The organism is Halomonas sp. 25-S5 (assembly GCF_029889845.1).
Classification (GTDB): Bacteria; Pseudomonadota; Gammaproteobacteria; order Pseudomonadales; family Halomonadaceae; genus Halomonas.
On sequence record NZ_JARANV010000022.1, the window covers coordinates 1 to 56215 of the forward strand.

Genomic DNA, 56215 nt, shown 5'->3' on the forward strand with positions numbered 1-56215 from the left:
GCTTCGCAGTGGCGGTTACCCGACACCACGCAACACTCGCTACCGGCTGGTGGCTAGCCTTGGCCGGATGGGACTTGCACCCACTGGGTTTCACTTCATCCTTTCCACCTCCATCGGTTTCCCGGATGACCAGGCTTGCCTGGCGCACTCATTTTTATTGACCGCTGGTGGGTCATTTCTATTGGCCATTGACAGTTTATAACATCATCATTGAAGCCGAAGATGAAGATGCCGCCATTCAAGCGGCCAAAGAAACTTCGATCCATGACGACCGCTGGCGGGATTGTGGCCCGATTGGCCACAGCGTTCTGTATCAGTGCGAGGGAGACGCATAGCGCTCAGAACAGTGCTTCCAGTTCTTTACGTTGGACTATGTGTTTTTCCGCATTCTGTTCTATCAGCTTTTTCAGGTTGATCAGTTTCCAGCGCACAGCGGGGAGATTGGCGGCCTGCTGGCGGTCAATGGCGGTAAAATCCGGATTGCCGTCATGCAGGGTCAGCAGGAAGCGCTTGCTTTCATCATCGAGACGGGACTGGATATCTGCAATGAGCCGAGTACGGGTTTCCTGAAGTTCGTCAAGGCTGACGGGAATCTTCGTCATGCCTTCGAATTCCTGTGCATAGGGCTGGTCAATATCGATGAAATTCGGGTTCAGAAGTTCATGCGCGGGGCGCGATGAACAGGCGATATAGACCAGGAAGGTGCTGAACAGATCGTCGGTCAGGCCTTCATGTTCGTAGAGCAGTTTCACATCATAAAGATCACGGGGATGCTGGCGGTCAACAGCCGCATGCAGCTTGCCGCCAAATAGGTCTTCAAACGAGACGACCTGGATTTCCGCGTAGCCGAATTCATCCTCGACAGCTTCCGACACCGAGCGGGTTTCAAGGTCGTGGACAACACCACGTGTGACCGGTGAGGTTTCGATCTTGATCTCAGCCCCGTTAAGCCGTGCCAGCACGCGGGTGGCCCCGCCGCCACCGCCTTTGATGCGTTGTGTCTGCGCGCCCCTGATGCCGCGCTCGATGGCAGTGGCAATGCGGTCCATCGCTTCATTGATCTCGGCAAGACTTTCGGTACGGTCTTTGACCGGTAGATACGTCAGGTCGATATCGACCGACAGGCGTGGCAGATCGCGGTAGAACAGGTTGATGGCCGTGCCGCCTTTCAGGGCAAAGATGTCTTCTTCGGCGACATAGGGGAGGATGCGCACGAGCAGGGCGACCTGTGCTTGGTAAGCTTCACGCGCCATCGGCTGCCTCCGTTATCGCAAATTCTTTCGGCACCATGATGCGGTAACGAGGGTGTATCCTGCCGCCTTTGACCAGAGCACGGTCGCCGCTTCCGAGGTTAAATTCCTGCGGGTCGAGGCGTTTGCGCCATGGGTGGTTGTGGCGGTCGGCAAAGACGAAGAACAGCCGCGTAACCTTGATCTTCCTGCAACTGTGCAGCAACGCCGACAGGGTACGCGGGCGCAGGGTCGTCAGGCTTTCAAACACCATGTCGAGATTGTGGAAGCTCTCATGGTCGGGCAGTTCATCCATGACTTCCAGGATCGCTCGTTCGGGCGATGACATCCTTTGTTGCCAGTCCCAGGGCAAGGTGCCGTCGGCGTCGTCCTTGGTGAGGCCGAGCGCCGGATCGGAGAAGAGCGGCGTGGTACGCGTTTCCAGAGGTGCGTTCAACGGTAGCCTGGCCAGCCAGCTCGGTATGTCTTCGCCATAGACCCAAACCGGAGCGTTCCCGCCCAGCGGTAAATAATGGCTATAGCCTTGCAGCGCGAGCGCTGTCATGCCGCCGATATGGACATCGTAGCCCATGATGTGCTGTATCGAGAGCAGGCAGATCTTCCAGTCGATTGTGTCGGGTTTTCCTGCGCCTGGCGCCGGGCGCAGGAAAACGCCGCGAGTCACCCGCTCCAGCCAGCCGCCATTAACATATTTGCGCGTGAGGAAGCGGCTGACCTCATGGCGTTCCAGCCAGTCAGAATCGATCATGAAGCCGGGAGGGACGGCTTCGAGGGTGTTCTTTAGTTTATCGTCTTTATGTGCACTCATGGTACACATATTATCACATATCCAAAGGGATATGTGACGAAGTTATTTGACAATTGGTAATTTTGTGCACCTGCAGGGCACAAAAACGCTGAAAGCTAAAGAATCCATCAGCAAAGCAAGGTGGGCGTGTGTGCCTGCGACACCCCGCTTCAGGTGAAGGGTGGCGGGCTGCTCCGGTGAAGTTGCGTTAGATGATCTCGTGATCATGGACTTTTCCTATCCCTTTGGCGCGGGCCGGAGCGGCCCGTCTTGCCGCGCGAGTCTTGCCGCGCGAGTCTTTGCGCGTGCGGCTGTGCTCCGCTGTGCGGTCCGCATCCTGCGTATTACCCGATCTTTCCATCGCCTCATAGCGCGCGATATCCGCCCGGAGCTGTAGCTGTTCTTCTCGTTCACGCTGGCGGCGCTCATCGATTTCGAGCTGGAGTGCGCGCCGTTCGTCGCGCTGTTCGAGGATCAAGGCATCGCGTTCTGCCTGATCCCGCAAATGGGCCTGCCAGGCTTCGCGCTCGTTCTGTCGCCTGATTTCGGCATATTGACCTGTGATCCGATGCCAGATGCTTTTGATTCCCTTCGGCAGCCGAGCCGCGCGCGCCTGTGTTTCCGCCATAAGGCGGGCGGCCTGCGCGGCCTCAAGCCTTTTGCGCTCCTCACGTTGCCACCCGACCAGCTCCGCCCGCCGGAATTCCAGGCTCGCGGTATGCTTGCGGGTATCGGCCTCGATTTCCTTGACGAACTTTCCGAGCGCACCTGCCATGCGCTGGCCGATACGGTTCTTGACCTGACCGACGGACGGCAATCCATTCGGTTCGTCGAGTCTTGCCCTGACGTCCTTGGCCTTCACGCCGCTCCATTTGGCGATTGCGTATATTTCGCCTCGGAAATCGACCGCCACGTATCCGCGCCGGTCGCCACGGGCGAGCCAGAAGCCGCGTTCATGCAGGGCGTTCTGGAAAGCCGTTTGCGAGTCCGAGGTTTCCCACCAACTCACCGGTCATGCCCGCCTCCGCATGGCCCGGCACTTCGCAGCGAAAGGTATAAGTACCAGCTTCATCGACTGTGAATTCCACGGTATCCGTTTCGCCCGGGGTGATCGTCTCCGTCATCACATCCAGCTCGGGAATATGCAGGTTGTGTCCCATGATGCCCGTATTCTCGAAGACAAGGACGACCTCAGCACCCACTGGTACCTCGAGTTCCGTGGGCTCGAACTGGAAGCCCTGCTGGGCGGTGATCGTGATCTCGACGGCCTCCGACTGGCTGGCCATGACAGCAGAACCTGCCACCATCGTGACCACGGCAAGCAGCATACTGGCCATACGGCCTTTCGCGGTATCGATCAGCAGACGTGGCATCTCGGCTTTCCTCCTGGTTGTGGAACTCGTCGCACGTGTCGCGCCCCCATCAATATCGGGTAGCCGGCTGGCCACCTTTGGATGCCACCCATTGAAGCCGATGGCGCCTGAGAGCGGGCTCGCAAGGATGATGATGCCCGGCGGTTCGTCGCAACCGCCGGGACAGGTCATCGCTCGACTAGCTGCTGCCCAGTTCCCACTCTACGATGCGATCTTGTTCGAACATCATGTGGATGAAGGGCTGCTTCTTGCCATTGGGGAGCTCGAAGGACGTGTTCACCGGCTCGAAGACCGGTCCCTCGGGCGTCGGCTTGATCGGCATCACGATCAGGTGGGTGTGATGCTCCTGGTCGGGAATGTGGCGCGCGCTGCGTTCCAGGGGGATCTCCTCATCCAGGGCCAACGAGTAATCGCGCTTGCGCACGATTTCGGTGGTCATCAGATGAGCCACCTTGGTGTCGACCTTTTCGTCGTTGACATAGAGGTCAACGACGCCCCACCAGGCCCCGCGGGTATACTCCTTGGGCATTAGCGGCGAACCGGTGCCCGTGGTGCCGTGCAGGTAGCCATCGATGAAGACGCCACCCTGGGTCTCGTAGCCGGGAAAGGGCGGCTGTACGACGTGATCGAATTCCAGCCGGTACGCGTTGCCGGCCGGATCGTGGAACTCGCTTTCCAGTTGCACCTCGTCGGGCGTGTCGCCCGGCTTGCCGGGCTGGTCCTCGGCGACACGATCGAGAAGGGTGGTCCTGAAATGGCCGCTCTGCTCCGGGGGCAGCGGCCTGGCCTTGTCACTGAAGGGAGTCGGTTGCGAGAACACCGTGTACTCGGTTCCCGCCTCGTTGGTCTCGCGCGCCGCTTCAGGCGCCGCCACCAGGATCGGCAACGCCTTCAGAAGCTCACGGATCGGCGGCTTGCCCACCTCGGCCAGGATCGGCTCCAGGGTACGCTTGGGATCGCCCGGGGTGCCGAACACCTCTTCGCTCAGTGCTCTGGGTCCAGGCAGAATCCAGTAGACGGTCTTGCCGGTTTCCTGCTCGATCACCGCCTTGTTGATCAAGGGGCCACTCTTGTCCACACCGGCGGCCGAGGCCCCCATAGTGGAAAGCAGTGCCGTGAGACACACCATTGACTTTATACCTGTGCTATGCATTCTCGCCTCTCCCGGTCGCCTCAGCGACCTTTGATCGGGTGAGTGAATCGCTTGCTCGCCGGCATCTAACAGGGCCCACCTCTACCGCATGCCTGGCGAACCATTCTTCGTGTAGTCGCGGCAAAAACACCGTCCTTACAGGCGCGTTATCCTCCTGGCAACCATAACGGGCATGGCGTCGTACTGACGCAGCTCGCGGCTTTCCGACGCCTGCTTTGCAGGAATTTCTTCCCCTTGCCTGCTAGCTTGCGAGGAGCACACGAGCATCCTCTGACGCCAAGGAATCCATTCGATGGGCCATCGGCATGAACACGATCACGCCTCGCCGGCTCCCTGGCGAATCAGCCCGCCCTTCCTGCTAGCGGCGGGATTTTTGGTCTTGATCGTTGCTGGAACGCTACTGCTCAAGCTGCCGATTGCGGTGAGGGCGTCGCTTTCATGGGGGGATGCTCTCTTCGCGGCGACCTCCGCGGTTACCGTCACCGGCCTGGTTGTCACTCCCACTGGGGCCACCTTCAGTATCTGGGGCGAAGGGATCATTCTCGTATTGATGCAGGTCGGTGGCCTCGGGCTAATGACATTCGCCGTGCTGGCCTTTCTCTCCCTCGGCGGGCGCATAAGTGAGCGCCCCTCCCTGGTAGCGAGTCGCTCCGGCAACGAAACCGATCCGCATGACGTCCTGCGAACCGCCAAGGCGGTCGTCAAACTGGCATTTACTCTGGAAGGCATTGCCCTGGTTCCCCTCGCGCTGGTCTGGGTGCCGGAACATGGCTGGGTACAGGGGCTCTGGTGGGCGCTGTTCCACAGCGTCTCCGCCTTCAACAATGCCGGTTTCAGCCTTTCATCCGACAGCCTCATGGCCTACGCCGGAAACCCCATCATCAATACGGTGATCCCTGCGCTCTATATCAGCGGAGGCGTGGGCTTTATCGTGATCTCTGGGTTACTCGGCTATCGACCCGGCCAGCGACTCGATATCAACGTCAAGGTCGTGCTCGCCGGCACCCTTGTACTGAGCCTTGTGGGCACCGTCATGATCTACCTGATGGAATCAGGAAACCCCGCCACGCTGGCCAGGCTGCCCGATCTGGCCGATCGGCTCTGGGCCTCATGGCTGCAGGCCACGACACCGCGCACGGCAGGTTTCAACAGCCTCGACATCGCTGCCCTGACCCAGGAAACCTGCCTCGTGCTGATACTGCTGATGTTCGTCGGGGCGGGGGCTAATGGCACCGGCAGCGGCATCAAGGTGACGACGCTGTTCGTTCTCCTTGCCGCCACCTGGACCTACATCCGGCGTCGGCGGGTGCCCACGCTGTTTTCCCAAGTCATCGATACCACCACCCTGCTCAAGGCGCTGTCGGTCACGGTGATGGCCGTCATCGGCATCTTCATCGGCACCCTGGCCCTGTCCATCAGCGAAGACGCCGACCTACTGACGGTAGCATTCGAAGCCACCTCCGCCTTGGGCACCGTCGGCCTGTCGCGAGGCCTGACGCCGGAGCTTTCCGGCTGGGGTCAGGCGATCATTATGGCGATGATGTTCGTGGGGCGCGTGTGCCCACTGATGGTGGCCCACCTGGTCGGCTCTGCCTTTGGTACCTCGCAGAAGGATGAGCTGCAGATTGGCTAGCCCCCCCCCGATTGCATCCCCCGGACCTGGTGTACTTCGCGGGGCAAAACGTGATTGAGATCCATGCGGCACTCTCGACGGAGGCGGACCTCGAGAAACCGGACCAGCTCATTGTCGACTTCGATCCCTCCGATGACGGTTTCGACAAGGTGCGCAAGATCGCGATGCCGCCCCAGGCGGTCCGTCAGGCCAAGATCACGCCATCGCGGCCCCGCCGCTTCGCCTCGTAGCTCGCCGCGTCGGCGCGGCCGATCACCTCCTGGATGTCAGTGTCCCCGGCCAGGAGGGTGGTGACGCCCACGCTCATGGTCACCCGGAATTCGTGTCCTTCGTGGATCACCGAGAGGCCGGCCACCGCCCCACGCAAGGACTCGGCGATGCGTCGGGCCTGGTCGACATCACAGCTCGGCAGCAGCACGGCGAACTCGTCCCCGCCCTGACGCGCCACATGGTCGCTGACACGCACCACCCCGTTCACCGCCTCGGCGATGCGCCGCAGCATCGTGTCGCCCAGGGCATGCCCGCCCACGTCGTTGACCGGCTTGAACCGGTCGAGGTCGAACAGCAGCAGCGCCGAGGGCGTCTCGGCCTTGCGCCAGGCGGCCAGCGCCTCCTCGAGCCGGCGCTCGAAGCCACGGCGGTTGAGCAGGCCGGTGAGGGGGTCGTGCTCGGCCTCCCACTGGCGCAGCGACTCCTGCTCGCGGTGCAGGGTGATGTCCTTGACGATGCCCACGAAGCCGATCAGCTGGCCGTCGATGAGCACGCGGCTGGCATGCACCTCCAGCCAGAGCAGCGTCCCGTCGGCCCGGTAGTAGCGGAACTGGCGCAGGAAATCCTCGCCGCTGTGTTGGCTGGACTGCCAGAGCGCCAGGATGGCGTCGCGGTCATCGGCATGCAGCCCGGCCAGCCACTGGGCGTGATGGCGCGGGCTGGCCGTCCGGCCCGCCAGCTCGACCAGGGCCCGGTTGGCATAGGTGATCCTCCCCCGGCTGTCGGTCACGAACATGCCCACGGGCGACTCGTCGAGGATGGCCTCGAGGAAGGCCTGGCGGTCCCGCCACCGGGCCATGGCCTGGCCACGCTCTCGCTCCAGCCGGTTCAGGGCGTCCCCGACGCGCTGGATCTCCTGCATCCGGGAGGTCAGGGCGACATGGGTACGCTCTCCCCGGCCAAGCTCCCCGATCTGGCCCTCGAGGTGATAGAGGGGACGCAGCGCCAGCCAGAGCAGCCAGCCCATCAACGGCAGCAGCACCACGGCGATCAGCAGGCCAACGTTGGCCAGCCGCTGGAACAGGCCCCTGACGGGCGACATCACCTGCTCGCGCGGCAGGTAGACGCCCACGATCCAGTCAGCCGTCCAGATCTGGCGAAAGGCCTGGTAGGTCGCCTGGCCGTCGAGGGCGGGCCCGCGGGTCTCGCCTTCCCACCCCAGTTGGGCCAGGGTCAGCGACGGGTTGGCATCCTCGGCAGGCAGGGAGGCGAGGAGGCGCGATCGGTCGGGATGATAGAGAATCCGGCCCGACGCGGTGGCAATGGCGGCATAGCCGCCATCGCCGAGCCGGATCCTGCGCAACAGCTCGAACAGCCCGCCCTGGCGGATGTTCACCAGCCCGCCCAGGGCGCCCTGGAAATCGCCCGCCTCGTCGAACAGCGGGACCAGGAACAGCAGCATGGGCATCCCGCTGACGCGCCCGATGAAGGGCTCGCTCACGTAGGGCCGCTTGAACCCCTTGACGAACTGGAAGTAGTCACGGAGGCCTGCATCCAGGCCTTCTCGTCCCGGCATCTGCGGCCAATCGGCCCGGATGGTACCGGCAGCATCGAACAGCAGGAGGCCCTCGAACCACTCCAGCAGCGCACTGTTGGCCGCCAGCAGGGTGTGCGGGTCACTCCCCTCACCGGCCTTCGGCGGCATCCGCTCGGCGAGCTGCCCGAGGGCGGCGAGCCGGCTGTCGACCTGATGGGTCAGCTCGTCGGCGATCAGGCGAGCCTCGTAGTTCAGGTGGATCAGGTTCGACTCCTCGGACAGCGAGCGGCTCGATGTCCAGCCGGCCCACATCACCAGGGCCACCACGATGATCCAGGTCGCGGCGAGCCCTAGCAGCAGACGGCCCTTCAGGGAGAGGGCCCAGGCGCCGGCCCGGGCGAGGGAACGTCGCGGCAAGCAGACCTCCATGTCCTGTGTCGAAGACCCGACTCTAACATGGCCATCCCGCCATCCCGCCATCCCGCCATCCCGCCATCCCGTCAACGCCGCCACCAACGCCGCCACGCGTGTCGCAGGCGAGCGGCCACGCCGAGGAAGCTGCCGATGTCGGCCCGGGGCATGGCCAGCTGGAAGCCCTGGAACGAGGAGTCTCGATCCGAGCATCACCATGAGGACCCAGCGGCCGCAGGGCCCGCTGTAAGGTAGGCCGGCGACACGACACCAAGCAGCAGGACCTGACGACAGGTCTCTTCCACTCCCCACTAGACCAAGAGGTGTCACCATGAAGATGAAACTGCTTATCGCTGGCCTGCTTACCAGTCTGATGATGGCCGGCTCCGCCCTGGCCATGGATTCCGCCGCCATCGAGAAGCATATGGCCAAGATCAATGACAACTATAGCAAGAACGTTGAGAAGGAAGGCAAGGTAAAGGCGCTCGAGGAGAAGGTCGAGGAGCTCGAGGAAATGATCCAGATGATGTTGGACGACGAAGATGCCTAGCGCTCACTAGGCACACCATGTTTGACAGCAAAGGCCCCCGGCGCAACATGCACCGGGGGCCTCGTCATGTCGTGGCGCAGGAAAGGCTTACCGACGATCCAGCTGCTGCACCTTGAGCTCGTAGTTGTTGACGCCGGACATTGCGGAGCCGAACTTCTGGCCCTGCACGCGGATGCGATAGCGGCCCGGCGCGAGCTCGGTCGTCAGGTCAACGTCACCATCGAACCCCTGCCCGGCATCCTTGGCGACCACGCGGCCCGACTCGTCGAGCACCTCGAGCTCGATACGGTAGGTGTCCTCGTAGCCGGTCGGGTAGGTCGAGGTGGTGATGGCCACGGTGCCACGCTCGGCCACCTCGAAGGTCAATACCTCGCCACGGGCACGGATCTTGACGTCGGTAACGATGGTCTCGAAGCGGCGCTGGGAGGCGCTCTGTTGCTGGGATGCAGGCGCTTGTGCTGCCTGGACTGCGGGGTGCGATCCCGCGCCTCCCTCATCGTCAGGCTGTGACGTGCCGGTTGACGACGCCTGGTTCGATGCGCCAATGGTCGCCACACTATCCCGGTTGCGCACGAAGACGCTGCGGCTGCCTTCCCGTCCGTTGCCGGTGAAGACCAGCCCCTGGCCCTCGCTGACAGCATCCTCAAGAGGTCGCCCCTGGTCGTCAAGGCCAGCGACGGTGATATAGAAGCTGTTTCCCCTCCTGCTGCGGGTGCCGAACTTTCGGCCCTCCACGCGCAGCGTGTAGTCGCCGGGCTGAAGGCGTTGACGCATGGCCAGGCCACCGTTCTGGCCCAGCGCCTCGCCACGGGCGATCTCACGCCCCTGATCGTCCAGCAGCACGGCGGCCACGCGGTAGTCCTGTGACTCGCCACCCGGGATGCTGCTCTCGAAGAGGTATTGACCGGCCTCGTTGACCGTGAAGTCATGCTCATGGGGCGTGCCGTAGAGGAAGCTGCGGCTGCGGGCGTCGTTGTCGGCCTGCAAAAAGCCCGTCAGGTCGAGCTGCTTGCCCTCCTCACGGAACCGTTCCTGCATGGCACTCTCCGCCGCCCATAGCGATGCCGAGCTGAGTGACATGCCCAGCGCCAGCAGGCCGATGGTCATCTTCTGGTGTTTCATGAAACCTCACTTGGCTGCGTTAGCATTCAATGAAAAAAGCCGACCCCGGAGGATCGGCTTTCGGTATCGAAACCCAGGGGCAGGGTCAGGCCCTGCGACCACGGGGTTTAGAAGAGGTAGACGGCACCCACGGAAACACCATCGTCCAGGTCGTTTTCGCGATCGTACCAGGCACCCTCGATGAAGGTGTACATGGCAGCGGAGACGTTGTAGGTGGCACCGACAACGACTTCGTTGTAGCTCTCGTCTTCACGGTCGGTCGGCCAGTCACCGCTGGTGAAGGCGTCATCGGCGGTATCGAGGAAGTTGCCACCACCCACGTCGACGTACTGGTAGGCACCGTAGATGTCACCCATGCCGTAGCCGTAGCGGGCACCCAGGCCATAGAAGTTGGTGTCGGCAACAAAGTCGTTGTCGGACTGGAAGCGCTCCAGCTTCAGGGCCACACGCAGGGTATCGATGGTGTACTGACCGGTGATACCGTACTGCTCACCGGCCTCGAAGTCGCCAGAGATCGGGATATCATCAGCATCGACACCGGTGTAGCTGCCCTGGTTGTTGTCCAGGTTATCGTAGAGCGCGGCGATGGAGAAGGCGCCGGCAGTATACTTCACGCCACCGTAGAAGGAGGCGTTGCTGTCGGAATCTTGCTTGACATTCACGCTGCCGCCATTAGTGATGTCAATATTCGCATCACCATCGGACTCAGCATCACCCTCGTACTGGGTACCCACGGCGAACTGGAAGCCATTGAAGGACGGCGACATGTACTGCAGCTTGTTGCCTTCGCGCGAATCTTCGATACCCACGATGCGGCTGTTGGAGTCGCTGACGTCGAAGTATTCGTTGTTGGTGACCGGATCCTGAATCCAGTCGTCGATCAGCGCATCCCAGGAGCCCAGGCGTACGTCACCGAAGTTGCCCTTCAGGCCAAAATAGGCCTGATCGCCGCGGTTAATACCACGGGTGCTTCCCTTGGCCTCGTCGGCGGTGAACTCCCACTCGCCCTTGAAGTAGCCGGTCAAGCCTTGGGAGATGGCGTGCTCACCAGCCACGCCGATGGTAGAGCCGTTGTCGAAGATCTCGTCTTCGGAATCGACGGTACCTGTGTTTTCATTCGCGGTCTCGACAGTCTTGTAGGCAATCTGCAGGTTGCCGTAGAGGTCGAGCTTGGTGCCGTCCTGGTTGTAGACGGTGGCGGCCTGGGCGCCGGAGGCAGCCAGAGCACCGGCGATAGCAGTCGCTAACAGTGTCTTTTTCATTGCGATAGTTCCTTATTGACTAGCTTGCTGTTTCGATCGTGGCTGCCCGTTCTTGATGAGCGGGTCAGCGGCTTGGCCGGTCTTGGTGCCGGTTCTCGTGCCTGCGAGCTCCCTCCCGGGAGGTGGCAGGACGCGAGCCAGACCTCGGCAAAGCCTTGTTATAGTCCAATGCTCGCAAGAGGAACTCTATACCGGGATATACGGGAACGCAACAAGAAAAAAACACTGTTTTCCTTCGCTGCGAACCTCCTCCCCGGCGCGTCCCTCTGCCCTTGCGATGCGGGCGCCATCCCGGCGTGCCCGGTGCCCGTTCGGCCTGCCATGACGCTCCGGCAAGCGAATCAGGCACCTGATGCGATGAGCGGATTTATCATGCCTCGCGAATATGACGAAGACAAGTCAGCGCCTCAACGCGGGTTGTGCTTGGCGAGCAGCGCGGAGAGCTTCTCGTCCAGGCTGGCGGGCTCCCGGCCCGGCCCAGCGCTCCCGGCCGCGGCGGGTTCCGGGCGCGAGGAAGGCGCGGCCGCCTTGGCGGCTTCGTGCCGGGTCGCTTCGGCTGGGGGCTTGCCGCGCTGTCGGGCCGGGCGGCCCTTCTGGCGGCGGTCGGCCTGCAGCCGCTCGAGCTTCTTGTGGGCATGCTCGGCGGCGGCGGCATCCACCCGCCCGGCCGGCTCGCCGGCCAGGTCGAGGCGCTCGGCGCCCTCGCGTACGGACTTGAGGTAGCGCGGCAGGTTGACGTAACAAGCCAGCGCCCGGCGCACCAGCTTCTCGGGCCAGGACTCACGCGCGGTCAACTCCTCGTGGATGCCGACCTTGAGCGGCCGAGTATGGCCCTTGAAGAAGGTCGAGGCGTAGCGCTGGTACCACTGGTCGAGCAGCGCCTGGGGGGATGGTGCCTCCTCGGCGGATGCCTCGCCCTGGAGCTTGGCTTCAACGGCAGGCTCGGGATCGGCCTGTGCCGGTTGCAGCGCCGACGGGACGGGCTTCTCGGGGGTAGCAGGCGGTTCGCCAGCGGCCTCGCCGGCGTCAGGCTGCCTGGGGCGATGACCGATCAGCGCGGAGAGCCCCTGGGCGCGGCGCGCCTGGCGATGGAAGAGCGACGCCGGGGCCTCGGCGGGCTCGCGCTCGAGCAGGCGCCGGTTGTGCGCCTCGAGTTCGCGGTTCTGCTCGTCGAGCTCGCGGTTCTCCTCGGCGAGCTCCAGGCGGGTGGCCTCCAGCTCGGCGAGTCGCGCCTCCAGTTCGCCGCATCGCTGCGCCAGGGCCTGCCGGCCGGCCTGCTCCTCGCGGGCCTCGGCGGCCAGCTCGGCATTGCTCGCCTCCAGCTCGACGCGACGGTGTTCCAGCTCGGCCAGCCGAGTGTGCAGGGCATCCTGCTGGACGCGGGATTCCCGCAAGTCGCCCAGCAAGGCCGCGGCGCGGCTCTCCAGCTGTTCCAGCAGGCGGGTTGAGCGTTCCTCGATCACGTCCTGGTCCTCCAGTGCGCCTTCCCGGTGATTCCTCGGGCCGTGGCCGATAGCGGCCGGCCACGGCACCTGCTGCTCAGTCTGTGCCAGGCGTGGCGTGGTGACAAATGTCGCCGGCCGGCGACGGCGTCAACGCCGCTGCCCTTGATATCGGCGGTACTGCACGAACTGGTAGGCCGGCTGGCCCTCGGCGGGCTCGCCGGGTACCCGCTGCACCGCCTGCCACTCGGTCATGTCGAGCGCGGGGAAACGGGCATCGCCCTGCACCTCGATATCCACCTCGGTGAGGTAGAGCCGGCTGGCGAAGGGCAGCATTTGTTCATAGACCTGGGCGCCGCCCATCACCATGATCTCCTCGACGCCATCGATGATGGCCTGCTGGTCGGCGAGCGCCAGCGCGGAGGGGAGGTCATGGCAGACCCGCACGCCCTCTGGGTGGAAGTCGGGGTCGCGGGTCAAAACGATGTTGAGCCGTCCGGGCAGTGGCCGGCCGATAGAATCAAAGGTCTTGTGTCCCATGATAATCGGCTTGGCCTGGGTCATGCGCTTGAAGAACTTCAGGTCCTCCGGCAGGTACCAGGGCAGCTGGTTGTCCACCCCGATCACCCGGTTGCGGGACAGCGCGGCGATCATCGCCACGGGGACCAGGGTCTCGTCGGTCATGCCAGGGGTCTCGCTCATACGGCCACCTCGGCCTTGATAGGGGGATGCGGGTCGTAGCCCTCGATGGCGATATGCTCGAAGCGGAAGGCGAAGAGCTCGTCGACGCCTGGGTCGAGCACCAGGCGCGGCGCGGCGCGCGGCGTGCGCGAGAGCTGCTCCTCGGCCTGCTCGAGGTGATTGAGGTAGAGATGGGCATCGCCCAGGGTGTGTACGAAGTCGCCGGGTTCGAGACCCGAGACCCGGGCGATCATCTGGGTGAGCAGCGCGTAGCTGGCGATATTGAAGGGCACGCCCAGGAAGATGTCGGCGCTGCGCTGGTAGAGCTGGCAGGAGAGCCGCCCCTCGGCCACGTAGAACTGGAACAGGCAGTGGCACGGCGGCAGGGCCATCTCGTCGACCAGCGCCGGGTTCCAGGCCGAGACCATCAGCCGCCGCGAGCGCGGGTTGGTGCGGATCTGCTCGAGGAGCCTGGCGATCTGGTCGACATGCCCACCGCGGGGATCGGGCCAGCTGCGCCACTGGTAGCCGTAGACCGGGCCGAGATCGCCGTGCTCGTCGGCCCACGCGTCCCAGATGCGCACCCCGTTTTCCTTCAGGTAGGCGATGTTGGTGTCGCCGGCCAGGAACCACAGCAGCTCATGAATGATCGAGCGCAGGTGCAGCTTCTTGGTGGTGACCAGCGGGAAGCCGCGGGCGAGGTCGAAGCGCATCTGGTGGCCGAACAGCGAGCGGGTGCCGACGCCGGTGCGGTCGTCGCGCTCCACGCCGCGGTCGAGCACCTGGCGCATCAGGTCGAGATAGGGCTGTTCGAGAGCAGGTAGGGTCGAGTCGGTCACGGGGGCATCGAGGCTGGGAAATGGGCGTTGGATTCTACAGGAACTCACTGATGATGTTGATCCGGGAGGTCCAGCGGTTCAGGCAGCGAGGCATCCAGCGACATGCGCTGTTGCGCATAATCCCGGAGATGGTTATAGGTCGCCATCAGCATCATCGAGAAGCGACTGGCTGAATCCAGCGCTTCCGAGAAGGCAACCGGGTCTTGCATGTATTCGTGAATCAGCTGATTGCGGAGCTTGCGCGCCACCAGCCACGCTTCTGTACTTTCCAGGACGCCCAGCCGCTCGGCACGGTCGAGGTTTTCGATCTGGCTTCCGGTCCGCTCCGCCAGGCTTTGCAGCCAGCGAGGAATCAACTTGTCGGCGATGGTGTCCTGCATGCGGCCAATGCGCGACACGAACGCCTCAAGCCTGACGGCCTCCTCCGGGTGCTGGTCGAGGCCAGCGACCCAGTCACTGTCCAGAATGTTACCACTGCCGAACAATGTCTCCCAGCTGTAGCGGAGATGACGTCCCTCGCGCTCGACGATATCCAGAGACCAGAGAAACCGATCGATAGGCAGCAGCTGCTTCTTGTCGTGGGTCATAACCGTTGCCCTGTCTGCATGGCGTGGCGATGAACGGGATTCAAGGCGGTAGAGGGGTCGATCACCAGAATGTCTATCGGCCGATCCCCGATACGCAGTTGCAGTCGAGCCGTCAGGGTCAACATCTTGTCCACCTTGCTCTCGATCTCGCAAGGGCTTTCCACCAGGAGATCGATGTCCCCTCCCCTGGCGTCATCATCCAGCCGGGAGCCGAAGACTCTGACGTTCACTTCATCGCCAAATACCTCGGCAGCAGTCTGCTTGATGATCGCGATCTGCTCGGCAGAAAGCCGCATGCTCAACCTCCATTTCCATCACCACATGTCGGGCCACCCTTACACCATGGGTCTAACACGTTGTATCCACCGGTTGGCCACGCGACCAGGCGATCAGCGCGATGCCGGCGGCGATCATCGGCAGGGTCAGCAGCATGCCCATGGTCAGCCAGCCCAGGGCGATGAAGCCGAGCTGGGGGTCGGGCAGACGCACGAATTCCACCAGGAAGCGGAACACCCCATAGAGCAGCAGGAAGAGGCCGGAGACCAGGCCGCGGCGGCGTGGGATCGACGAGACCCACCACAGCAACGCAAACAGCACGGCGCCCTCCAGCAGCGCCTCGTAGAGCGACGAGGGATGACGCGGTGCCGGGTCCATGCCGGGGAAGGGCATGCCCCAGGGCAGCGTGGTGACGCGGCCGGGCAGTTCGTGGTTGATGAAGTTGCCGATACGCCCTGCCCCCAGGCCGATGGGCACCAGGGGCGCCACGAAGTCGGTCAGGGTGAAGAAGGCCAGCCGCTTCTTGCGGGCGAACCAGAGGGCGGCGAGCAGCACCCCGACCAGGCCGCCGTGGAAGCTCATCCCGCCGTCCCAGACGCGGAAGATCCACAACGGGTCGGCGAGCCACTGGGGCAGGCCATAGAAGAGCGCATAGCCGAGCCGGCCGCCGACCACCACGCCGATGGCGGCATAGAACAGCAGGTCGCCCACATCGTCACTGCTCAGTCCGATGCGCTCGGCCCGCCGGCGCCCCAGGAACCAGGCGGCGATGAAGCCGACGACGTACATCAGGCCATACCAGTGGACCTGGAAGGGGCCGAGGGAGATGGCCACGGGGTCGATGTCGGGATAGCTCAGCATGGAGGTCCTCTGGAAGCTGGAAGCTGGAAGCTGGAAGCTGGAAGCTGGAAGCTGGAAGCTGGAAGCTGGAAGCTGGAAGCTGGAAGCTGGAAGCTGCCATGATGCCACCCGGGCTTCCTATGGCAACGGTTTTTACGTCCAGCTTGGAGCTTATGGCTTACCGCTATATCAAGAACTTGAGCCCCACTGCCATCAGCAGGGCGGCGAAGGAGAGGCGCAGCGTCTGGGCCGAGAGGCGATGGGCCAGCAGGACGCCGAGGCGCGCGAAGGGCACGCTGGCCAGCACGATACCCAGGAATGCGGGCAGCATCACGAAGCCGATGGCTCCCGCAGGCAATAGCGGATTGCCCCACCCCACGGCCACGAAGGTGGTCGCACCGAACAGCGCGATGGGCAGGCCGCAGGCCGAAGAGGTGCCTATAGCCTGGGTCATGCTGGCCCCGCAGCGCGACAGCCAGGGCACGCTGAGGGTGCCGCCGCCGATGCCGAAGAGCGCCGAGACGCCACCGATCACCGCGCCCGCCAGGCCCATCACGGCACGCCCGGGCGCCACGCTGCCGGGCCGGGGGCCGCGCCCCAGCGCCATCTTCAGGGCGACCAGGATCACGAAGAGGCCGAACAGGGTCCCCAGCCGCCCGCCGGAGAGGCTGCCGGCGACGAAGACCCCGGCGACCGCGCCGAGCATCAACCCTGGCAGCAGGGCCAGGAAGGCGTCGCGGCGAATGCTGCCGCGGCGGTAGTGCCCCCAGGCCGAGGAGGCCCCGGTGACCACGATGGTGGCCAGCGAGGTGCCCACCGCCAGGTGCATGGCCACCTCCGGGGCCACGCCCTGCCACCCGAAGGCAAGGTTCAGGGCCGGCACGATGATCAGGCCGCCGCCCACGCCATACAGGCCGGCCATGGTGCCGGCCAACGTGCCCAGGGCCAGGTAGCCCGCCAGGCTTGCCAGCAGGCTCATGCCGGCCCGGGCACCGAGACGCCGTTCAGCCAGCGCCACACCAGGTCGACCAGCGCCTGGGGGCGATAGGGCTTGGCCAGGAAGTCATCCATGCCGGCCTGGCGAAAGCGGCGGCGATCCTCGTCGCTGGCGTTGGCGGTCAGCGCCACCAGGATGCTGCGCTGGCGGGCTGGCCCTTCAGCCTCACGGTCGCGCCAGTGCCGGCTGGTTTCCACGCCGTCCATGCCGGGCATGAAGATGTCCATCAGCACCAGGTCGAAGGGGGCTCCCTCCAGCCGGGACAGGGCCTCCTCGCCGCTGGTGGCCGTCTCGACGTCGAGCCCCTGACGCTCCAGCACCTGGCGTGCCAGGGTCAGGTTCACCGGGCCATCATCGACGATCAGTACCCGCCCCTTGCCGTAGGGGAGCGCCTGGGAAGACGCCGCGGACGTGCCGGTGGCCTCGCCGAGGTTCTCCAGCAGCACCACGGCGTCGGCCAGGCGCTCGCGCAGCGCCAGGAGCGCGGCATGGTCACGGTCGCCGCCGCACTGGCGCAGGGCATCGCTCTCGAGCACCTCGGACAGGGAGCTCATCAGCGGGGCCAGCGACTGCTGCAGGTGGGCGAGGTAGCCGGACTTGAGGCGCGACTCCTCGCGGGCCCGCACCCGGCTGGCCTCGAGCCGCTCGAGCTGACCGCGGCGGGCCTGGAGCTCGCCGGCCAGGTGCCGCTCGGCGGCGCGGCTCTCATCGAGCTCGCGCTGCCAGCCCTCGACCAGCGCCTCGTAGGCACCCGAAATGGCCTCGAGGCGCCTCGGGAGCGGTAGCTCGTCGGCGGAGATGGGGCGCTGGTGGCGGGCCAGCCAGGCCTCGATGCCGACCAGTGCGTCGTTGACCTCGCGCTGAATGCCGCGCAGGCGCTGTCGCAGCAGCGTCAGGAAGACCGCCACGTTGAGGCTGCTGCCCAGCAGCAGCGCCAGCAGCAGCCAGAAGGTGGCACCCCAGGAGGCATGGGAGGGCATCATCGACCACAGCATGACCCCGACCACCAGGCAGAGCACCACCAAGGTGGCCTGGGCGAGCAGCACCGGCCAGAGGATCGGCCAGATCAGGCACGACCAGAGGCGTTCCAGACGAATGTCGTCCTGCATTGTCATCCCTGTGCAAGCACGATGGTGGACAGAGTGTACGCGGCCCGGCCGAGACTGTCATGACGGCGCCTTCCCTCAGGCCGGCCGGCCGGCTAAGCTGGCGCCATGTGCCTGATCGCCTTCGACCATCGCCCCGGCAGCGACTGCCCGCTGCGCCTGGTGGCCAACCGTGACGAATTCCATGCCCGCCCGGCCGCCCCGCTGGGCGCCTGGGACGATGCCCCCGAGATCCTCGGTGGCCGCGACCTGGAGGCCGGCGGCACCTGGCTGGCGGTACACCGCCGCGGCCGCTTCGCCGCCGTCACCAATGTGCGCGACCCGCGCCTCAAGGTGCCGCCGGGGGCCCCCAGCCGCGGCGCCCTGGTGCGCGAGGCCCTGGAGCGCGACGACCTGCCGGCCTGGCTGGACCGGCTGGCCGGCGGGGCCGCTCGCCACTATGCGGGCTTCAACCTGCTGGTCGGTGACGGCGAGACGCTCTGGCACCTCCACCGGGGCCTCGACGGCATCCGGCTGAGGCGCGTCCCGCCGGGCCTGCACGGCCTTTCCAACGCCAGCCTGGACACCCCCTGGCCCAAGCTGATCGCCGCCCGCCAGGGGTTGGCCGCCAGCCTGCGCCATGGCCGCTGGCCCGAGGATGCGCTGGCCGTGCTCGGCGACCCCCACCCCGCCGATGACGACCAGTTGCCGGAAACCGGCGTGGGGCTTGAGATGGAGCGTCGGCTGTCGTCTCCCTTCATCGTCGGACGAGACTACGGCACCCGCGCCTCCACCTGGATGGCCTGGCACGCTGACGGGCGAATCGAGATCGGGGAACGGCGCTTCGGGCCGAATGGCGTGGCGCTGGGAGAGAACGTCGAGCGGCTGTCAACGAACCCGCCGTAGGAACCCTACCCCATCGCGCTGCCACAGGGTGTTGCGCCGCCAGACAGGTTGTCGTAGGAGCTTTGCTTGCAAGGCGATTGGTATGCGTCGCTGAAGCCGCCGCTTCGCGACGGATCGCGCTGCAAGCAGCGCTCCCACGAAGGGCGGAACCCCTTAGCGCTGCCACAGGGTGTTGCGCCGCCAGACAGGTTGTCGTAGGAGCTTTGCTTGCAAGGCGATTGGTATGCGCCGTTGAAGCCGCCGCTTCGCGACGGATCGCGCTGCAAGCAGCGCTCCCACGAAGGGCGGAACCCCTTAGCGCTGAAAGCAACGCTCCTACAAGGCGTTCCCAGGCAAGGGGAAATCAGTCACTGGGCGGCAGCAGGTGGGCGAGATCCCAGCCGCCGAGGCGTTCCGCGAGGTGGCGGCGCACATCACCGGGCGATTCGAGCCTGAGGGTTTCCGCGACCAGTTCGCGGGCGCTGTGGAGAGGCACCCGGCGGATCGCCGCCCTCACCCGCGGCAGGCTGGGGGCGTTCATCGACAAGGCATCGAAGCCCATGCCCATCAGCAGCAGCGCCCCGGCGGGGTCGCCGGCCATCTCGCCACACACCGAAGTGGGCATGTCCAAGCGCCTGGCATCCTCGGCGAGCCGGACCATGGCCGAGAGCACGGCGGGGTGACAGGCGTCGTAGAGGTCGGCAACCCGCGGGTTGTTGCGATCCACCGCCAGCAGGTACTGGGTCAGGTCGTTGCTGCCCACCGAGAAGAAGTCGACCCGCCTGGCCAGGGCATCGAGCTGGTAGAGCGTCGCCGGCACCTCCAGCATCACCCCCACCCGCGGCCGGATCACCGGCACGCCTTCCTCGCCGAGCTCGAGGATGGCGCGGTCGAGCAGGCGCAGCGCATCATCGACCTCGTCGACGTTGGTGACCATCGGCAGCAGCACCTGGAGGTTTTCCAGCCCCTGGGAGGCACGCAGCATGGCGCGCAGCTGGACCATCAGCACCTCGGGGTGGTCGAGGGTGACCCGGATACCGCGCCAGCCCAGGAAGGGGTTGGCCTCCTCGATGGGGAAGTAGGGCAAGTCCTTGTCGCCGCCGATGTCCAGGGTACGCATCACCACCGGCAGTGGTGCGAAGCTCTCGAGCTGGTCACGATAGAGCCGGGTCTGTTCCTGCTCGCCGGGGAAGCGCTCGGTGATCATGAAGGGCACTTCGGTGCGATAGAGCCCCACACCGCCGATCCGCGACTTGAGCGAGGCCACGGCGTCCACCGCCAGGCCGGTGTTGACCATCAGCGGCATGTCGTGGCCATCCGGGGTGCGGCTGGGCAGGTCCTGCTCGTGCTCCAGCACCGCCATCAGTGCCCGCTCCTCGTCGATCAGGCCCTGGTAATGGCTCTCGAGCTCCGGCGCCGGTCGCACGAAGAGGCGCCCGCGGTGGCCATCCAGCACCACCCGGTTGCCGCCGAGACGCGGCAGCGGCAGGTCGACCATCCCCGAGACCGTGGGGATCCCCATGGCCCGGGCGACAATGGCCACGTGAGAGGTGCTGGAGCCGCGCACCGAGACCAGCCCGGCCAGCTTGTCGCGGGGCACCTCGCCGAGCATCGCCACGCTGATCTCGTCACCTACCAGGATGGTGCTGTCGGGATAGACCGCCGGGGTCTGGGGGGTCTCCTCCTGCAGGTGGGCCAGCACTCGCCGCCCCAGGTCGCGGACGTCGGCGGCGCGCTCGCGTAGGTAGTTGTCGTCGACCCGCTCCAGGTACTGGACATGGCGACGCACCACGTCGGCCAGGGCGCCGGGCGCCCACTGGCCTTCGCGGATGCGCTTCTCGACCTCGTGGGAGAGCGCCGCCTCGCCGAGCATCTGCTGGTAGACATCGAACAGCGCCAGCTCCTGAGCGGAAATGCGGCTGGCCAGGCGCTCGCCGGCGGCGCGGATCTCGTCGCGCACCCGGCCGATGGCCTCCTTGAGCCGGGCGATCTCGTATTCCACGTCGGTGGGAATCAGGTCCGGCACGCTGTTGAGGTCCGCCGGGGCGGCGATCACCACCGCCTCGCCGATGGCCATGCCGGGCGAGGCCGCCACACCGGTGAAACGCGCCTGCCCGCCTGGGATGCTCGGCCGGTTGAGCCCGCCCGTCGCCAGGGCGTGGGCCAGCACCCCCGCCAGCTGGGCGGCCATGGTGACCAGGAAGGCCTCGTCCTCCTCGTCGAAGCGACGCTTCTCCGACTGCTGCACCACCAGCACCCCCAGCATGCGGCGTTGGTGGATGATCGGCACGCCGAGGAAACTCGAGTAGCGCTCCTCGCCGGTGGCCTCGAAGTAGAGGAACTGGGGATGGGCCTGGGCGTCCTCGAGGTTGAGCGGCTCCTCGCGCTTGGCGACCAGGCCCACCAGGCCCTCGCCCACCTGCAGGCTGACACGCCCGACGGCCTGGGTGCGCAGGCCGATGGTCTCCATCAGCACCAATCGGTCGATGGTCCCGTCGAAGAGATAGAAGGAGCACACATCGGTGCGCATCGCCTTGCGGATGCGCCGCACCATGGTCGCCAGGGCCGCGTCCAGGTTGCGGGCCCCGTTGACCTCCTGAATGATGCGTCGCAACACCTCGAGCATCGGCGTCTTCTTTTCCATTGTGGTTATCTCTCGCCTCGCTGAGGAATGACGCGGCCGTCAGGCCCTCGGCTCATCCATGTCCGAGGGCCAGCCGCTGTGCCCGGGGGGACAGCTCGCGCAGGGCGCGACGGTAGACCTCCCGCTTGAAGGGCACGACCTGCCCCAAGGGGTACCAGTAACTGACCCACCGCCAGCCGTCGAATTCCGGCTTGCCGGACATGTCCATGCAGATCCGGCTCTCCTGGCAGTGAATCCTCAGCAGGAACCACTTCTGCTTCTGGCCGATGCACAGCGGCCTCGAGTGGGTACGAACCATGCGTCGCGGCAGGCGGTAGCGCAGCCAGCCCCGGGTGCAGGCAAGGATCTCGACGTCACCATCGGTCAGGCCGATCTCCTCGTGAAGCTCACGAAAAAGTGCCTGTTGCGGAGTCTCGCTAGCCTTGATGCCTCCCTGGGGAAACTGCCACGCATTCTGTCCTACCCGACGCGCCCAAAGCAGCTGCCCCTGCTCGTTGGCGATGATGATGCCAACATTGGGGCGAAAGCCGTCAGCGTCGATCACGGACGTCACCTTATGAATCCAATATTGCCACCATTCTTCCACAAGGCCACGAAGGGCATCAATACGACCAAATTGAAAGCCGCGAATACGTCGCTTTCGGCGCCGGCCCGTCGCTCGAAGCGCGACGGCGCTTCTGCCATAATCGTCGACCTTGTCACGATCTTGAAACGCTTTCGAGAACACCAGAGGGGAATGCAGTGAGCCTGGCCATCTTCGACCTGGACAATACCCTGCTGTCGACCGACAGCGACCATGCCTGGGGCGAGTTCCTGCTGGAACAGGGCGCCGTGGATCCGGTGGCCTACCGCGAGGCCAACGACCGCTTCCTGGCCGACTACGAGGCCGGCACCCTGGATATCCACGCCTTCCTGAAGGTGGCGCTGCGCCCGCTCGCCGAGCACAGCCCCGAGCAGCTGGCCGCCTGGCACCAGCAGTTCATGGCCAGCAAGATCGAGCCGCACGTCCTGTCCAAGGGCGAGGAGCTGGTGGCCCGCCACCGCGCCCGCGGCGACACCCTGCTGATCGTCACCGCCACCAACCGCTTCATCACCGGCCCCATCGCCGAGCGCCTGGGCATCGACGAGTTGATCGCCGTGGAGCCCGAGGTGTCCGACGGCCGCTACACCGGTCGCGCCACCGGCATCCCCAGCTACCGTGAGGGCAAGGTCGAGCGCCTGGACGCCTGGCTGGTCGACAAGGACCTGACCCTGGACGACAGCTGGTTCTACAGCGACTCCCACAACGACCTGGCGCTGCTGGAGCGGGTCGAGCATCCGGTGGCGGTGGACCCCGACCCCAGCCTGCGCGAGGTCGCCGAAGCCCGCGGCTGGAAAATCATCAGTTTGAGGGACTGAGCGGCCAGGTTGTAGGAGCACAGCTTGCTGCGCGATGGCGGCAACCGCCATCGCGAAATGAATTTCGCTCCTACAGGATGCTGAGCCACCGGACAGGTTGTCGTGGGAGCTTTGCTTGCAAAGCGATTGGACCGCGCGGTTGAAGCCGCCGCCTTGCGGCGGATCGCGCTGCAAGCAGCGCTCCCACAGGGTGGGGACCAGGCCTGCCCGGTGCGCTGTCGCTTACCGGGCCTACGACTGAGGCCTCCCAACGAAAGCAAACCCCGAGGTCATGGCCTCGGGGTTTGCTTGTAGCTCGGCGCTTGTAGCTCGGCGCTTGTAGCTCGGCGCTTGTAGCTTGGCGCTTCGCCCGAAGGGCGATCAGCCCAGCAGGTGCTCGACGGCGGCGCGCTCTTCGCGCAGCTCGTCTTCGGTGGCCTTCATGCGGCCACGGCTGAACTCGTCGACCTCGAGGCCCTGGACGATCTCGTAGCCACCGTTCTTGCAGACGACCGGGTAGGAATACATGATGCCGGGCTCGACGCCGTAGCTGCCGTCGGCGGGGATGCCCATGCTCACCACCTCATCGGTGCCCAGCGCCCAGTCGCGCATGTGGTCGATGGCCGCGGAGGCCGCGGAGGCCGCGGAGGAGGCACCACGCGCCTTGATGATGGCGGCACCGCGCTGCTGCACGGTGGGGATGAAGTCGTTCTCGTACCAGTCACGCTCGACCAGGTCGAAGGCCGGTTTGCCCGCCACCTTGCAGTGGGCCAGGTCGGGATACTGGGTCGCGCTGTGGTTGCCCCAGACGATCATCTGCTCGACGTCGGTGACGTGCTTGCCGGTCTTCTGGGCCAGCTGGGTCTTGGCGCGGTTATGGTCCAGACGCATCATCGCGGTGAACTGGCCCGCGCCCAGGTCCGGTGCGTTGCAGGAGGCGATCAGGGCGTTGGTGTTGGCCGGGTTGCCCACCACCAGCACGCGCACGTCGCGGCTGGCGTTGTCGTTGAGCGCCTTGCCCTGCACGGAGAAGATCGCCGCATTGGCTTCCAGCAGGTCCTTGCGCTCCATGCCCGGACCGCGCGGACGGGCGCCGACCAGCAGGGCGAAGTCGGCGTCCTTGAAGGCGACGTTGGCATCGTCGGTGGCAACGATCTCCTGGAGCAGCGGAAAGGCGCAGTCGTTGAGCTCCATCACCACGCCGTTGAGGGCGTCCATGGCCGGCGGAATCTCCAGCAGCTGCAGGATGACCGGCTGGTCCTTGCCCAGCATGTCGCCGGAGGCGATACGGAAGGCGAGCGAATAGCTGATCTGGCCGGCAGCACCGGTGATGGCAATACGGACGGGATCTTTCATGGTGGCTCCTTGGGTTGTCAACGCGCGGGTTGTCGCCGTGAGGATGAGCCGGGCCAGCATGCCGCCAGCCCTGGCCGGAATTCGAACCGCCAAGATGGTATGCCTGCACTGCACAAAACTCAATTCGACCTGAGGCTAGGTCAGGCACCCCCGGCGACACCCCGGCACCCGCTGGGCTATGCTGGCCGCCTGCCGACCCGGCTCAACCAGCCCCACTCTCGAACCTCGCACCACACCAGGGAAGGTCCGAATGTCTCGTCGTCTGCCGCCGTTCTCCGTTCTGCTCGCCATCGGGCTGGCCTGCCTGCTGCTGGTCTGGCTGGCACTCGGTGACATCGAAGGGTTCCGCGATACTCCGCCCGAGGGCGACGAGGCCGAGGGGCCGGCGCTGACCCGGGTCGAGGTGGTCGAGCGCCAGGCGCAGGCCCACGCGCCCCGGCTGGTGCTGCAGGGCCAGCTCGAGGCCCACCGCGAGGTGACGCTGCGCGCCCGCCAGGCGGGCCGGGTAGAGGCGTTGCCCGTCGCCTTGGGCGAGCGGGTCAGCCGGGGCGAGACACTGCTGGCCCTGGCCCGCGAGGAACTCCCCGCCCGGCTCGAGCAGGCCGAAGCCGAACTGGCCCTGGCGCGGGGCGAGCTGGCCGGTGCTGAGGAGTTGCGCCGTCGCGAGCTGATCTCCAACCCCGACTACCTGCGCCTGCAGGCCGGCGTCAGCCAGGCCCTGGCCGAGGTCGCCATCCTGCGCCGCCAGCTCGATGACACCCGCCCCGAGGCGCCCTTCGACGGGGTGCTCGACCGCCTCGATGTGGAGGTCGGCGACCTGGTCCAGGTCGGCGAGGCCTGGGGCCGGCTGGTCGACGACTCGCGGCTCACCGCCATCGCCGCGGCGCCCCAGCGGGATGCCCTGTCGCTTTCCCCCGGGCTGCCCGCCGAAATCCGGCTGCTCGACGGCAGCCGTCTCGCCGGCGAGCTGAGCTACGTCGCCAGCCGCGCCGACGACAGCACCCGCAGCTTCCCCGTCGAAGCGACGCTGGCCAATCCCGAGGGGCGCCGCCTGGCCGGTGCCAGCGCCACCCTGATCATCCGCCTGCCCGAGCGCCGGGTGCATCGGCTCTCCCCTGCCCTGCTCGAGCTCGACGGCGAGGGCCGGTTGGCGGTCAAGCACCTGGATGACGACGACCGGGTGCGTCTCACCCCGGTCGAACTGGTCGACGCCGATGCCGAGTCCGCCCGGGTGGCCGGGCTGCCCGAACGGATCCGGCTGATCACCCTGGGCGGTGGCTTCGTCGACGACGGCGAACGGGTGGAGGCCGTCCCCGTCGAGTCGGCCACCACGCAGGCCGGCACGGACACTCCCCGGGAAGCCCGCTGACATGCGTACCCTGATCGAGGCGGCGCTGGATCGCTCGCGCACCACCCTGCTGCTGCTGGTCGCGCTGCTGCTGGCGGGGCTCGCCGCTTGGCAGGCGATCCCCAAGGAGGCCAACCCCGACGTCACCATCCCCATCATCTATGTCTCGCTGTCGCTGGAGGGCGTCAGCCCCGAGGATGGCGAGCGGCTGCTGGTGCGCCCCATGGAGCAGGAACTGCGCAGCATCGAGGGGCTGCGCAAGATGACCGCCCAGTCGAGCGAGGGCCATGCCGCGGTCACCCTGGAGTTCGATGCCGGCTTCGACCCCGACCAGGCGTTGACCGACGTGCGCGAGAAGGTCGACATCGCCCGCGCCGAGCTGCCCGCCGAGGCCGACGAGCCACGGGTCACGGAGGTCAACGTGGCACTCTTCCCGGTGCTCTCGATCGGCCTGGCCGGGCCGCTGGAGGAGCGCCGGCGGCTGGCCGTGGCGCGCCGCCTGCAGCAGGAGATCGAGGGTATCCCGGAAGTGCTCGAGGTGGACATCGGCGGCGACCGCGAGGACCTGCTGGAGATCGTCGTCGACCCCCTGGTGCTCGACAGCTACGGGGTCGACTTCGCCACCCTGTTCAACCTGGTCAGCCGCAACAACCGCCTGGTGGCGGCGGGCAGCCTGGACACCGGGGCCGGACGCCAGGCGCTCAAGGTACCGGGGGTGATCGAGCGCCTCGAGGACGTCATGGCGATGCCGGTGAAGATCGACGGCGACCGGGTGGTGACCTTCGGCGACGTGGCCTGGATCCACCCCACCTTCAAGGACCCCGGGGGCTTCGCCCGCATCGACGACCAGCCGGCCCTGGTGCTGGAGATCTCCAAGCGCGCCGGTGCCAACATCATCGCCACCGTGGCCCAGGTGCAGGGGCTGCTCGACGAGGCGGCCGGCCTGATCCCCGACGAGCTGGAGATCACCACCATCCTCGACCAGTCCGAGACCGTGCGCGACATCCTCTCGGAGCTGCTCAACAACGTGGTCACCGCGGTGGTGCTGGTGCTGGTGCTGATCCTGGCCGCCATGGGCCTGCGCTCGGCGCTGATGGTGGGGCTGACCATCCCCGGGGCCTTCCTCACCGGCATCCTGCTGATCTGGGCGCTGGGCTACACCCTCAACATCGTGGTGATGTTCGCGCTGATCCTGGTCGCCGGCATGCTGGTGGACGGCGCCATCGTGGTCAGCGAGCTGGCCGACCGCCACCTGCGCCAGGGACAGCCGCCCCGGGCGGCCTGGATCCAGGCCGCCACGCGCATGAGCTGGCCGGTGATCGCCTCCACCGCCACCACCCTGGCGGTCTTCATGCCGCTGCTGTTCTGGCCCGGCGTGGTTGGCCAGTTCATGAAGTACCTGCCGATCACGGTGATCCTCTGCCTGCTCGCCTCGCTGGCCATGGCGCTGGTCTTCCTGCCCACCCTGGGCGGCGTGTTCGGCGTGCGCAGCGCCGCCGCCACCCGCGACACCCAGCTGGTCACCGCCGGCGGGCGGCTCTACCGGGGCGTGCTGGCCCGCCTGCTGGCCTGGCCGGGCCTCACGCTGCTGGTCGCCCTGCTGCTGATGGCGCTGATCTACACCGCCTACGCCCGCTTCAACCACGGCGTCGAATTCTTCCCCAGCGTCGAGCCCGATACCGCCCAGGTGCTGGTGCGCGCGCGGGGCGACTTCTCCGCCACGGAGACCGATGCCGTGGTGCGCCGGGTCGAGGCGCGACTCGCCGGCATGAGCGAGGTCCAGGCGCTCTATGCGCGCTCCTTCGCCGTGCCCGACCAGCAACTCGGCGGCGATGTGGTGGGGGTGCTGCAGTTCCAGCTGATCGACTGGCAGCGGCGGCGCCCGGCCAGCGCGATCCTGGCCGAGATGGCCGAGCGCACCCGCGACCTGCCGGGCATCCAGCTGGAATTCCGCGAACAGGAGTCGGGGCCGGCCGGCGGCAAGCCCATCGTGCTGGAGGTCAGCGCCGAGGACCCGAGCCTGGCCGACCGGGCCGTCACCGCGCTGCGCCGGACCATGGGCGAACTGGGCGGCTTTCGCGACATCGAGGACAACCGCAGCCTTCCGGGCGTGGAGTGGCGGGTGAAGGTGGACCGCGAGGCCGCCGCCCGCTTCGGTACCGACGTGGCCAGCGTAGGCAGTGCCGTACAGCTGCTCACCACCGGGCTGCAGGTGGCGAGCTATCGCCCCGCCGGCGTCAACGACGAGGTGGATATCCGGGTGCGCCTGCCGCGGGGAGCCCGCTCGCTGGACCAGCTGGGCCGCCTGACGCTGAACACCCGCCGCGGGCAGGTGCCGATCTCGCACTTCGTCTCGCTGGAGCCCGCCCCCAAGGTGGGCATCCTGCACCGCATCGACGGGCGCCGGGCCATCACCCTGGAGGCCGATGTGACCGCCGACCATCGACCCGACGAGCGCCTGGCGGCCCTGATGGCGGCCATGGCGTCGCCGCCCGAGGGGGTCAGGATCAACGTGGCCGGCGAGCAGGAGGACCAGCAGGAGGCGATGCGCTTCCTGGCCACGGCCTTCCTGGTGGCGATCGGCCTGATGACGCTGATCCTGGTCACCCAGTTCAACAGCCTCTACCAGGCGGCGCTGGTGCTCTCCGCCATCGTCTTCTCCACCGCCGGCGTGCTGCTCGGCCTGCTGGCCAATGCCCAGCCCTTCGGTATCGTCATGGTGGGCATGGGCATCATCGCCCTGGCGGGCATCGTGGTGAACAACAATATCGTGCTGATCGACACCTACAACCAGCTGCGCGGCGAGGGCCTGTCGCCCCGGGAGGCCGCCCTGGAGGCCGGTGGCCTGCGCCTGCGCCCGGTGCTGCTCACCGCCGTGACCACGGTGCTGGGCCTCATGCCCATGGTACTGGGCGTCAACGTCGACCTGATCACCCCAAGTCTGGGCATCGGCGCGCCCTCGACCCAGTGGTGGACCCAGCTCTCCAGCGCCATCGCCGGCGGCCTGACCTTCGCCACCGGCCTGACCCTGCTGCTCACGCCCTGCATGCTGGTGCTGGAACCCCGGCTGCGCCGGAAGCAATAAGCGGGAAGCGGGAAGCGGGAAGCGGGAAGCGGGAAGCGGGAAGCGGGAAGCGGGAAGCGGGAAGCGGGAAGCGGGAAGCGGGAAGCGGGAAAACAGCGTAAGTCAAGCACCTGAGTGGTAAAGCTTTTTCTTCCAGCTTCCAGGAGCGAAGCGACGCTCTTCAAGCTTCAAGCTCCCGGCGAAGCCGGGTCACAGCTCGGCCCGGGCGGCATCCGGCGCATGGGCCGCATGCAGGCGGGCGATCAGCTGGTCCTCGAGGCTGAAGCGCTCGCTGAGCCCTCGGCTCAGGCGGTCGAGCCAGGCGGGGAGACGACGCATATGGTGCTGGGCGCGGGCGGGACTGTCGTAGTCGCGATCGAAGGAGAGCACCAGCTCGGTGGACATTTCCAGGCGCTCGAGCAGGCGATCGGCGAGTTCCAGGGCTTGGTGGTCGCGGAAGGCCTTGGCCTCCTCCCGCAGCTGCGGATAGACCTCGAAGTGACCGGCGCTGATGTAGTCCATCAGCAGCTCGCCGAAGGTATTGACGCGCTGCGCGCTCACCGCCTCGAGCTCGGTATCACAGGCCTGCTTCAGCGCGGCGAAATGGACCAGCAGCTCACGGCGCTCGTGGAGCCAGCGATCGATCAGCTCGTGCACGCCGCCCCAGCGCTCCAGGGCATTCTTGCAGTCTTCCAGCATGGGTGCCTCCCTTGCACGATGCGGCCAGCCACTCGGGGCACTCGATAGGGCTATCGCAGATAGCGGTATCGCTCGGGGCTGATCCGTCGACAAGTCTGCAAGGGGGCGCTGTGAACCCCTCCCTGGGCGCTACCGACGCCATCCCTGGCGCAGGACCCCCTCTACGACCTGTCCCCGGCGCCCCTCGTCAGATCCAACTGCGATAGCTTTGGGGCACTCGACCCGCGAGTTGACAGACTCGCGCCTGCCGGGCCCGCTGTCAATCCCGTTGCCGCCTCGGCCGGCTCCTTCTTGCTGGGGCTAGCCCTGCCAGCGATAACCGCGGTGCGGGCGATTGGCCGCCAGCAGCAGGCCCAGCGGGGCCAGCGCGAGCACCAGGAAGCCGGCCAGAGTCCAGCCGGGCAGCGAGATGCCGAGCAGCAGGAAATCGATCTCGGCGCATTCTCCCGAGCCGGAGAGCACCTGCGCCAGCACCTGCTGCAGGGGCAGGATCTCCAGCATGTAGTCGAGCCCCGGGCCGCAGCTCGGCACCTCGTCGGCCGGCAGCGACTGCAGCCACAGGTGGCGCCCCGCCACGGCGATGCCGCCGCCCACGGCGGCCAGCGACAGCAGGCCGTAGATCACCGCTCCCGCACGCCCCACGGGGTCGTGGATCGCGGCGACGAGAAACACCGCGGCGGCGGCCAGCACGGCCACCCGCTGGAAGATGCACAGCGGACAGGGTTCCAGCCCGACGAGGTGCTCGAGGCCCAAGGCCACGGCCATCATCAGCACGCAGAAGGCGAGGCCCGCGAGGCTCCATTCGCGGACCGAGAGGCGCCGAAGGTCGTCGATCATGACGTCTCTCCCGTCTGCAGCGGTGTGACGGCCCGCACCTCACGAGCACGCTCGAAGTAACGGGCCAGGAAGGCGTCGAAGCCCTCGGTCTCCGCCGCCTCGAGGTCATGCTGCTGGGCCAGGGAGGTCGCCACCAGCTCGTCGAACAGCGCCTCTCGGGACGGGTCCATGGGGGTGTCACGAAAGCCCTGCGCCTGTTCCCGGGCGAGGGCCAGCATGGCCTCGACGAAGGACTCACCGTTCGACTCGAGGCGCGCCAGCAGGCGAGCGGAGGGCGTCAGGGCGGGGTCCTCGAGGCGCAGCGACAGGGCCGCCAGCGCCTCGCCATGGGGCTCGCCCTCTTCCAGGCGGTCGAGCAGCTCCGCCACCGACGCCATCTCGGCGAGGATCTCGCCGCCCCAGTCGGCGATGGAGCGCTGCCGGCCATCCTGCAGCAGGCGAAGCTCGGGGTCCCGGCCACGCTCGACCACCAGGCGGCGATTGTCGTCCAGCCGGTCGCACTCCTCGTCGGGAATCCAGGGGCTCTCGCTGAGCAGGCACCACATCAGGAAGGTGTCGATGAAGCGAATCTGGTGCTCGTCTACCCCCAGCGGCAGGAAGGGGTTGAGGTCCAGGCAGCGCACCTCGATGTACTCCACGCCGCGAGCCTCCAGCGCCTGGCTGGGGGTCTCGTCGTGGCGCGCCACCCGCTTGGGGCGGATGTCGCTGTAGTACTCGTTCTCGATCTGCAGGATGTTGGCGTTGAGCTGGCGCCACTCGTCGCCCTCCTTCACGCCCAGCTTCTGGTAATCCTGCCAGGGCGTGGCGATGGCATGGCGCAGGGTATTGACGTAGTTGGAGAGCGAGTTGAAGCAGATCTTCAGCTGCTCCTGGACCTTGTTCTGGTAGCCCAGGTCCGACATTCGCAGGCTGGTGGCGTGGCGCGACACCAGGGTCTCCTCGCCATGCCGCTGGAGCTTCTCGGGCAGCTCGCCGCTCGGCAGGAAGCTGCGGTCCAGCGCCGATGAGGCGCCGAACAGGTAGAGCAGCAGCCAGCTGTGGCGGCGGAAGTTACGGATCAGCCCGAAGTAGCGTGCCGAGCGGTAGTCGCGGAGCGGGGTGTCCACATCGCCCTCGAGCTCACGCAGCAGCTCCCAGAGGTCATCGGGCAACGAGACGTTGTAGTGAACACCGGCGATGGACTGCATGATGCGCCCGTAGCGCAGGTCCAGCCCCTTGCGATAGACACGCTTCATGGTGCCCACGTTGGAGCGGCCGTAGTCGGCGATGGGCACGCTGTCGTTGCCGTCGAGCCGCGCGGGCATGCTGGCCGGCCAGATCAGCTCGTCGCCCAGGTGGCGATAGCTGAAGCGGTGCAGATCGGCGAGGAAGTCCATGGCATCACCCGGCCGGCAGGTAACCGGGGTGATGTACTCCAGCAGCGCCTCGGAGTAGTCGGTGGTGATATGCGGGTGGGTCAGCTTGGAGCCCAGCGCGGCGGGATGCAGGGTAGCAGCGATGCGTCCTTCGCTATCGACCCGCAACCCCTCCTTTTCGATGCCGCGGCGCAGGCGCCCGACCCGCCCCTCGTCGGCCAGGGACTTGAGTCGATCGACGCGGCTGGTGAGCGATTCAGACAAGATGGTCACCCCATGTGTGGAAAGGCGGGCGCCATGGCGCCCGGCAAAACGTCAGATTATGGTGCCGCCAGGCGGCGCTTCAAGCTCAGCGTCCCTTCTTGGCCTGGAGCAGGGCCGCCCCCAGGGCGCCCATCTGGCTGGCCGGCTCGGGCGCCTTGCTGTCGCGGCCGGCCTTGCCGGCTCCACGACCACTGGCATTGCCGCGGCGCGGCGGGTCGCCGCTCTTTTCGCCGTTCTTTTCGCCGCTCTTTTTGCCACCCTGGTCGCTACGCTGGTCATCCGGCTGGTCATCGAGGCGCATGGTGAGGCCGATGCGCGAGCGCGCGAGGTCCACGCTCATCACCTTGACCCGCACGATACCGCCGGCCTTGACCACCGTGCGCGGATCCTCGATGAACGTCTCGGAGAGCGCCGAGATGTGCACCAGGCCATCCTGGTGGACGCCGATATCGACGAAGGCCCCGAAGTGAGTGACGTTGGTCACGCTGCCCTCGAGGATCATGCCGGGCTCGAGGTCCTTGAGGGTCTCGACCCCCTCGCGGAACTCGGCCGCCTTGAACTCGGGGCGCGGATCACGGCCCGGCTTGTCGAGTTCGGCGAGGATATCGGTGACCGTGGGCACGCCGAAGCGCTCGTCGGCAAACTCGGCGGGCTTCAGCGACCTGAGGGTGACGCTGTCGCCGATCAGCCCGGCCAACGGACGCCCGCTGCGCTGGGCGATGCGCTCCACCAGTGGGTAGGCCTCGGGGTGTACGGCACTGGCGTCCAGCGGGTTGTCCCCGCTCATGATGCGCAGGAAGCCGGCGCACTGTTCGAAGGTCTTGGGCCCGAGGCGGCTGACGTCGAGCAGCGCCCGGCGGCTGGTGAAGGGCCCTTGCGCGTTGCGACGGGCGACGATGTTGTCGGCCAGGGCCGCATTGAGGCCGGCGACCCGCGAGAGCAGCGCGCTCGAGGCCGTGTTGAGGTCCACCCCCACGGCGTTCACGCAGTCCTCGATCACCGCCTCCAGGCTCCGGGAGAGCTGCAGCTGTGAGACGTCATGCTGGTACTGGCCCACGCCGATGGACTTGGGCTCGATCTTGACCAGCTCGGCCAGCGGGTCCTGCAGCCGCCGGGCGATGGAGACCGCACCGCGGATGGTAACGTCCAGCTCCGGCAGCTCCCGGGAGGCGTAGGCCGAAGCGGAGTAGACCGAGGCACCCGCCTCGCTGACCATCACCTTGGAGAGCGCGCGCTTGCCAGCCATCCGTTTCACCAGCTCGCCGGCCAGCCTGTCGGTCTCGCGGCTGGCGGTGCCGTTGCCCACGGCGATCAGCGCCACGTCGTGCTTCTCCACCAGCCTGGCCAGCTCGGCGAGCGACGCGTCCCAGGCGTTGCGGGGCGCATGGGGGTAGATGGTCGCGTGCTCCAAGAACTGCCCCGTGGCATCCACCACCGCCACCTTGCAGCCGGTGCGCAGGCCAGGATCGATGGCCAGGGTCGCCTTCTGGCCCGCCGGGGCGGCGAGCAGCAGGTCCTTGAGGTTGGCGGCGAACACCTCGATGGCCTCGAGCTCCGCGCGCTCGCGCAGCCGCCCCATCAACTCGGTTTCCAGGTGGGTATAGAGCTTGACCCGCCAGGTCCAGCGCACCACCTCGGCCAGCCAGCGGTCGGCGGGTCGGCCCTGGTCGCCGCTCCCGTTGAAAATATCAAAGTGCCGGGCGATGGCCACTTGGGCCGGGTGGAGCGGGGCCTCCTCCTCGCCGGGCAGGCGCAGGGCCAGCGCCAGCACGCCCTCATTGCGACCGCGGAACATCGCCAGCGCGCGGTGCGAGGGCACCTTGGAAAGCCGCTCGTCGTGCTCGAAGTAGTCGGAGAACTTGGCGCCCTCCTGCTGCTTGCCGGCGATCATCCGGGAGGAGAGCTCACCCTCGCGCCACAGCCGCTCGCGCAGCTGGCCGACCAGCTCGGGGTCCTCGGCGAAACGCTCCATGAGGATCTGCTTGGCCCCGTCCAGCGCCGCTTTGGTGTCCTCGATGGCGGGGATGTCGCCCTCGGCGGCACGAAGGTACTTGGCTGCCTCATCCTCGGGGACCAGGGCCGGGTCGGCCAGCAGGGCTCTAGACAGCGGCTCGAGCCCCGCCTCCCGGGCGATCTGCGCCTTGGTGCGCCGCTTCTTCTTGTAGGGCAGGTAGAGATCTTCCAGGCGCTGCTTGGTATCGGCGGCCTGCACCTGCTTTTCGAGTTCAGGGGTGAGCTTGCCCTGCTCGTCGATGGCGGAAAGCACCGCCTCGCGGCGCTCCTCCAGCTCGCGCAGATAGGCGAGACGCTCGTGGAGCTGGCGCAGCTGGATGTCATCGAGCCCGCCGGTGACTTCCTTGCGGTAGCGAGCGATGAAGGGCACGGTGGCCCCGCCGTCGAGCAGTTCCACCGTCGCCTTGACCTGCGGCGGGCGAACGGCGAGTTCCTCGGCGAGGCGGCGGATGATCTTGTCGTGTGCGTCCATGAAATCCTTGGCAATCAAACGTCCAGACGATCGCGACAAGGTACCACAAGCCCGGCTTCGCCGGGAGCCGTAAGCTGGAAGCTGGAAGCTGGAAGCTGGAAGCTGGAAGCTGGAAGCTGGAAGCTGGAAGCTGGAAGCTGGAAGCTGGAAGCTGGAAGCTGGAAGCTGGAAGCTGGAAGCTGGAAGGCAGCATGATCCCGCTAACGCTGGGGTCAAGGTTTTTTCTTCAAGCTTCCAGCTTAAGCCCGCGAAGCGGGCGTTCTTCAAGCTCCCGGCGAAGCCGGGCTGAAGGTCAGCGCCACCCCGTTGTTACACCAGCGCAGGCCGGTGGGATCGGGGCCGTCGTCGAAGATGTGGCCCTGGTGGCCGCCGCAGCGCGCACAGTGATATTCGGTGCGCGGAATGAGCAGCACGAAGTCGCGCTCGGTCAGCAGGTGCCCCTCGACGTGCTCGAAGAAGCTCGGCCAGCCGGTTCCCGAGTCGTACTTCATGGCACTGGTGAAGAGCAGCAGGTCACAGCCGGCACAGCGGTACTCGCCCTCGCGGGTCTCCTTGTCCAGCGGACTGGAGAAAGCCGGCTCGGTGCCCGCCTTGCGTAGAACATCGAACTGCTTGTCGCTCAGGCGCTCCCGCCACTCGGCCTCGGAGAGCTCCAGCACCTCGAGCCCCTCGGCACGCGTCAGCTCGGGCTTGGGCCGGGCCGCGGCCAGCCCCGGCAGCAGGCCGGCGAGGCTGCCGGCTCCCAGCACGCCAAGAAAATGCCGTCGTTTCATGGTCGTTCTCCGTTGATGGGCCGACGAAGGCGCCAGCCTTTCCCGTGAGGTCTTTCCCGTGAGGTGATGCCAAGACGCAACCGGGGGAAGGAGCTGCGTCCTTCCCCCGATCAGACCGTCGCTGCCAGCGACGGTTCGCCTTGGCTCTCTCCTCCGCTGCTTGCCTCAGGTCAGGCTGGGGCCCGCCTCGACGATCGCCTCGTCGACGCCCTCGAACTTCTTGAAGTTGTCGACGAACTTGGCGGTCAGCTCGTTGCGCTTGTGGTCGTAGGCGGCCTTGTCCTCCCAGGTCTCGCGCGGGTCGAGCAGGCGGGAGTCGACGCCCGGCACGGCGGAGGGCACGGCCAGGTTCAGGCCCTCGACCCGGTGCGTCTCGACATCGCGCAGCATGCCGGCCTGGATGGCGCTGATGATGGCGCGGGTGGTGGGGATCGAGAAGCGCGCGCCGCCCTCCCCGTAGGCACCACCGGTCCAGCCGGTGTTGACCAGGTAGACCTGGGCATCCTTCTCGGCCACGCGCTTGACCAGCAGGTCGGCATATTCGCGCGCCGGACGCGGGAAGAAGGGGGCGCCGAAGCAGGTGGAGAAGGTCGCCTCGAGGCCGGCGGAGGAGCCCACCTCGGTGGAGCCCACCTTGGCGGTGTAGCCGGAGAGGAAGTGGTAGGCGGCGGCTTCCTTGGAGAGTACGGAGACCGGGGGCAGCACGCCGGACATGTCGCAGGTGAGGAAGACGATGGCATTGGGCTCGCCGGCGCGGTTCTCGGGCACGCGCTTGTCGACGTGCTCCAGCGGGTAGGCGGCACGGGAGTTCTGGGTCAGGCTGTCGTCGGCGTAGTCCGGCTCGCGGCGGTCGTCAAGGACCACGTTCTCCAGCACGGTGCCGAACTTGATGGCCTGCCAGATGATCGGCTCGTTCTTCTCGGAAAGATCGATGCACTTGGCATAGCAGCCGCCCTCGATGTTGAAGACGGTGCCCGGCCCCCAGCCGTGCTCGTCGTCACCGATCAGATAGCGCGCCGGATCGGCGGAAAGCGTGGTCTTGCCGGTACCCGAGAGGCCGAAGAACAGCGTGGTCTCGCCGTCCTCGCCGACGTTGGCGGAGCAGTGCATGGGCAGCACGTCGGCGGCCGGCAACAGGAAGTTCTGCACCGAGAACATCGCCTTCTTCATCTCGCCGGCGTAGCGCATGCCGGCGATCAGCACCTTCTTCTGGGCGAAGTTGAGGATCACGCAGCCGTCGGAATGGGTGCCGTCGCGGGCCGGGTCGCACGCGAAGAAGGGGGCGTTGAGGATGGTCCACTCGTCCTTGACGGACGGGTTGTAGGCCTCCGGACGCACGAACATGGTGCGGCCGAAGAGGCCGTGCCAGGCGGTCTCGGTGGTGACGCGCACCGGCAGGGAGTGGACCGGGTCACTGCCCACGTGGAGCTCGGACACATAGTGCTCGCCGCCGGCCAGGTACGCATCGACGCGGTCCCAGAGGGCATCGAACTTCTCGGCATCGAACGGGCGGTTGACGCTGCCCCAGTCGATCTGGCCGCTGGTGCTCGCCTCGTCGACGATGAAGCGGTCCTTGGGCGAACGGCCGGTGCGCACGCCGGTGTTCACCACCAGGGCGCCATTGGCGGCCAGGCGCCCTTCCCCGTTGGCCACTGCCCGCTCGATCAGCTCGGCACTGCAGAGGTTGACGTGGGAAATGGCGGCTTGCTGGGGGGCGGCTTGAGTCGTGGTCATGTCGTGTCCTGGGCCTTGCGGCCGCTTCTCTCTCGTGTGCCGGGCGTCGGTGACGCAACGTGGGTCATGCCTTGATCGCCCTGTGCGGGTCATTGCCGTCTTGTGGCAGGGCGATCGGACCGGAAAACGGCGCTATTATGGCAAAAACCCGACCGACGGGAAACGCCGTTATTGGGCGAAGATAATGTAGTTTTTCTACTACATCGGCGCCGTTCACTACCGCTCACTCGAAAACACATGCTGCTATGCAGCACTTGGACCGCGACGACCTCAGTGCAGGGTCGGCGGCATTCCCTCGGGGTCGTCGAGCATCGCCTCGACGTCGGCCACCGTGAAATGGTAACGGGTATGGCAGAAGTGGCACTGGGTATCGATGCCGCCCTGCTCGGCCAGCACCTCGCGCAGCTCCTGAGTGCCCAGTGTCATCAGCGCGGAGGCGATGCGCTCACGCGAGCAGGTGCAGCCGAAGCGAAGCGCCTTGGGGTCGAAGACCCGCACCGTCTCCTCGTGATAGAGCCGACGCAGCACCTCGAGCGGCTCGAGGCCGAGCAGCTCCTCGTCCCTCACGGTGTCGGCCAGGTGCAGGGTGCGCTCCCAGGCGTCGGCGTCCTGGGGGCGGGACGCGTCGGGCAGGCGCTGCAGCAGCAGGCCGCCGGCACGCCGCCCGTCGGCGGCCAGCCACAGCCGCGTCGGCAGCTGCTCGGACTGGGCAAAGTAGGCGGCGAGGCAGCCCGCCAGGCTGTCGTGCTCCAGGGCCACGACGCCCTGATAGCGGTGGCCGTCGGTGGGGTCCAGGGTGATCATGATCTGCCCCTCCCCCACCAGCTCATGGAAGTCGGCGTTCTCGCCGGGAATCGCCGCGTCCTCGGCCAGGCGGGCAATGGCGCGCAGCTCGCCGCCGGGGTTGGATTCGGCCATCAGCAGGGCGAGCGCCCCCTGGCCGCGCACCTCGATGCTCAGGGTGCCATCGAGCTTGACGGTGTCGGTGAGCAGGGCCACCGCGGCGAGCAGCTCGCCGAGCAGGTGGTTCACCGCGGGGGGATAGTCGTGGCGCTCGAGTACCTCGCCGTAGGCACGCTCGAGGGTGACGATCTCGCCACGCACGTTGGTATTGTCGAAGAGGAAACGCTGAATCTGGTCGGTCATGAGGCTCTCTGTCTAGTCATCCTGCTGGCGCTGGAAGCGTTGGATCTCCCGACGCTGCTTCTTGTCGGGGCGCTTGAGCGGGTGCTGCATGACCTGGTTGGTGAGGCGCCGTGCCTCGGCCTCGCGCTCGCGGCGCGCGACGCTCTGCTCGGTCTCGCGGTAGAGCGCGCGGGCCTCGGAGGCGCCGCGGCGCTGGTCGGAGAGCGCCAGCACCTCCACCTCCAGGATGTCCCAGCCCTGAGGCACCCGGATCAAGGCGCCGACCTCGACGGTCTTGCTGGTCTTGGCCCGCCCACCCCCGTAATGGACCTTGCCGCCCTCGATGGCCTTCTTGGCCAGGGCGCGGGTCTTGAAGAAGCGCGCCGCCCACAGCCACTTGTCGAGTCGCACGCTATCCACGGCCGCCCGCCTCCTTCGCCTCACCCGCCGCAGGCGCCTCACCCGCCGCAGGCGCTTCGCCCGTCGTGGGCGGCAGGTTGTCGGGCAGGATGCTGGCGAAGCGATCCAGGGCGATGAACTCCTCGAGCTCCCGCTCCGGCCGGCGGCTGTCGGGCTGCTTGATGCCCAGCAGGTGGCGGATGCCGAACTCCCGGGCGCTCTCGAGCACCGAGGCGTTGTCGTCGATGAACAGGGTACGCTGAGGGTCGAAGGGTTCGACCTCCTGCAGCGCGAACCAGAAGGCCTGCTCCTCCTTGGGGACACCGAGATCCGCCGAGGAGACGATGGCATCCAGGTACTCCTCCAGCCCGGTGAGCGGCAGCTTGAGTTCCAGGCTAGCGCGGTCGGCATTGGTGGCCAACACCACCCGGGGATGGGCCGCCTTGAGCCAGCGGAGGAAGTCCAGGGCGTCGCTGCGCAGGCCGATGAGATGCTGGATCTCGCGCTTTAGGGCCACCACGTCGACCCCCAGCTCGCGACTCCAGTAGGCCAGGCTGTACCAGTTGAGGGTGCCCTGCTCGCGGATGATCCGGGCACGCAGCTCCTCTTGGGTCGCCTCGTCGAGGCGATGCAGTTCCCCATAGCGTCGCGGCAGGTGCTCGAGCCAGAAGTGGCTGTCGAAGTGCAGGTCCAGCAGGGTGCCGTCCATGTCCAGCAGGACGGTGTCGATGGCGCGCCAGTCGATCATCGCTACTCCCGGGGTGAATCAGGGTCCGTTGGGACATAGTATTGGGCCGTTGCGAAATAGTATTGTATCGAATCGCCAACAGGGAATCTCCACCATGTCCGACCCGCACGACGCCTCCCGACCCTGGCCCGTCAAGCCGCACATCCTCGACCGGCGCAGCGTGGCGCGAAGTCGTCTCTTCCACGTCGAGGAGCTGGACCTGCGTTTCTCCAACGGCGCCGAGCGCACCTTCGAGCGGCTCACCGGCACCGGCCAGGGCATCGGCGCGGTGATGATCGTGGCCATGCCCGACCCGGAACACGTGCTGCTCATTCGCGAGTATGCCGCCGGCTTCGAGGACTACGTGCTGACCCTGCCCAAGGGGCTCGTCGATCCGGGCGAGGACATCGTCACCGCGGCCAATCGCGAACTGATGGAAGAATGCGGCTTCGGCGCCCACCGCATCGAGCCCCTGGTGGAGCTGTCGCTGGCCCCCAACTATATGCGCCACCGCATGCAGGTACTGCTGGCCACCGACCTCTATCCGAAGCGCCTGCCCGGCGACGAGCCGGAGCCGCTGATCGTGGAGACCCACGCCATCGACGAGCTCTCGGCCCTGCTGGCCCGGGAGGACTTCCACGAGGCCCGCGCCATCGCCGCGCTGTTCATCGCCCGGGACAAGCTGCGCAGCGAGGCACCCGTCGATGCCGGGCTCTGGTGAGCCCGGCGACACCCGCTACCGGGAGTGCAGCCGGCGCAGCGTGCTTTTGCCATCCTTGAACCTCACCCAGCGGCCCTGCCGATAGCTGTCGAGCCCGGTCTCCAGCAGGATCATCACGTCCAGGGCCGACTCGCTAGTCACCGGCGGCGGCGTGCCCTCGAGCAGCGTCTGGGCGATGCCGGCGTAGAAGGCGGGATAGTCCCCCGGCACGACCGACGCCTCGCGGCTCGTCAGGGCCACCGCGTCGCCCTCCCCCGCGTCGAGGGTCAGGATGCCGGGCTCGGCATCCACGCCCCAGCTCGATGCGGGCGTCTGCCCCGCCTTGAGCCAGGCCTCCTGGGGGTCGAGCCCGTACGTCACGAAGCTACCGCGGGTGCCGTGGACCCGGAAGCGCGGGGTCGGTGCGGCCACCAGGGAGCCGGCCTGCAGGCTCACCCGCAGGTGGTCGTACTCCAGCAGGCAAAGGAAGTCGTCATCCACCTCGGCGCCCTCGCGAGAGGTGGCGAGTTCCAGCAGGATCGCCTTGGGCATGCCGAACAGCTGCCGTGCCTGGTCGAGCAGGTGCGGCCCGAGGTCGTACCAGATGCCACCACCCGGCTTGTGGTGGTCGCGCCAGCGGTCGGTGACCCGGGGGCGAAAGCGGTCGAAGCGCGACTCCAGCGACACCACCCGTCCCAGGGTCCCCGCGTCGAGCAGTGCCTTGAGCGTCAGGAAGTCGCTGTCCCAGCGGCGGTTGTGGAAGACGCTGAGCAGGCGCCCGGCGCCATCGGCCTGGGCCTTGAGCAGGCGGGCCTCGGAGGCGCTGACGCTGAAGGGCTTGTCGATCACCACGTGCTTGCCGGCCGCCAGCGCCGCCTTGGCCAGCGAGAAGTGGGTGTCGTTGGGGGTGGCGATCACCACCAGGTCGATGTCGCGTCGTGCGAACAGCGGCGCCGCCTTGGGCAGCACCTCGACCTCGGGGTGGTCGGCCTGGACGCGCTCGGCATTGCCGCTGACCACGGCGGTCAGCTCCAGGCCGGAGGCGGCCTGGATCAGCGGGGCGTGGAAGGTGCGCCCGGCCATGCCGTAGCCGACCAGGCCGACGTTGAGGGTCTGTGTCTTCATCGTGTGGGCTTCCCTGCAGGGGTCATGGGGCCCGGCCCTCGGCCGGGACTCGCGTCACTTGGCGTTCGGCCAGGTCTGGGGTTAGTCGAGCCGGGTCAGGTCGCGTACCGCGCCCTTGTCGGCGGAGGTCGCCAGCAGGGCATAGGCCTTGAGCGCCGTCGAGACCTTGCGCTCGCGCGGGATGCTCGGCTTCCAGGCCTGTGCGCCCTTCGCCTCCTCCGCCTCGCGACGACGCGCAAGCTCCTCGTCGGGGAGCTTCACGTCGATGCGGCGGCCGGGGATGTCGATGCGAATGATGTCGCCGCTCTCCACCAGGCCGATGGCCCCCCCGGCCGCCGCCTCCGGCGAGGCGTGGCCGATGGAGAGCCCCGAGGTCCCCCCCGAGAAGCGCCCGTCGGTGAGCAGTGCGCAGGCCTTGCCCAGCCCCTTGGACTTGAGATAGCTGGTCGGGTAGAGCATCTCCTGCATGCCCGGGCCACCGCGCGGGCCCTCGTAGCGGATGACGACCACCTCGCCCTCCGTCACCTGGCCAGCGAGGATATGTTCCACCGCCTGGTCCTGGGACTCCACCACATGGGCCGGGCCCTCGAAGACCAGGATGGCGTCGTCGACGCCGGCGGTCTTCACCACGCAGCCGTCCTCGGCGATGTTGCCCTTGAGCACCGCCAGACCGCCCTCGCGGGAGAAGCCGTGCTCGAGATCGCGGATGCAGCCGCCGGCGCGATCGCCGTCGAGGCTCGGCCAGCGGGCGGCCTGGGAGAAGGCCTCCTGGGAGGGAATGCCACCGGGGCCGGCCTTGTAGAACTCCACCACCTCGGGGCTCGGCGAGCGCATGATGTCCCACTCGTCCAGGGCCGCCTTGAGGGTGTCACCGTAGACGGTGGGCACCCGGGTATCCAGCACGCCGGCGCGGTCGAGCTCGCCGAGGATGGCCATGATGCCGCCGGCCCGGTGGCAGTCCTCGATATGGTACTGCTGGGTGTTGGGCGCCAGCTTGCACAGTTGCGGCACTTCCCGGGAGAGACGGTCGATGTCGGCCATGGTGAAGTCCACCTCACCCTCCTGGGCGGCGGCCAGTAGGTGCAGGATGGTGTTGGTGGAGCCGCCCATGGCGATATCCAGCGTCATGGCGTTGCAGAAGGCCGCCCGGGAGCCGATGGCCCGCGGCAGCAGGTGCGCCTCGTCACCTTCATAGACGCGCGTGGCCAGCTCGACGATGCGGCTTCCCGCCTCCTCGAACAGCCGGCGGCGGTCGGCGTGGGTGGCCAGCACCGTGCCGTTGCCCGGTAGCGCCAGGCCCAGGGCCTCCATCAGGCAGTTCATGGAGTTGGCGGTGAACATGCCCGAGCAGCTGCCGCAGGTCGGGCAGGCACTGCGCTCGATCTCCTCGATCTCCGCGTCGCTGTAGCGGTCATCGGCGGCGGAGATCATCGCATCGATCAGGTCGATGCCGTGGTCCAGGAGCTTGGTCTTGCCCGCCTCCATGGGGCCGCCGGAGACGAAGATCACCGGGATGTTCAGGCGCATGGCGGCGTTGAGCATTCCCGGAGTGATCTTGTCGCAGTTGGAGATGCACACCAGCGCATCGGCGCAGTGGGCGTTGACCATGTACTCGACGCTGTCGGCGATCAGGTCGCGGCTCGGCAGCGAGTAGAGCATGCCGTCGTGGCCCATGGCGATGCCGTCGTCCACGGCGATGGTGTTGAATTCCTTGGCCACCCCGCCGGCCTTCTCGATCTCGCGCGCCACCAGCTGGCCCATGTCCTTCAGATGCACGTGGCCGGGCACGAACTGGGTGAAGGAGTTGGCCACCGCGATGATCGGCTTGTGGAAGTCGTCGTCCTGCATGCCGGTGGCGCGCCACAGGGCGCGGGCACCGGCCATGTTGCGGCCGGCGGTGGTGGTACGGGAACGATACTCGGGCATGCTGTCCTCTTCTTTTAAGCGGCATCCAGATAGCCATCGATTCTGTCACGCGGCCGGCCGCCAGGCCAGCGCCCTGCCTGTACGTCTTGCACCCCGACACGACAGACTCGAAGATGGTCCCGATCCCTCAGGAAAAGTACCGCCATGCTGCCCGCTTCCAATACCGAAGACGCCCGGCACGATGCAAACCTGCAAGCCATTGTCTCTCTGGCTCGGCAACAGGAGAATCTGGCGGCCCTGTGGCTCTATGGCTCCAGGGCCCGGGGGGATCATCACCCCCACAGCGACTATGACCTGGCGGTGGCCTTCACCACCTGGACCGATGAGCCACTAGAGAGACGCCTGCGCCCCGAACTGCTGGCGCTGGAGTGGCAGCGCGAGCTGGCTCTCGAAGACGGCATGCTGAGCGTCGTCGATCTGGCCATTGCCCCCATTCCGTTAGGCTGGAGCATCCTCAGCCAGGGCCACCTATTGATCGATCGCGACCCTCAGATCCGCATGCGTCAGGAATCACGCATCCTGTCGCGGTGGGAGATTGATTACCTTCACCCGGAGGGCATCCATGCCTGACATGCCGCGCCAGAGCGCCTATCTGGAGGCCCAGCGCCAGCACCTGACCGAATGCGAACAGGATATCGCCGAGCTTGCCAACCTCCTGACCCAGCGCCCCTGGCGTCGACTCGAGCGACATGCCGCAGAACGCACCCTGCAGATCCTCATCGAGTCCTGCATCGGGCTGGCAAAGCACTGGACTCGGCTGGAGACCGGGCAGGTCTGTCGAGATGCTGCAACGGGTTTCGAGCGACTGAGCGACGCAGGAAAGATCGATGCCAAGACCCCGTGGCGCCGCATCATTGGACTGCGCAACGTGCTGGTCCACGACTATCTCGAAGTGAACCCGGAGATCGTGGAAAGCGTCATCAGCAACGAGCACTATCAGGCCATGCTGGATTTCGGTCGCTCGGCACTGAATGTCCTGGAACAGTCCAGGTAACGAGATTCGTGCCGAGCATACCGCCTCGAGTAGGCCCGGTAAGCGACAGCGCACCGGGCAGTCCAGGCAACCCATCGGGAAGGAAGGCCGATCAGTCGAACACCACCTTGGCCACGTCACGGTAGCGGCTGGCGAAATGCACCGTCATGCCCTCCTGGAGGTAGTCGGGCAGCTCGTCGAAGTCACGCCGGTTGGCCTCGGGCAGGATCAGCTCGAAGATGTCACTGCGCCGGGCGGCGATCACCTTCTCGCGGATACCGCCCACCGGCAGCACCTGGCCGGTCAGGGTCAGCTCGCCGGTCATCGCCAGCGGCCGGTCGATGGCGCGGTGCCGGGCCAGCGACAGCAGCGCGGTGGCCATGGTGACCCCGGCGGAGGGGCCATCCTTGGGCGTGGCCCCTTCCGGCACGTGCAGGTGCACGAAGGCCGAGTCGAAGAAGTCCGCATCGGCGCCGTACTCGCCCAGATGACCGAGCACGTAGCTGTAGGCGATGTTGGCCGACTCCTTCATGACGTCGCCGAGCTGGCCGGTGAGCTTGAAGCCGCGGTCCAGGGCGTGCACCTTGCCGGCCTCGATGGAGAGCGTGGCGCCGCCCATGGCGGTCCAGGCCAGGCCGGTGACCACGCCCTCGCCCTGCATCACCTGCTCCTTGCGGAAGATCGGTGCACCCAGATAGTCCTCGAGGTTGTTCACCGAGACCCGCACCGACTGCTGGTCGTTCTCCAGCAGTTTCACGGCCGCCTTGCGCACGATGCGATGCAGCTGCTTCTCGAGCTGGCGCACCCCGGCCTCCCGGGCGTAGCCCTCGATCACCTGGCGCAGCGCCGCCTCGGTGAGGTTGATGCGCTTCTTGGGCATGCGGTCGCGCTTGAGCAGCTTGGGCCACAGGTGGTGCTTGGCGATGGCCACCTTCTCCTCGGCGATGTAGCCGGAGAGGCGGATCTGCTCCATGCGATCCAGCAGCGCCGGGGGGATCGCGTCCAGGGTGTTGGCGGTACACACGAACAGCACCTTGGAAAGATCCACGCGCACGTCGAGGTAGTGGTCGAGGAAGTCGACGTTCTGCTCCGGGTCGAGCACCTCGAGCAGTGCCGAGGCCGGGTCGCCCTGGAAGGACTGTCCCATCTTGTCGATCTCGTCGAGCATGATCACCGGGTTCTCGACCTCGACCTCCTTGAGGGCCTGGGCGAGCTTGCCGGGCATGGCACCGATGTAGGTGCGGCGATGCCCCTTGATCTCGGCCTCGTCGCGCATGCCGCCCACCGAGAAACGGTAGAACTCGCGGCCCAGGGCATCGGCGATGGAGCGCCCCACCGAGGTCTTGCCGACCCCGGGGGGACCGACCAGCAGCAGGATGGAGCCGCCCACGTCGCCCTTGAAGGTGCCCTCGGCGAGGAACTCGACGATCCGCTCCTTGACGTCCTTGAGGCCGTCGTGGTCGCGGTCGAGCACCGAGCGGGCGTGGGCCAGGTCGAGCTGGTCCTGGCTGCGCACCCCCCAGGGCATGGCGGTGAGCCAGTCCAGGTAGTTGCGGGTGGTGCCGTATTCCGGCGAGCCGGTCTCCAGCACCGAGAGCTTGTCGAGCTCGTCGTCGATGCGCTCCATGACCCGCTCCGGCACCACGCGCCCCTCGAGGCGGGCGCGGAAGGTGTCGACATCGTTCTCGCGGTCATCCTTGGAGATGCCCAGTTCGCGCTGGATCACCTTGAGCTGCTCGCGCAGGAAGAACTCCCGCTGGCGCTCCTGCATCTGGGCATTGACCTGGTCGCTGATCTCGCTCTGCAGCTGGGCGACCTCGATCTCCTTGCGCAACAGCGGCAGTACCTTCTGCATGCGGGCCATCACCGGCAGGGTCTCCAGCACGTCCTGCAGCTCGGGGCCCTTGGCCGAGGTGATGGCCGCGGCGAAGTCGGTCAGCGGGCCCGGCTCGTGGGGGCTGAAGCGGTTCAGGTAGTGCTTGAGCTCCTCGCCGTAGAGCGGGTTGATCGGCAGCAGCTCCTTGATGCCGTTGATCAGCGCCATGGCATAGGCGCGGGTCTCGTCCGCTTCGGCATCCACCGGCTCGCGGGGGTAGCTCACCTCCACCAGGTAGGGCGGCGTACGGGAGAGCCAGCGCTGGATGCGAAAGCGGCGCACGCCCTGGGCAATGAACTGGATCTGCTGCTCTTCGCCCTGCAGCTTGTGCACCCGCACCGCGGTACCGGTCTCGGGGAAATCCTCGTCGCCGAGCTCCTCGACCCCGGTCTCGCCGACGAAGGCCAGGCCCACGGTGTGGTGCGGCGTGTTGCCGACGCGGTGGATGGTCTCCTCCCAGCGCTCGCGGTTGACCACCAGCGGCTGGACCTGGGCGGGAAAGAAGGGCCGGTTGTGGATCGGCAGCAGGTAGATGCGCTCGGGCAGGGAGTCGCTGGCGGGCACCACCGCGTGGTGGTTGTCCTCGCCCGGCCGCTCATCGTACGGGGAGTCGTCGGCGTTGGCCTGGATCCAGTCCAGGCCATCCTGTGCTTCGTGATCGTCGCTCATGCGTTCCTCGTCCTGGATCGCCGGGATGGATTCCCGGGGCTGCCCTCAGCAATGCGGGCACCGGCGCCCGACTTCAAGTCACTGTAGCCGCTCGAGGGCCGGCGGCAGCGGGCGACCGTTGATCCGCACCCGGCCGCGCACCACGTCGATCTCCAGGTCCTGGGTATCCAGCGGCAGGCCGAGCCACAGGGCCACCACCTTGGGCACCTGGTGCCAGGTGAGGTCACCGTAGAGCCGCGCCCGCCAGCGGGCCTGCTCGCTGGCCTGTTCATCGGGATCACCGAGTGCGACCAGGCTCAGCGCCTCGAGCCGGCGCGCATCGAAGAACAGCGCCCCGTCGCCCTGCGCGTCCAGCCCCAGCATCGGGCTGTCCAGGGCGATGGCATGGATGTCCAAGCGTGGCGAGTCCTGGAGCATGGCCAGCAGCTGCGGCTCCAGCCGCGCGAGCAGCTCGCGGCCATCCTGGGCGGCAGCGCCTCGGGCCGCCTCGTCGCGCAGCACGGCCAGCACGCTGCGCAGGGCGTCGGCGTGGATCCGCGACAGCTCCAGGGCGACGCGGCCGGTGAGCAGCACCTGCTCCGCCGTCACCAGTCGGTCCAGGATCAGCTCGCTCTCGACGCGCAGCTCCTGCTCGTCGAGGACCGTGCGGCTGTGCAGGACCAGCCCATGGGCATCCAGCTCGAGGTCCGGCTGATGCCAGGCCAGTCGCTCCACCTTCAGCAAGTCCTGCTGACGGAAGTGGTAGGCGCCCTCGGTATAGGTATAGCGGCTCTCCAGGGTGGTCGGCCCCGCTTCCAGGGTGACCGGGCCATCGCTGAGCCGCCAGGACGCGAGACTGGCCTGAAGCCGCCAGTCGCCGTAGACGCCGCCGAAGGTGATCCGCCCGCCGCGGAAGTCGAGCTCGCGCCCCGCCTGGCTGACGATGAAGGGCGCCAGCTCGAGCCGCCCCTCCAGGGTGGCGCCGAGGGTACGGTAGCGGGCCTGCCAGGTGGGCGGAGTCGAGGGCAGGGCGTCGCCGAACAGGCGCCGGTCGCCCGGCCCGAAATGCGGCCTCAGCTCGCCGTCGATGCGGGTGCTTATCACCCCGTGACGCGCCACGTAGGGCAGCTCCAGGTGCCAGGCCTGGCCGAAGCGGGGGGTCAGGTGGAGGGTGCCACGAGACTCGAGCCAGCCGCGCTCGACGTCGCTGCGCTTCACCGCGAGCTCCCCCCGAGCGGCGAGGTCATCCAGGGCCCTGGCGAGTTCGCGCTCGAAGAACACGCCGGAGAAGTACTGGGCGACGGCCCAGAGCAGTGCCAGCCCGACTAGCAGCGGGACGATCAGTCGTTCCTTGCGCATCATGCCGCTCCTTACCCGCGCCTTGTCCGTTCACCCTTGCGTCGTCGGGACGCTGGAAAACTTTCAGTGCCGCCGGATCAATGGAGCCAGAACCACAGGTGCATGGTACTCCATGCATACACGGCGGCGAGGACATCGTCGATCATGATGCCGAAGCCGCCGGCCACCCGCCGGTCCGCCCAGCGGATCGGCCAGGGCTTGAAGACATCGAAGATGCGGAAGATCACGAACCCCCAGAGGGCGGCTTCCCAGGAGAAAGGCACGGCCGCCATGGTCAGCCAGTAGCCGACGAACTCGTCCCAGACGATGCCCGAGTGGTCGTGGACCCCCAGGTCGCGGGAGGTCTTGTCGCACAGCCAGATACCCCAGAAAAAGGTCACCGCCACCAGGCCCAGGTACCAGCCCAGCGGCAGCTCGGAGAGCAGCCAGTAGAAGGGAATCGCGGCCAGGGTGCCGAAGGTGCCGGGCGCGAAGGGCACGGTGCCACTGCCCAGCCCGAAGGCCAGGAAGTGCACGGGGCGTCGCCAGACGCTGGCGGGAGCCTGATTCATGGCGCGGCGCCTCCCGAAAAGTGCTGCCAGCCCCGCTCGCCGGTGACCGTCACGCCCTGCACACCGGGTTCGTCGCTGAAATAGCCGATCACCGTGAGGGCCAGGCCCAGGGCGGCCAGCCGGGCGCGGGCCGCGTCGAGGTGTTCGGGGGGCAGGCCGAGCAGCAGCTCGTAGTCATCACCGCCGTGGAGCCCCGCCTCGCGGGCCCCCTCCTCGCCCAGCGCCGCCACCAGGCCCTCGGCCAGGGGCAGCGTGTCGGGCGTCAGCTCGGCCCCGACGCCCGAGGCCTCGAGGACATGCCCGAGGTCGGCCAGCAGGCCGTCGGAGATATCGATGGCGGCGCTGGCCAGGCCGCGCATGGCCAGGCCCGCCGCCAGGCGCGGCAGCGGGTGGAGGTAGCGCCTGAGCAGCGGATGGTCGGTGTCCCGCTCGCCACGCCGCCACAGGGCCAGCCCTCCGGCCCCGCCCCCCAGCGCACCGGTCACCGCCAGCAGGTCACCCGGCCGAGCCCCGCTGCGGGTCAGCGCCTGCCCGGGGGGCACCTCGCCCATCACCGTCACGCCGATGGCCAGTTCGCCGCGGGTCACGTCGCCGCCCACCAGGGCCGTGCCGGTGGCATCGCAGAGGGCATGGAAGCCGCGAGCGAACTCCCCCAGCCAGGCATCGTCATCGGCCGCCGGCAGGGTCAGCGACATCAGGCACCAGCGGGCACGGGCGCCCATGGCGGCGAGGTCGCTCAGGCTGACCGCCAGCGCCCGGTGGCCGACCGCCACGGCCGGGGCATCCTCGGGAAAGTGGATGCCGGCCACCGAGGTATCCACGCTGACCGCCAGCCGCTGCCCGGGGGTCGGGGCCAGCAGGGTGCAGTCGTCCCCCACGCCCAGGGTCACGCCGGCCTCCGCCCCCGGCGGGTCGGGAGTGAAGAAGCGGGTGATGAGTTCGAATTCGCTGTGCATCAGGGGCGGGCCTTCAGCGGCGGCGAGCGGTGACCTCGGCGGATCTCAGCCGCCCGGCGAGCTTGTCGAGGATGCCGTTGACGTACTTGTGCCCGTCGGTGGCACCGAAGGACTTGGCCAGCTCGACCCCTTCGTTGATCACCGCGCGATAGGGCACCTCGAGGCGACGGGAAAGCTCGTAGGCGCCCAGGCGCAGGATCGCCAGCTCGATGGGATCGAGGTCCTCGAGACGCCGGTCGAGCAGCGGCGCGATGGCGGCATCGAGCTCCCGGCGCTGGTTCGCCACGTTGTGCAGCAGCTCGTGGAAGAGCGCCAGGTCGGCGATCTCCATGACCTTATGCCAGTTCTCGTGGTCCTCGAGATCGTCGTCGGCCACCTGGCTGCGGAACTCGGACTCCACGGCGCTGATCGACTTCCCGGTCATCTGCCACTGGTAGAGGCCCTGCACCGCCAGTTCACGGGCCGCATGGCGGGACTGCTGGGCCTTCGACGGGGCCCGCGGGCGCTCGCCGCTCATGCCTCACCCCCGTCGTCGGCATCATCGCCGAAGCAGCGCAGCAGCGAGACCATCTCCATGGCCGCCATGGCCGCCTCGGCGCCCTTGTTGCCGGCCTTGGTGCCGGCGCGCTCGATGGCCTGCTCGATGGACTCGACGGTCAGCACGCCGTTGGCCACCGGGGTGTCGAACTCCAGCTGCAGGTGGCCCATGGCGGTGTTGCAGCCGCCGGCGACGTACTCAAAGTGCGGGGTGCCACCGCGGATCACCGCCCCCAGGGCGATCACCGCGTCGGGGCGTGCTACCTGCAGCACGCGCTTGATGGCCAGCGGCAGCTCCCAGGCGCCGGGCACGTGGACGATATCGATGCCCTGCGGATCGACGCCATGGCGCACCAGGCTGTCCACGGCGCCCTCGACCAGGCTGTCCACTACATGATGATTGAAGCGGCCGACCACGATCACGTAGCGGCCATCGACGTCGACGAAGCTGCCTTCGACTTGGGAAATCGGTTGCATGGTTCGGTGTCCTGAGAGATCCGGGGCTTGAAGGTCCGGCAGGCATGGCCATCGGGGCCATGCCGTAGTGTGAAAGGCGACAGCGCTAGTCGTCGTCCTGCCCGGCGGTCGCCTGCTCGCCGGGCTCGAGTCGCTCCACCACCTCGAGGTCGAAGCCGGAGAGCGCCGAGAACTTCCAGGGCGAGCTCAGCAGGCGCATCCTGCCCACCCCCAGGTGGCGCAGGATCTGCGAGCCGGTGCCGATGGTCAGGTAGTTGCCGGCGCCGTCGGAGTCGCTGGTGCGCGGCGGCCGACGGCGCTCCAGGAACACCTCGAGCAGGTCATGGAGATCCTGGCGCGGGCGCCCGTCGTCGAGCAGCACGAAGACCCCGTGATCGGCCCGCGCCACCTCGGCAACCGCCTGCTGGGCGGTCCAGCTCGGCTTGTCGCCCTTCTGCAGGGCGAGCAGATCGCGCATCACGTTGGCCAGGTGCACGCGCACCGTGGTCAGCGCCTCGGGGTGCGGGTGGCCCTTGACCAGCGCCAGGTGATGGGCGCCCTGGATGCTGTCGCGGAAGACGTGCAGGTTGAGCTCACCGAAGGCGGTCTGCACCGGCGTCGATTCCACCGGCTGCACGGTCTGCTCGTTGTGGATGCGATAGTGGATGAGGTCGGCGATGGTGCCCATCTTCAGGCCATGCTCGACGGCGAAGCGCTCGAGCTCCGCCCGGCGGGCCATGCTGCCGTCCTCGTTCATGACCTCGCAGATCACGCCGCTGGGGTCGAGGCCGGCCAGGGCGGCGAGATCGCAAGCCGCCTCGGTATGGCCGGCGCGGCGCAGCACGCCGCCGGGCTCGGCCATCAGCGGGAAGATGTGGCCGGGCTGGACGATGTCGGCGGCAACCGCATCGCGGGCGACCGCGGCGCGCACGGTGCGTGCCCGGTCGGCGGCGGAGATGCCGGTGGTCACGCCCTCGGCGGCCTCGATGGAGAGGGTGAACTTGGTCCCGAAGCCGGAGCCGTTGTCGCGCACCATCAGCGGCAGCTGGAGACGCTCGCAACGCTCGCGGGTCATCGGCAGGCAGATCAGGCCCCTGGCGTGGCGCGCCATGAAGTTGATGTGCTCGGCCTCGACCTTCTCGGCGGCCATGATGATGTCGCCTTCGTTCTCGCGATCCTCGTCATCCATCAGGATCACCATCCGGCCCTGACGGATGTCCTCGACCAGTTCTTCGATGGGGGCCAGGCCCCCGGATGAGGCGTGCACCATGGAGTCTCCATTGATTCAGCGTGGTGGCTGTCGTCATCCGACGACGAGCGGGTCGCCATCGGGCGTCGCCACCTCGAAACCGCGTCAGGGTACCGTGGCGCGTCGTCGGGCGCCAGTAAACAGCCGCGTCGTCGGGCGCCAGTTCTGAAGGGCCAAGCGGCCAAGCGGCCAAGCGGCCAGGCGGAGTCTCAAGTAGAAAGTAACAAGAATCCCCTTGCCCCTTGCCCCTTGCCACTTGCTACTCGACCCTTGGCTGCTCGGCGCTTGTAGCTCACCGCGGCCGGGCGGTAATCCGCCAATCCTGGCCCACGGCGCGGATATCGAGGATCTCCAGCCCCTTCTGCTGGGCCATCAGGGTCAGGCCCGGCAGCGCGAAGAGCGGACGCGCCTCGCCGCCGAGCAGGGTCGGCGCCACGAACAGCTGCATCTCGTCGATCAGACCGGCCTCGAGCATGGCACCGGCCAGCGTCGCCCCGGTCTCCAGCAGCACCTCGTTGGCCTGCTCGGCCTCGGCCAGGTGGCGCAGCAGAGCATCGAGGTCGACGCGGCCGTCGGGGCCCGCGGGCATCGCCACCACCTCGGCGCCGGCGGCCTGGAGCCTTTTGCGCCGCTCGGGCTCGTGGTCGACCAGGGTGGCCACCAGGGTGCGGCCGGGCTCGCGCAGGCAGGCCGCGGCCAGCGGCAGGCGCAGCCGGGAGTCCACCACCACGCGCAGCGGCTGGCGGGCGACAAGCGCCTCGCCCTCGGGCAGTTCGAGCTGCTCGGGCCGCACGGTGAGCCGGGCGTTGTCGAAGATGATCGACTCGACCCCGGTGAGGATGGCGCTGGAGCGGGCGCGCAGGCGCTGAACCTCGCGGCGGGCCTGGGGCCCGGTGATCCACTGGGACTCGCCGGAGCGCATGGCGGTGCGGCCGTCGAGGCTCATGGCCATCTTCAGGCGCACGAAGGGGCGGCCGTGGGACATGCGCATCACGAAGCCGGGGTTGAGCGCCAGCGCCTCCTCCTCGAGCAGGCCCACCGCCACCTCGATGCCGGCGGCGCGCAGCCGGGCGATGCCCCGACCGGCGACGCTAGGGTTGGGGTCCTGCATGGCCACCACCACTCGCGCCACGCCGGCCTCGACCAGCGCCAGGGCACAGGGGCCGGTGCGCCCCTGGTGGGAGCAGGGCTCCAGGGTCACGTAGGCGGTGGCGCCGCGGGCACGGTCCCCCGCCGCTCGCAGGGCGTGGATCTCAGCATGGGGTTCGCCGGCCCGCTCGTGCCAGCCCTCGCCGACCACCCGGCCATCCTTGACCAGCACGCAACCCACCCGGGGGTTGGGGTCGGTGGTATAGCGCCCGCGGCGCGCCAGCGTCACGGCACGCGCCATCCAGGCCTCGGGGAAGGCGTGCTGCGCCATCAGGCGGCTCCCGACGGGTCCGTGGGGAAGCCGGGCTCCTGGGCCAGGCGGTCGATCTCGGCGCGGAACTCGTCGATGTCCTGGAAGCTGCGATAGACCGAGGCGAAGCGGATGTAGGCCACCTGATCGAGGCGCTTGAGGGCCTGCATGACCTCCTCACCGATGTCCCGGGCGTGGATCTCGCGCTCGCCCCGGGCGCGCAGATTCTGGCGAATGCGCTCCACCGCCACCTCGATGGACTCGGCACTGACCGGGCGCTTCTCCAGCGCCCGGAGCATGCCGGCGCGCAGCTTGGTCTCGTCGAATACCTCCCGCGTGCCATCGGACTTGATCACTCGCGGCATCACCAGCTCGGCGGTCTCGTAGGTGGTGAAGCGCTCGCCACAGGCCGCGCACTGGCGCCGCCGCCGTACCTGGTCGCCATCCGCCACCAGGCGAGAATCGGTCACGCGCGTGTCGTTGGCGCCACAGAAGGGGCAATGCATAGGGATAAACCCGAGGTCGATGGAAAGGCTGTTGCCGCATTGTAACGGTTCGCAAGGAAGGCGCCCAGCAACTGCCGGCCCGGGGGCAGGGCAATACTGCTATCTACGATTGCCCTGCGGTCCGGGGGAACCAGTGGTTCCCGTGCTAGCCATCGCCCTGCATGTCCATCGGTTGCACCCGCCTCACCGGGGCCTCGACACTCAGGGTCTCGCCATTGTCGAGTGTCAGGGTGAACTCGACACGCTCGCCCTCGGCCGGGGGCCTGGCCAGCTCGAAGAACATCAGGTGCCAGCCGCCTGGTGCCAGCCGCACGGTCTCGCCGGCCGGCACCGGGATCGTCTCGACCTGACGCATCTGCATCACGCCATCCACCATCACGTGGTTGTGCAGCTCCAGGCTGCCGGCCAGGGGCGAGCTGCCCCCGACCAGCGCCAGGTCCGCCTCGCCCGGGTTGGTAAGCTCCATGAAGGCGGCGGTGGTGGGCGACCCCGGCGGCACCGCCCGCACCCGGGCCTCCTCGACGGTAAGGGACTGGGCCAGGGCGGTGGCGCTGAACAGCGAAAACAGGACCAGCGGTAGGGCAGCGATGCGCATGTCGGTTGACTCCATGGGCTCAGGGGGACACATCGAGCTTACCCTGCCTCGACGTAGACGGGGAGCGGGATGCGACATCGCGTCCCGCCGGCAGCCGGGGCGATTAATCCACGCCTAATGACCTCGTGGCAGGATGGGAACTACCGGGCCCCCGGCAGGTCTCCACGACACCCCTTCATGACATCTCTTCATAACCTCCTTCATAACCTCTCTTTATAACAGGACATCGCGATGCGAACTCTATTCCTCTCCCTGACGGCCGGCCTGGTCACACTCTCGCTGACCTCGGCGCTCGCCGCCGACGACCACTGGCCGGCGCCGGTCCAAGCGCTGGTAGACCAGGGCCTGGAGATCCACGGCGAATTCGCGGCCCCGGGCGGGCTCAGCGGCTACGCCGCCAGCCACCGGGGCCGCGAGATGGCCATCTACCTCACGCCGGACGGCGACCATGCCGTGGTCGGCACCCTGCTCGATGCCGAGGGCAACGACCTCTCCGCCGCGCCGCTGGACGAACACGTGCGCAGCGGCCAGGAGGCCGAGGTGTGGCAGCGGCTCGAGGAGAGCCACTGGATCCAGGACGGCGACCCGCAGGCAGCACGCGTGATCTACACCTTCACCGACCCCAACTGCCCCTACTGCGCGCGCTTCCACGCGCAGAGCCGCCCCTGGGTCGAGGCCGGCAAGGTGCAGCTGCGCCACATCATGGTCGGCATCCTGCGCAGCGACAGCCCGGCCAAAGCGGCCGCCCTGCTCGGCGCCGAAGACCCCGCCGCGGCGCTACAGGCACACCAGGCCAGTGACAGCGGCATCGCCGCCGCTGCCCAGCCCCGCGAGATCGAGGAGCAGGTCTACGCCAACAACCAGCTCTTCGAGGGCCTGGGGCTGATGGCCACGCCCACCACCTACTACCGCAACGAGGCCGGCCGCCTGGAGAAGGTCGAGGGAGCGCCCGACGCAGCACGCCTCGAGGCGATGATGGGCGCGCCGCGCCCCTGAGGCGGCGCGACGCGCCACCATGACGACCCTCCCGCCGGCAGGGCCGACGGGGGATGGCGCGCCAGGCCGATCAGCGGCCGGCGGGGATCGCCCGGGCCAGGAACCAGCCGGCCACCATGGCCACCAGCATGGCGACAAGCGGGCCGGTGAGCCCGGCGATAGAGGCGAAGGCCGGACCCGGGCAGTAACCGGAGAGCCCCCAGCCGATGCCGAACAGCGCGGCACCGCCGATCAGGCGGCCGTCCAGGTCCTGCCGGGTAGGCAGCTGGAAACGCTCGCCGAACACCGGATTGGGGCGACGCAGCACCAGTCGGTAGCCGATGAAGTTGGTCACGACGGCACCGCCCAGCACGAACATCAGGGTCGGGTCCCAGGCGCCGGCGACATCCAGGAAACCGAGCACCCGTGCCGGGTCGGTCATGCCGGAGACCGCCAGGCCGAGGCCGAAGATCAGCCCCGCGATATAGCCCATGAGCGTTTTCAAGGTCTCGGTCTTCATACGCCACCTCCGATCACGTGCCGAACCACGAAGACGGTGATGATCGCCGCCCCCAGGAACGTCAGGGTTGCCACCAGGGAGCGCATCGACAGCCGGGCGAGGCCGCAGACGCCGTGGCCACTGGTACAGCCGCTGCCCAGACCCGTGCCCAGGCCCACCAGCAGGCCGGCCACCAGCATCAGCGGTACACCCCCCGCAGGCGCGCCGACGACCTCGCCGGGGCTGCCGGCCACGTTACCCAGACCACCGCCCAGCAGCATCAGCACGACAGGGCCGCTGATCAGGCCGAGCACGAAGGCCAGGCGCCAGGCGCTGTCCCCCCTGGGACGCGCGGTGATCAAATTACCGATGATGCCGCTGATGCCGGCGATGCGGCCCAGGGTCGCCATCAGCCAGGTGGCGGACAGGCCGATGAGAATGCCACCGGCCAGGCCCTGCAGGGATGAATTCCAGTCCACGCTTTCTCTCCTCTACTGCATCCAGGAATGCCATTTCTCGAATCGCTGCAATGACCAGCGGTTTTCGCCCCTGCTCGATCAGCGCCATTCGTCGAGGCGTCGAACCGGCAATAAATGCGCTTCGACAACGGCCCTATCGGTCCAGCCGGCTGCCCGGTGCGCTGTCGCTTACCAGGCCTACGGCCGAGGCAAGGCTCGGTAGGCCCGATAAGCCGGAGGCGCATCGGGCGAAAGTTGCCCGGTGCGCTGTCGCTTACCGGGCCTACTGCTGTTGATACCATTCGCGCAATGCATTGCGC

53 protein-coding genes are annotated in these 56215 nt (G+C 67.4%); 11 read left to right on the forward strand and 42 right to left on the reverse strand.

Going from position 1 to position 56215, the window contains the following annotated elements; genetic code table 11:
* Positions 1–202 (forward strand): hypothetical protein (locus OP498_RS14385; protein WP_280554042.1); only part of this gene is annotated, 202 nt, incomplete at its 5' end.
* A 136-nt stretch (positions 203–338) separates the two neighbouring features.
* On the opposite strand, the gene OP498_RS14390 is transcribed toward OP498_RS14385, so the two are convergent.
* From OP498_RS14390 to OP498_RS14410, 5 genes are all read right to left on the reverse strand, one after another.
* Positions 339–1253, reverse strand: coding sequence for a nucleotidyl transferase AbiEii/AbiGii toxin family protein (locus tag OP498_RS14390; protein ID WP_280554044.1), 915 nt, complete (start codon positions 1251–1253; stop codon positions 339–341).
* The gene (locus OP498_RS14395) at positions 1243–2058 is read right to left on the reverse strand and encodes a type IV toxin-antitoxin system AbiEi family antitoxin (RefSeq protein WP_280554045.1); all 816 of its coding nucleotides are present in this window, start codon (positions 2056–2058) and stop codon (positions 1243–1245) included. The genes OP498_RS14390 and OP498_RS14395 overlap by 11 nt, the downstream gene beginning before the upstream one ends.
* Before the next feature lie 187 nt (positions 2059–2245).
* On the reverse strand, positions 2246–3046 hold the full coding sequence (locus tag OP498_RS14400) for a hypothetical protein (protein WP_280554046.1): 801 nt from the start codon (positions 3044–3046) through the stop codon (positions 2246–2248).
* Positions 2991–3410 (reverse strand): cupredoxin domain-containing protein, encoded by a 420-nt coding sequence (locus OP498_RS14405; protein ID WP_280554047.1) that lies wholly within the window; start codon positions 3408–3410, stop codon positions 2991–2993. The genes OP498_RS14400 and OP498_RS14405 overlap by 56 nt, the downstream gene beginning before the upstream one ends.
* A gap of 178 nt (positions 3411–3588) precedes the next feature.
* Complete coding sequence (locus OP498_RS14410) at positions 3589–4470, reverse strand: hypothetical protein (protein WP_280550494.1); 882 nt, start codon at positions 4468–4470, stop codon at positions 3589–3591.
* Positions 4471–4855: 385 nt separating this feature from the next.
* Between OP498_RS14410 and OP498_RS14415 the strand changes: the two genes are divergently transcribed.
* Positions 4856–6196 (forward strand): potassium transporter TrkG, encoded by a 1341-nt coding sequence (locus OP498_RS14415; RefSeq protein ID WP_280554048.1) that lies wholly within the window; start codon positions 4856–4858, stop codon positions 6194–6196.
* Positions 6197–6380: 184 nt separating this feature from the next.
* On the opposite strand, the gene OP498_RS14420 is transcribed toward OP498_RS14415, so the two are convergent.
* Positions 6381–8360 (reverse strand): diguanylate cyclase, encoded by a 1980-nt coding sequence (locus OP498_RS14420; protein ID WP_348533491.1) that lies wholly within the window; start codon positions 8358–8360, stop codon positions 6381–6383.
* A 325-nt stretch (positions 8361–8685) separates the two neighbouring features.
* Between OP498_RS14420 and OP498_RS14425 the strand changes: the two genes are divergently transcribed.
* Positions 8686–8904: a hypothetical protein gene (locus tag OP498_RS14425; RefSeq protein ID WP_280549423.1), complete on the forward strand. Its 219-nt coding sequence runs from the start codon at positions 8686–8688 to the stop codon at positions 8902–8904.
* Between the two features lie 87 nt (positions 8905–8991).
* Here the strand turns inward: OP498_RS14425 and OP498_RS14430 are convergent, their stop codons facing one another.
* The 10 genes from OP498_RS14430 to OP498_RS14475 all read right to left on the reverse strand — a co-directional run bounded on the left by OP498_RS14430 (position 8992) and on the right by OP498_RS14475 (position 18059).
* Positions 8992–10026 (reverse strand): hypothetical protein, encoded by a 1035-nt coding sequence (locus OP498_RS14430; protein ID WP_280554050.1) that lies wholly within the window; start codon positions 10024–10026, stop codon positions 8992–8994.
* A gap of 107 nt (positions 10027–10133) precedes the next feature.
* The gene (locus OP498_RS14435) at positions 10134–11288 is read right to left on the reverse strand and encodes a porin (protein ID WP_280554053.1); all 1155 of its coding nucleotides are present in this window, start codon (positions 11286–11288) and stop codon (positions 10134–10136) included.
* Between the two features lie 407 nt (positions 11289–11695).
* Complete coding sequence (locus tag OP498_RS14440; RefSeq protein ID WP_280554055.1) at positions 11696–12751, reverse strand: ProQ/FINO family protein; 1056 nt, start codon at positions 12749–12751, stop codon at positions 11696–11698.
* Positions 12752–12880: 129 nt separating this feature from the next.
* On the reverse strand, positions 12881–13432 hold the full coding sequence (locus OP498_RS14445; RefSeq protein WP_280554057.1) for a dihydrofolate reductase: 552 nt from the start codon (positions 13430–13432) through the stop codon (positions 12881–12883).
* Positions 13429–14202 (reverse strand): thymidylate synthase, encoded by a 774-nt coding sequence (locus OP498_RS14450; RefSeq protein ID WP_280554118.1) that lies wholly within the window; start codon positions 14200–14202, stop codon positions 13429–13431. The genes OP498_RS14445 and OP498_RS14450 overlap by 4 nt, the downstream gene beginning before the upstream one ends.
* Before the next feature lie 92 nt (positions 14203–14294).
* Entirely contained in the window at positions 14295–14837 is a 543-nt protein-coding gene (locus OP498_RS14455; RefSeq protein WP_280554058.1) for a hypothetical protein, read from the reverse strand.
* Positions 14834–15133, reverse strand: coding sequence for a nucleotidyltransferase domain-containing protein (locus tag OP498_RS14460; protein ID WP_280554060.1), 300 nt, complete (start codon positions 15131–15133; stop codon positions 14834–14836). The genes OP498_RS14455 and OP498_RS14460 overlap by 4 nt, the downstream gene beginning before the upstream one ends.
* 52 nt (positions 15134–15185) lie before the next feature.
* A complete protein-coding gene (gene lgt / locus OP498_RS14465; RefSeq protein ID WP_280554061.1) occupies positions 15186–15974 on the reverse strand; it encodes a prolipoprotein diacylglyceryl transferase in 789 nt (262 codons plus the stop codon).
* Between the two features lie 163 nt (positions 15975–16137).
* Positions 16138–16932: a sulfite exporter TauE/SafE family protein gene (locus tag OP498_RS14470; protein WP_280549411.1), complete on the reverse strand. Its 795-nt coding sequence runs from the start codon at positions 16930–16932 to the stop codon at positions 16138–16140.
* Complete coding sequence (locus OP498_RS14475; RefSeq protein WP_280554062.1) at positions 16929–18059, reverse strand: response regulator; 1131 nt, start codon at positions 18057–18059, stop codon at positions 16929–16931. The genes OP498_RS14470 and OP498_RS14475 overlap by 4 nt, the downstream gene beginning before the upstream one ends.
* Before the next feature lie 105 nt (positions 18060–18164).
* On the opposite strand from OP498_RS14475, the gene OP498_RS14480 reads away from it, so the two are divergent.
* Positions 18165–18941 (forward strand): NRDE family protein, encoded by a 777-nt coding sequence (locus tag OP498_RS14480; protein WP_280554064.1) that lies wholly within the window; start codon positions 18165–18167, stop codon positions 18939–18941.
* Positions 18942–19284: 343 nt separating this feature from the next.
* On the opposite strand, the gene ptsP is transcribed toward OP498_RS14480, so the two are convergent.
* Together ptsP and OP498_RS14490 are read right to left on the reverse strand one after the other, a co-directional pair.
* Positions 19285–21546, reverse strand: coding sequence for a phosphoenolpyruvate--protein phosphotransferase (gene ptsP / locus OP498_RS14485; RefSeq protein ID WP_280554120.1), 2262 nt, complete (start codon positions 21544–21546; stop codon positions 19285–19287).
* A 70-nt stretch (positions 21547–21616) separates the two neighbouring features.
* Positions 21617–22108 (reverse strand): RNA pyrophosphohydrolase, encoded by a 492-nt coding sequence (locus OP498_RS14490; RefSeq protein WP_280549408.1) that lies wholly within the window; start codon positions 22106–22108, stop codon positions 21617–21619.
* 197 nt (positions 22109–22305) lie between these two features.
* Between OP498_RS14490 and OP498_RS14495 the strand changes: the two genes are divergently transcribed.
* Complete coding sequence (locus tag OP498_RS14495; protein WP_280554065.1) at positions 22306–22962, forward strand: HAD family hydrolase; 657 nt, start codon at positions 22306–22308, stop codon at positions 22960–22962.
* Between the two features lie 360 nt (positions 22963–23322).
* Here the strand turns inward: OP498_RS14495 and OP498_RS14500 are convergent, their stop codons facing one another.
* A complete protein-coding gene (locus OP498_RS14500) occupies positions 23323–24297 on the reverse strand; it encodes a malate dehydrogenase (protein ID WP_280554068.1) in 975 nt (324 codons plus the stop codon).
* A 250-nt stretch (positions 24298–24547) separates the two neighbouring features.
* Between OP498_RS14500 and OP498_RS14505 the strand changes: the two genes are divergently transcribed.
* Positions 24548–25666 (forward strand): efflux RND transporter periplasmic adaptor subunit, encoded by a 1119-nt coding sequence (locus OP498_RS14505; RefSeq protein ID WP_280554070.1) that lies wholly within the window; start codon positions 24548–24550, stop codon positions 25664–25666.
* Position 25667: 1 nt separating this feature from the next.
* Positions 25668–28730 carry an efflux RND transporter permease subunit gene (locus OP498_RS14510; RefSeq protein ID WP_280554072.1) on the forward strand — a complete coding sequence of 1021 codons (3063 nt, stop codon included), beginning with the start codon at positions 25668–25670 and terminating at the stop codon, positions 28728–28730.
* A 189-nt stretch (positions 28731–28919) separates the two neighbouring features.
* On the opposite strand, the gene rsd is transcribed toward OP498_RS14510, so the two are convergent.
* The 9 genes from rsd to yrfG form a co-directional block, all read right to left on the reverse strand.
* Positions 28920–29408 (reverse strand): sigma D regulator, encoded by a 489-nt coding sequence (rsd, locus tag OP498_RS14515; RefSeq protein ID WP_280549399.1) that lies wholly within the window; start codon positions 29406–29408, stop codon positions 28920–28922.
* A 300-nt stretch (positions 29409–29708) separates the two neighbouring features.
* Entirely contained in the window at positions 29709–30245 is a 537-nt protein-coding gene (locus OP498_RS14520) for a disulfide bond formation protein B (protein WP_280554076.1), read from the reverse strand.
* Positions 30242–31864 carry a glutamate--cysteine ligase gene (gshA, locus tag OP498_RS14525; protein WP_280554078.1) on the reverse strand — a complete coding sequence of 541 codons (1623 nt, stop codon included), beginning with the start codon at positions 31862–31864 and terminating at the stop codon, positions 30242–30244. Before gshA ends, OP498_RS14520 begins: the two co-directional genes overlap by 4 nt.
* A gap of 85 nt (positions 31865–31949) precedes the next feature.
* The gene (locus OP498_RS14530) at positions 31950–34349 is read right to left on the reverse strand and encodes a Tex family protein (RefSeq protein WP_280554080.1); all 2400 of its coding nucleotides are present in this window, start codon (positions 34347–34349) and stop codon (positions 31950–31952) included.
* A 263-nt stretch (positions 34350–34612) separates the two neighbouring features.
* Positions 34613–35122: a peptide-methionine (R)-S-oxide reductase MsrB gene (gene msrB / locus OP498_RS14535; RefSeq protein ID WP_280554082.1), complete on the reverse strand. Its 510-nt coding sequence runs from the start codon at positions 35120–35122 to the stop codon at positions 34613–34615.
* 165 nt (positions 35123–35287) lie between these two features.
* Positions 35288–36856, reverse strand: a complete 1569-nt coding sequence (locus OP498_RS14540; RefSeq protein WP_280554084.1) for a phosphoenolpyruvate carboxykinase — start codon at positions 36854–36856, stop codon at positions 35288–35290.
* Between the two features lie 270 nt (positions 36857–37126).
* Positions 37127–38002, reverse strand: a complete 876-nt coding sequence (gene hslO, locus OP498_RS14545; protein ID WP_280554086.1) for an Hsp33 family molecular chaperone HslO — start codon at positions 38000–38002, stop codon at positions 37127–37129.
* A gap of 12 nt (positions 38003–38014) precedes the next feature.
* On the reverse strand, positions 38015–38401 hold the full coding sequence (gene hslR, locus OP498_RS14550) for a ribosome-associated heat shock protein Hsp15 (RefSeq protein ID WP_280549386.1): 387 nt from the start codon (positions 38399–38401) through the stop codon (positions 38015–38017).
* Positions 38394–39128, reverse strand: a complete 735-nt coding sequence (gene yrfG, locus OP498_RS14555) for a GMP/IMP nucleotidase (protein WP_280554087.1) — start codon at positions 39126–39128, stop codon at positions 38394–38396. Before yrfG ends, hslR begins: the two co-directional genes overlap by 8 nt.
* Before the next feature lie 94 nt (positions 39129–39222).
* On the opposite strand from yrfG, the gene nudE reads away from it, so the two are divergent.
* Positions 39223–39828 carry an ADP compounds hydrolase NudE gene (gene nudE / locus OP498_RS14560; RefSeq protein WP_280554089.1) on the forward strand — a complete coding sequence of 202 codons (606 nt, stop codon included), beginning with the start codon at positions 39223–39225 and terminating at the stop codon, positions 39826–39828.
* A gap of 15 nt (positions 39829–39843) precedes the next feature.
* Here the strand turns inward: nudE and OP498_RS14565 are convergent, their stop codons facing one another.
* Together OP498_RS14565 and ilvD are read right to left on the reverse strand one after the other, a co-directional pair.
* Positions 39844–40932: an oxidoreductase gene (locus OP498_RS14565; protein WP_280554091.1), complete on the reverse strand. Its 1089-nt coding sequence runs from the start codon at positions 40930–40932 to the stop codon at positions 39844–39846.
* Positions 40933–41013: 81 nt separating this feature from the next.
* On the reverse strand, positions 41014–42858 hold the full coding sequence (gene ilvD, locus OP498_RS14570) for a dihydroxy-acid dehydratase (RefSeq protein WP_280554094.1): 1845 nt from the start codon (positions 42856–42858) through the stop codon (positions 41014–41016).
* A gap of 144 nt (positions 42859–43002) precedes the next feature.
* On the opposite strand from ilvD, the gene OP498_RS14575 reads away from it, so the two are divergent.
* On the forward strand, positions 43003–43428 hold the full coding sequence (locus OP498_RS14575) for a nucleotidyltransferase domain-containing protein (protein WP_280554097.1): 426 nt from the start codon (positions 43003–43005) through the stop codon (positions 43426–43428).
* Positions 43421–43852 (forward strand): DUF86 domain-containing protein, encoded by a 432-nt coding sequence (locus OP498_RS14580; RefSeq protein WP_280549373.1) that lies wholly within the window; start codon positions 43421–43423, stop codon positions 43850–43852. The genes OP498_RS14575 and OP498_RS14580 overlap by 8 nt, the downstream gene beginning before the upstream one ends.
* Before the next feature lie 91 nt (positions 43853–43943).
* Here OP498_RS14580 and lon read toward each other — a convergent pair whose 3' ends face one another.
* The 10 genes from lon to OP498_RS14630 form a co-directional block, all read right to left on the reverse strand.
* A complete protein-coding gene (lon, locus tag OP498_RS14585; RefSeq protein ID WP_280554099.1) occupies positions 43944–46376 on the reverse strand; it encodes an endopeptidase La in 2433 nt (810 codons plus the stop codon).
* Between the two features lie 78 nt (positions 46377–46454).
* Entirely contained in the window at positions 46455–47714 is a 1260-nt protein-coding gene (locus tag OP498_RS14590; RefSeq protein WP_280554102.1) for a DUF945 family protein, read from the reverse strand.
* Positions 47715–47791: 77 nt separating this feature from the next.
* On the reverse strand, positions 47792–48265 hold the full coding sequence (locus OP498_RS14595; protein ID WP_280549366.1) for a phosphatidylglycerophosphatase A: 474 nt from the start codon (positions 48263–48265) through the stop codon (positions 47792–47794).
* Positions 48262–49221 carry a thiamine-phosphate kinase gene (gene thiL, locus OP498_RS14600; protein ID WP_280549363.1) on the reverse strand — a complete coding sequence of 320 codons (960 nt, stop codon included), beginning with the start codon at positions 49219–49221 and terminating at the stop codon, positions 48262–48264. Before thiL ends, OP498_RS14595 begins: the two co-directional genes overlap by 4 nt.
* A gap of 13 nt (positions 49222–49234) precedes the next feature.
* Complete coding sequence (gene nusB / locus OP498_RS14605; protein ID WP_280549361.1) at positions 49235–49738, reverse strand: transcription antitermination factor NusB; 504 nt, start codon at positions 49736–49738, stop codon at positions 49235–49237.
* The gene (gene ribE / locus OP498_RS14610; RefSeq protein WP_071942097.1) at positions 49735–50235 is read right to left on the reverse strand and encodes a 6,7-dimethyl-8-ribityllumazine synthase; all 501 of its coding nucleotides are present in this window, start codon (positions 50233–50235) and stop codon (positions 49735–49737) included. The genes nusB and ribE overlap by 4 nt, the downstream gene beginning before the upstream one ends.
* Positions 50236–50320: 85 nt before the next feature.
* Complete coding sequence (gene ribBA, locus OP498_RS14615; protein ID WP_280549357.1) at positions 50321–51484, reverse strand: bifunctional 3,4-dihydroxy-2-butanone-4-phosphate synthase/GTP cyclohydrolase II; 1164 nt, start codon at positions 51482–51484, stop codon at positions 50321–50323.
* 271 nt (positions 51485–51755) lie between these two features.
* Positions 51756–52883, reverse strand: a complete 1128-nt coding sequence (ribD, locus tag OP498_RS14620; protein ID WP_280549355.1) for a bifunctional diaminohydroxyphosphoribosylaminopyrimidine deaminase/5-amino-6-(5-phosphoribosylamino)uracil reductase RibD — start codon at positions 52881–52883, stop codon at positions 51756–51758.
* Positions 52883–53368, reverse strand: a complete 486-nt coding sequence (gene nrdR, locus OP498_RS14625; RefSeq protein WP_280549353.1) for a transcriptional regulator NrdR — start codon at positions 53366–53368, stop codon at positions 52883–52885. The genes ribD and nrdR overlap by 1 nt, the downstream gene beginning before the upstream one ends.
* A gap of 145 nt (positions 53369–53513) precedes the next feature.
* Complete coding sequence (locus OP498_RS14630; protein WP_280549351.1) at positions 53514–53963, reverse strand: copper chaperone PCu(A)C; 450 nt, start codon at positions 53961–53963, stop codon at positions 53514–53516.
* A 231-nt stretch (positions 53964–54194) separates the two neighbouring features.
* Between OP498_RS14630 and dsbG the strand changes: the two genes are divergently transcribed.
* A complete protein-coding gene (gene dsbG, locus OP498_RS14635; protein WP_280549349.1) occupies positions 54195–54959 on the forward strand; it encodes a thiol:disulfide interchange protein DsbG in 765 nt (254 codons plus the stop codon).
* 70 nt (positions 54960–55029) lie between these two features.
* On the opposite strand, the gene OP498_RS14640 is transcribed toward dsbG, so the two are convergent.
* Complete coding sequence (locus OP498_RS14640) at positions 55030–55458, reverse strand: DUF6691 family protein (RefSeq protein ID WP_280549347.1); 429 nt, start codon at positions 55456–55458, stop codon at positions 55030–55032.
* Positions 55455–55916, reverse strand: coding sequence for a YeeE/YedE family protein (locus OP498_RS14645; protein WP_280554105.1), 462 nt, complete (start codon positions 55914–55916; stop codon positions 55455–55457). Before OP498_RS14645 ends, OP498_RS14640 begins: the two co-directional genes overlap by 4 nt.
* Positions 55917–56215: the final 299 nt, after the last annotated feature.

Excerpts from the sequence above, each read along its gene's own strand:
- OP498_RS14390 (WP_280554044.1), bottom strand. The coding sequence starts at position 1,253 with ATGGCGCGTGAAGCTTACCAAGCACAGGTCGCCCTGCTCGTGCGCATC.
- OP498_RS14395 (WP_280554045.1), bottom strand. The coding sequence starts at position 2,058 with ATGAGTGCACATAAAGACGATAAACTAAAGAACACCCTCGAAGCCGTC.
- OP498_RS14405 (WP_280554047.1), bottom strand. The coding sequence starts at position 3,410 with ATGCCACGTCTGCTGATCGATACCGCGAAAGGCCGTATGGCCAGTATG.
- OP498_RS14415 (WP_280554048.1), top strand. The coding sequence starts at position 4,856 with ATGGGCCATCGGCATGAACACGATCACGCCTCGCCGGCTCCCTGGCGA.
- OP498_RS14425 (WP_280549423.1), top strand. The coding sequence starts at position 8,686 with ATGAAGATGAAACTGCTTATCGCTGGCCTGCTTACCAGTCTGATGATG.
- OP498_RS14430 (WP_280554050.1), bottom strand. The coding sequence starts at position 10,026 with ATGAAACACCAGAAGATGACCATCGGCCTGCTGGCGCTGGGCATGTCA.
- OP498_RS14435 (WP_280554053.1), bottom strand. The coding sequence starts at position 11,288 with ATGAAAAAGACACTGTTAGCGACTGCTATCGCCGGTGCTCTGGCTGCC.
- OP498_RS14445 (WP_280554057.1), bottom strand. The coding sequence starts at position 13,432 with ATGAGCGAGACCCCTGGCATGACCGACGAGACCCTGGTCCCCGTGGCG.
- OP498_RS14450 (WP_280554118.1), bottom strand. The coding sequence starts at position 14,202 with ATGCGCCAGGTGCTCGACCGCGGCGTGGAGCGCGACGACCGCACCGGC.
- OP498_RS14455 (WP_280554058.1), bottom strand. The coding sequence starts at position 14,837 with ATGACCCACGACAAGAAGCAGCTGCTGCCTATCGATCGGTTTCTCTGG.
- OP498_RS14460 (WP_280554060.1), bottom strand. The coding sequence starts at position 15,133 with ATGCGGCTTTCTGCCGAGCAGATCGCGATCATCAAGCAGACTGCTGCC.
- lgt (WP_280554061.1), bottom strand. The coding sequence starts at position 15,974 with ATGCTGAGCTATCCCGACATCGACCCCGTGGCCATCTCCCTCGGCCCC.
- OP498_RS14470 (WP_280549411.1), bottom strand. The coding sequence starts at position 16,932 with ATGAGCCTGCTGGCAAGCCTGGCGGGCTACCTGGCCCTGGGCACGTTG.
- OP498_RS14475 (WP_280554062.1), bottom strand. The coding sequence starts at position 18,059 with ATGCAGGACGACATTCGTCTGGAACGCCTCTGGTCGTGCCTGATCTGG.
- OP498_RS14480 (WP_280554064.1), top strand. The coding sequence starts at position 18,165 with ATGTGCCTGATCGCCTTCGACCATCGCCCCGGCAGCGACTGCCCGCTG.
- ptsP (WP_280554120.1), bottom strand. The coding sequence starts at position 21,546 with ATGCTCGAGGTGTTGCGACGCATCATTCAGGAGGTCAACGGGGCCCGC.
- OP498_RS14500 (WP_280554068.1), bottom strand. The coding sequence starts at position 24,297 with ATGAAAGATCCCGTCCGTATTGCCATCACCGGTGCTGCCGGCCAGATC.
- OP498_RS14505 (WP_280554070.1), top strand. The coding sequence starts at position 24,548 with ATGTCTCGTCGTCTGCCGCCGTTCTCCGTTCTGCTCGCCATCGGGCTG.
- OP498_RS14510 (WP_280554072.1), top strand. The coding sequence starts at position 25,668 with ATGCGTACCCTGATCGAGGCGGCGCTGGATCGCTCGCGCACCACCCTG.
- rsd (WP_280549399.1), bottom strand. The coding sequence starts at position 29,408 with ATGCTGGAAGACTGCAAGAATGCCCTGGAGCGCTGGGGCGGCGTGCAC.
- OP498_RS14520 (WP_280554076.1), bottom strand. The coding sequence starts at position 30,245 with ATGATCGACGACCTTCGGCGCCTCTCGGTCCGCGAATGGAGCCTCGCG.
- OP498_RS14530 (WP_280554080.1), bottom strand. The coding sequence starts at position 34,349 with ATGGACGCACACGACAAGATCATCCGCCGCCTCGCCGAGGAACTCGCC.
- msrB (WP_280554082.1), bottom strand. The coding sequence starts at position 35,122 with ATGAAACGACGGCATTTTCTTGGCGTGCTGGGAGCCGGCAGCCTCGCC.
- OP498_RS14540 (WP_280554084.1), bottom strand. The coding sequence starts at position 36,856 with ATGACCACGACTCAAGCCGCCCCCCAGCAAGCCGCCATTTCCCACGTC.
- hslO (WP_280554086.1), bottom strand. The coding sequence starts at position 38,002 with ATGACCGACCAGATTCAGCGTTTCCTCTTCGACAATACCAACGTGCGT.
- yrfG (WP_280554087.1), bottom strand. The coding sequence starts at position 39,128 with ATGATCGACTGGCGCGCCATCGACACCGTCCTGCTGGACATGGACGGC.
- nudE (WP_280554089.1), top strand. The coding sequence starts at position 39,223 with ATGTCCGACCCGCACGACGCCTCCCGACCCTGGCCCGTCAAGCCGCAC.
- OP498_RS14565 (WP_280554091.1), bottom strand. The coding sequence starts at position 40,932 with ATGAAGACACAGACCCTCAACGTCGGCCTGGTCGGCTACGGCATGGCC.
- ilvD (WP_280554094.1), bottom strand. The coding sequence starts at position 42,858 with ATGCCCGAGTATCGTTCCCGTACCACCACCGCCGGCCGCAACATGGCC.
- OP498_RS14575 (WP_280554097.1), top strand. The coding sequence starts at position 43,003 with ATGCTGCCCGCTTCCAATACCGAAGACGCCCGGCACGATGCAAACCTG.
- OP498_RS14580 (WP_280549373.1), top strand. The coding sequence starts at position 43,421 with ATGCCTGACATGCCGCGCCAGAGCGCCTATCTGGAGGCCCAGCGCCAG.
- lon (WP_280554099.1), bottom strand. The coding sequence starts at position 46,376 with ATGAGCGACGATCACGAAGCACAGGATGGCCTGGACTGGATCCAGGCC.
- OP498_RS14590 (WP_280554102.1), bottom strand. The coding sequence starts at position 47,714 with ATGCGCAAGGAACGACTGATCGTCCCGCTGCTAGTCGGGCTGGCACTG.
- OP498_RS14595 (WP_280549366.1), bottom strand. The coding sequence starts at position 48,265 with ATGAATCAGGCTCCCGCCAGCGTCTGGCGACGCCCCGTGCACTTCCTG.
- thiL (WP_280549363.1), bottom strand. The coding sequence starts at position 49,221 with ATGCACAGCGAATTCGAACTCATCACCCGCTTCTTCACTCCCGACCCG.
- nusB (WP_280549361.1), bottom strand. The coding sequence starts at position 49,738 with ATGAGCGGCGAGCGCCCGCGGGCCCCGTCGAAGGCCCAGCAGTCCCGC.
- ribE (WP_071942097.1), bottom strand. The coding sequence starts at position 50,235 with ATGCAACCGATTTCCCAAGTCGAAGGCAGCTTCGTCGACGTCGATGGC.
- ribBA (WP_280549357.1), bottom strand. The coding sequence starts at position 51,484 with ATGGTGCACGCCTCATCCGGGGGCCTGGCCCCCATCGAAGAACTGGTC.
- ribD (WP_280549355.1), bottom strand. The coding sequence starts at position 52,883 with ATGGCGCAGCACGCCTTCCCCGAGGCCTGGATGGCGCGTGCCGTGACG.
- nrdR (WP_280549353.1), bottom strand. The coding sequence starts at position 53,368 with ATGCATTGCCCCTTCTGTGGCGCCAACGACACGCGCGTGACCGATTCT.
- OP498_RS14630 (WP_280549351.1), bottom strand. The coding sequence starts at position 53,963 with ATGCGCATCGCTGCCCTACCGCTGGTCCTGTTTTCGCTGTTCAGCGCC.
- dsbG (WP_280549349.1), top strand. The coding sequence starts at position 54,195 with ATGCGAACTCTATTCCTCTCCCTGACGGCCGGCCTGGTCACACTCTCG.
- OP498_RS14640 (WP_280549347.1), bottom strand. The coding sequence starts at position 55,458 with ATGAAGACCGAGACCTTGAAAACGCTCATGGGCTATATCGCGGGGCTG.